74 protein-coding genes and 5 tRNA genes (2 of these 79 only partly in view) are annotated in these 51,948 nt (G+C 66.6%); 67 read left to right on the top strand and 12 right to left on the bottom strand.

Annotation, left to right across the window (positions count from 1 at the left end):
- The 5 genes from B5F74_RS05340 to B5F74_RS05320 all read left to right on the top strand — a co-directional run.
- A protein-coding gene (locus B5F74_RS05340; protein WP_087200674.1) for a dipeptide ABC transporter ATP-binding protein crosses the window boundary here: on the top strand, window positions 1-575 show its 3' portion. Its footprint begins 445 nt before the window's first position; only the last 575 of its 1,020 coding nucleotides appear in the window; its start codon lies beyond the left edge, outside the window; it ends in the stop codon at window positions 573-575.
- A 180-nt stretch (window positions 576-755) separates the two neighbouring features.
- Window positions 756-2,450, top strand: coding sequence for an ABC transporter substrate-binding protein (locus tag B5F74_RS05335; RefSeq protein WP_087200672.1), 1,695 nt, complete (start codon window positions 756-758; stop codon window positions 2,448-2,450).
- A 140-nt stretch (window positions 2,451-2,590) separates the two neighbouring features.
- Window positions 2,591-2,680: transfer RNA gene (locus B5F74_RS05330), tRNA-Leu, on the top strand.
- A 111-nt stretch (window positions 2,681-2,791) separates the two neighbouring features.
- On the top strand, window positions 2,792-5,146 hold the full coding sequence (locus B5F74_RS05325; RefSeq protein ID WP_087200670.1) for a SpoIIE family protein phosphatase: 2,355 nt from the start codon (window positions 2,792-2,794) through the stop codon (window positions 5,144-5,146).
- Window positions 5,147-5,578: 432 nt separating this feature from the next.
- On the top strand, window positions 5,579-6,316 hold the full coding sequence (locus B5F74_RS05320) for an anti-sigma factor antagonist (protein WP_066834497.1): 738 nt from the start codon (window positions 5,579-5,581) through the stop codon (window positions 6,314-6,316).
- 172 nt (window positions 6,317-6,488) lie between these two features.
- Here B5F74_RS05320 and B5F74_RS05315 read toward each other — a convergent pair.
- Together B5F74_RS05315 and B5F74_RS05310 are read right to left on the bottom strand one after the other, a co-directional pair.
- Window positions 6,489-6,562 (bottom strand) — tRNA-Cys (locus tag B5F74_RS05315).
- 47 nt (window positions 6,563-6,609) lie between these two features.
- Window positions 6,610-6,685, bottom strand: a tRNA-Gly gene (locus B5F74_RS05310).
- Window positions 6,686-6,811: 126 nt separating this feature from the next.
- Between B5F74_RS05310 and B5F74_RS05305 the strand changes: the two genes are divergently transcribed.
- The gene (locus tag B5F74_RS05305; RefSeq protein ID WP_087200669.1) at window positions 6,812-7,735 is read left to right on the top strand and encodes a putative ABC transporter permease; all 924 of its coding nucleotides are present in this window, start codon (window positions 6,812-6,814) and stop codon (window positions 7,733-7,735) included.
- Between the two features lie 170 nt (window positions 7,736-7,905).
- Window positions 7,906-7,980 (top strand) — tRNA-Val (locus B5F74_RS05300).
- A 69-nt stretch (window positions 7,981-8,049) separates the two neighbouring features.
- On the opposite strand, the gene B5F74_RS05295 is transcribed toward B5F74_RS05300, so the two are convergent.
- Both B5F74_RS05295 and B5F74_RS05290 read right to left on the bottom strand, forming a co-directional pair.
- Window positions 8,050-9,219, bottom strand: a complete 1,170-nt coding sequence (locus B5F74_RS05295; protein ID WP_087200667.1) for a hypothetical protein — start codon at window positions 9,217-9,219, stop codon at window positions 8,050-8,052.
- A 108-nt stretch (window positions 9,220-9,327) separates the two neighbouring features.
- Window positions 9,328-9,699 (bottom strand): helix-turn-helix transcriptional regulator, encoded by a 372-nt coding sequence (locus B5F74_RS05290; RefSeq protein WP_239283365.1) that lies wholly within the window; start codon window positions 9,697-9,699, stop codon window positions 9,328-9,330.
- Window positions 9,700-9,886: 187 nt separating this feature from the next.
- On the opposite strand from B5F74_RS05290, the gene B5F74_RS05285 reads away from it, so the two are divergent.
- From B5F74_RS05285 to B5F74_RS12525, 53 genes are all read left to right on the top strand, one after another.
- Entirely contained in the window at window positions 9,887-10,099 is a 213-nt protein-coding gene (locus B5F74_RS05285; RefSeq protein ID WP_087200663.1) for a helix-turn-helix transcriptional regulator, read from the top strand.
- 264 nt (window positions 10,100-10,363) lie between these two features.
- Entirely contained in the window at window positions 10,364-10,567 is a 204-nt protein-coding gene (locus B5F74_RS12375) for a hypothetical protein (protein ID WP_158095704.1), read from the top strand.
- A complete protein-coding gene (locus tag B5F74_RS12370) occupies window positions 10,564-10,782 on the top strand; it encodes a helix-turn-helix domain-containing protein (RefSeq protein WP_158095703.1) in 219 nt (72 codons plus the stop codon). The genes B5F74_RS12375 and B5F74_RS12370 overlap by 4 nt, the downstream gene beginning before the upstream one ends.
- Entirely contained in the window at window positions 10,779-10,961 is a 183-nt protein-coding gene (locus B5F74_RS05275) for a hypothetical protein (protein WP_087200660.1), read from the top strand. Before B5F74_RS12370 ends, B5F74_RS05275 begins: the two co-directional genes overlap by 4 nt.
- Window positions 10,958-11,302, top strand: a complete 345-nt coding sequence (locus B5F74_RS05270) for a hypothetical protein (protein ID WP_087200658.1) — start codon at window positions 10,958-10,960, stop codon at window positions 11,300-11,302. The genes B5F74_RS05275 and B5F74_RS05270 overlap by 4 nt, the downstream gene beginning before the upstream one ends.
- Window positions 11,299-11,532, top strand: coding sequence for a hypothetical protein (locus B5F74_RS05265; RefSeq protein ID WP_087200656.1), 234 nt, complete (start codon window positions 11,299-11,301; stop codon window positions 11,530-11,532). The genes B5F74_RS05270 and B5F74_RS05265 overlap by 4 nt, the downstream gene beginning before the upstream one ends.
- Window positions 11,519-11,917: a hypothetical protein gene (locus B5F74_RS05260; protein ID WP_087200655.1), complete on the top strand. Its 399-nt coding sequence runs from the start codon at window positions 11,519-11,521 to the stop codon at window positions 11,915-11,917. The genes B5F74_RS05265 and B5F74_RS05260 overlap by 14 nt, the downstream gene beginning before the upstream one ends.
- Window positions 11,910-12,359: a Lin1244/Lin1753 domain-containing protein gene (locus tag B5F74_RS05255; RefSeq protein ID WP_087200653.1), complete on the top strand. Its 450-nt coding sequence runs from the start codon at window positions 11,910-11,912 to the stop codon at window positions 12,357-12,359. The genes B5F74_RS05260 and B5F74_RS05255 overlap by 8 nt, the downstream gene beginning before the upstream one ends.
- A gap of 247 nt (window positions 12,360-12,606) precedes the next feature.
- A complete protein-coding gene (locus tag B5F74_RS05250) occupies window positions 12,607-12,831 on the top strand; it encodes a hypothetical protein (protein ID WP_087200651.1) in 225 nt (74 codons plus the stop codon).
- Window positions 12,818-13,078, top strand: coding sequence for a hypothetical protein (locus tag B5F74_RS05245; RefSeq protein ID WP_087200648.1), 261 nt, complete (start codon window positions 12,818-12,820; stop codon window positions 13,076-13,078). Before B5F74_RS05250 ends, B5F74_RS05245 begins: the two co-directional genes overlap by 14 nt.
- 1 nt (window position 13,079) lies before the next feature.
- Window positions 13,080-13,880, top strand: coding sequence for an HNH endonuclease signature motif containing protein (locus tag B5F74_RS05240; RefSeq protein ID WP_087200646.1), 801 nt, complete (start codon window positions 13,080-13,082; stop codon window positions 13,878-13,880).
- Window positions 13,861-14,145 carry a hypothetical protein gene (locus tag B5F74_RS05235; RefSeq protein WP_087200644.1) on the top strand — a complete coding sequence of 95 codons (285 nt, stop codon included), beginning with the start codon at window positions 13,861-13,863 and terminating at the stop codon, window positions 14,143-14,145. Before B5F74_RS05240 ends, B5F74_RS05235 begins: the two co-directional genes overlap by 20 nt.
- Window positions 14,129-14,551 (top strand): hypothetical protein, encoded by a 423-nt coding sequence (locus tag B5F74_RS05230; RefSeq protein ID WP_087200642.1) that lies wholly within the window; start codon window positions 14,129-14,131, stop codon window positions 14,549-14,551. Before B5F74_RS05235 ends, B5F74_RS05230 begins: the two co-directional genes overlap by 17 nt.
- On the top strand, window positions 14,538-14,723 hold the full coding sequence (locus B5F74_RS05225; protein WP_087200640.1) for a hypothetical protein: 186 nt from the start codon (window positions 14,538-14,540) through the stop codon (window positions 14,721-14,723). The genes B5F74_RS05230 and B5F74_RS05225 overlap by 14 nt, the downstream gene beginning before the upstream one ends.
- Window positions 14,720-14,929: a hypothetical protein gene (locus B5F74_RS05220; protein WP_087200639.1), complete on the top strand. Its 210-nt coding sequence runs from the start codon at window positions 14,720-14,722 to the stop codon at window positions 14,927-14,929. Before B5F74_RS05225 ends, B5F74_RS05220 begins: the two co-directional genes overlap by 4 nt.
- Window position 14,930: 1 nt before the next feature.
- Entirely contained in the window at window positions 14,931-15,155 is a 225-nt protein-coding gene (locus tag B5F74_RS05215) for a hypothetical protein (protein ID WP_087200635.1), read from the top strand.
- Entirely contained in the window at window positions 15,152-15,355 is a 204-nt protein-coding gene (locus B5F74_RS05210; RefSeq protein ID WP_087200633.1) for a hypothetical protein, read from the top strand. The genes B5F74_RS05215 and B5F74_RS05210 overlap by 4 nt, the downstream gene beginning before the upstream one ends.
- A complete protein-coding gene (locus B5F74_RS05205) occupies window positions 15,339-15,527 on the top strand; it encodes a hypothetical protein (RefSeq protein ID WP_087200632.1) in 189 nt (62 codons plus the stop codon). Before B5F74_RS05210 ends, B5F74_RS05205 begins: the two co-directional genes overlap by 17 nt.
- Before the next feature lies 1 nt (window position 15,528).
- Window positions 15,529-16,722, top strand: coding sequence for a site-specific integrase (locus tag B5F74_RS05200; RefSeq protein ID WP_087200630.1), 1,194 nt, complete (start codon window positions 15,529-15,531; stop codon window positions 16,720-16,722).
- 134 nt (window positions 16,723-16,856) lie between these two features.
- Window positions 16,857-17,069, top strand: a complete 213-nt coding sequence (locus B5F74_RS05195; RefSeq protein WP_087200627.1) for a hypothetical protein — start codon at window positions 16,857-16,859, stop codon at window positions 17,067-17,069.
- Window positions 17,070-17,429, top strand: a complete 360-nt coding sequence (gene mihF, locus B5F74_RS05190; protein ID WP_087200625.1) for an integration host factor, actinobacterial type — start codon at window positions 17,070-17,072, stop codon at window positions 17,427-17,429.
- On the top strand, window positions 17,426-17,797 hold the full coding sequence (gene ssb, locus B5F74_RS05185; protein WP_087200623.1) for a single-stranded DNA-binding protein: 372 nt from the start codon (window positions 17,426-17,428) through the stop codon (window positions 17,795-17,797). The genes mihF and ssb overlap by 4 nt, the downstream gene beginning before the upstream one ends.
- Window positions 17,798-17,808: 11 nt before the next feature.
- Complete coding sequence (locus tag B5F74_RS05180) at window positions 17,809-18,063, top strand: hypothetical protein (protein ID WP_087200621.1); 255 nt, start codon at window positions 17,809-17,811, stop codon at window positions 18,061-18,063.
- Window positions 18,060-18,374, top strand: coding sequence for a hypothetical protein (locus B5F74_RS05175; protein WP_087200619.1), 315 nt, complete (start codon window positions 18,060-18,062; stop codon window positions 18,372-18,374). The genes B5F74_RS05180 and B5F74_RS05175 overlap by 4 nt, the downstream gene beginning before the upstream one ends.
- 3 nt (window positions 18,375-18,377) lie before the next feature.
- Window positions 18,378-18,827 (top strand): hypothetical protein, encoded by a 450-nt coding sequence (locus tag B5F74_RS05170; protein ID WP_087200618.1) that lies wholly within the window; start codon window positions 18,378-18,380, stop codon window positions 18,825-18,827.
- 288 nt (window positions 18,828-19,115) lie between these two features.
- The gene (locus tag B5F74_RS05165; protein ID WP_087200616.1) at window positions 19,116-19,400 is read left to right on the top strand and encodes a head fiber protein; all 285 of its coding nucleotides are present in this window, start codon (window positions 19,116-19,118) and stop codon (window positions 19,398-19,400) included.
- Entirely contained in the window at window positions 19,400-19,693 is a 294-nt protein-coding gene (locus B5F74_RS05160; protein ID WP_087200614.1) for an HNH endonuclease, read from the top strand. Before B5F74_RS05165 ends, B5F74_RS05160 begins: the two co-directional genes overlap by 1 nt.
- 173 nt (window positions 19,694-19,866) lie before the next feature.
- Window positions 19,867-20,253, top strand: a complete 387-nt coding sequence (locus tag B5F74_RS05155) for a hypothetical protein (protein WP_087200612.1) — start codon at window positions 19,867-19,869, stop codon at window positions 20,251-20,253.
- Window positions 20,246-21,808, top strand: a complete 1,563-nt coding sequence (locus B5F74_RS05150; RefSeq protein ID WP_087200610.1) for a hypothetical protein — start codon at window positions 20,246-20,248, stop codon at window positions 21,806-21,808. The genes B5F74_RS05155 and B5F74_RS05150 overlap by 8 nt, the downstream gene beginning before the upstream one ends.
- Before the next feature lie 15 nt (window positions 21,809-21,823).
- Entirely contained in the window at window positions 21,824-23,857 is a 2,034-nt protein-coding gene (locus tag B5F74_RS05145; RefSeq protein WP_143753792.1) for a phage portal protein, read from the top strand.
- A 47-nt stretch (window positions 23,858-23,904) separates the two neighbouring features.
- On the top strand, window positions 23,905-24,318 hold the full coding sequence (locus tag B5F74_RS05140) for an AAA family ATPase (protein ID WP_087200607.1): 414 nt from the start codon (window positions 23,905-23,907) through the stop codon (window positions 24,316-24,318).
- Complete coding sequence (locus B5F74_RS05135) at window positions 24,315-25,049, top strand: HK97 family phage prohead protease (RefSeq protein ID WP_158095702.1); 735 nt, start codon at window positions 24,315-24,317, stop codon at window positions 25,047-25,049. The genes B5F74_RS05140 and B5F74_RS05135 overlap by 4 nt, the downstream gene beginning before the upstream one ends.
- Window positions 25,050-25,059: 10 nt before the next feature.
- Window positions 25,060-26,268 carry a phage major capsid protein gene (locus B5F74_RS05130; RefSeq protein WP_087200603.1) on the top strand — a complete coding sequence of 403 codons (1,209 nt, stop codon included), beginning with the start codon at window positions 25,060-25,062 and terminating at the stop codon, window positions 26,266-26,268.
- A gap of 13 nt (window positions 26,269-26,281) precedes the next feature.
- Entirely contained in the window at window positions 26,282-26,899 is a 618-nt protein-coding gene (locus tag B5F74_RS05125) for a hypothetical protein (RefSeq protein WP_087200601.1), read from the top strand.
- The gene (locus B5F74_RS05120) at window positions 26,896-27,243 is read left to right on the top strand and encodes a hypothetical protein (protein ID WP_143753790.1); all 348 of its coding nucleotides are present in this window, start codon (window positions 26,896-26,898) and stop codon (window positions 27,241-27,243) included. Before B5F74_RS05125 ends, B5F74_RS05120 begins: the two co-directional genes overlap by 4 nt.
- Window positions 27,244-27,248: 5 nt before the next feature.
- On the top strand, window positions 27,249-27,530 hold the full coding sequence (locus tag B5F74_RS05115) for a hypothetical protein (protein ID WP_143753788.1): 282 nt from the start codon (window positions 27,249-27,251) through the stop codon (window positions 27,528-27,530).
- Window positions 27,512-27,910, top strand: a complete 399-nt coding sequence (locus B5F74_RS05110) for a hypothetical protein (protein ID WP_087200595.1) — start codon at window positions 27,512-27,514, stop codon at window positions 27,908-27,910. Before B5F74_RS05115 ends, B5F74_RS05110 begins: the two co-directional genes overlap by 19 nt.
- A gap of 8 nt (window positions 27,911-27,918) precedes the next feature.
- Window positions 27,919-28,518 (top strand): hypothetical protein, encoded by a 600-nt coding sequence (locus tag B5F74_RS05105; RefSeq protein ID WP_087200593.1) that lies wholly within the window; start codon window positions 27,919-27,921, stop codon window positions 28,516-28,518.
- Complete coding sequence (locus tag B5F74_RS05100) at window positions 28,518-28,826, top strand: hypothetical protein (protein WP_087200591.1); 309 nt, start codon at window positions 28,518-28,520, stop codon at window positions 28,824-28,826. The genes B5F74_RS05105 and B5F74_RS05100 overlap by 1 nt, the downstream gene beginning before the upstream one ends.
- Window positions 28,827-28,861: 35 nt before the next feature.
- Entirely contained in the window at window positions 28,862-29,221 is a 360-nt protein-coding gene (locus B5F74_RS05095; RefSeq protein ID WP_087200589.1) for a DUF5361 domain-containing protein, read from the top strand.
- Entirely contained in the window at window positions 29,221-31,557 is a 2,337-nt protein-coding gene (locus B5F74_RS05090; protein ID WP_087200587.1) for a hypothetical protein, read from the top strand. Before B5F74_RS05095 ends, B5F74_RS05090 begins: the two co-directional genes overlap by 1 nt.
- Window positions 31,554-32,291, top strand: a complete 738-nt coding sequence (locus B5F74_RS05085) for a distal tail protein Dit (protein ID WP_087200584.1) — start codon at window positions 31,554-31,556, stop codon at window positions 32,289-32,291. The genes B5F74_RS05090 and B5F74_RS05085 overlap by 4 nt, the downstream gene beginning before the upstream one ends.
- Window positions 32,291-34,912: a phage tail spike protein gene (locus tag B5F74_RS05080; RefSeq protein WP_087200582.1), complete on the top strand. Its 2,622-nt coding sequence runs from the start codon at window positions 32,291-32,293 to the stop codon at window positions 34,910-34,912. Before B5F74_RS05085 ends, B5F74_RS05080 begins: the two co-directional genes overlap by 1 nt.
- 8 nt (window positions 34,913-34,920) lie before the next feature.
- Window positions 34,921-35,574: a carbohydrate-binding protein gene (locus B5F74_RS12365; protein WP_158095701.1), complete on the top strand. Its 654-nt coding sequence runs from the start codon at window positions 34,921-34,923 to the stop codon at window positions 35,572-35,574.
- On the top strand, window positions 35,571-36,665 hold the full coding sequence (locus B5F74_RS05075) for a BppU family phage baseplate upper protein (RefSeq protein ID WP_158095700.1): 1,095 nt from the start codon (window positions 35,571-35,573) through the stop codon (window positions 36,663-36,665). The genes B5F74_RS12365 and B5F74_RS05075 overlap by 4 nt, the downstream gene beginning before the upstream one ends.
- Window positions 36,666-36,678: 13 nt before the next feature.
- Entirely contained in the window at window positions 36,679-37,590 is a 912-nt protein-coding gene (locus B5F74_RS05070; RefSeq protein WP_087200578.1) for a DUF6273 domain-containing protein, read from the top strand.
- Between the two features lie 114 nt (window positions 37,591-37,704).
- Window positions 37,705-38,115, top strand: coding sequence for a hypothetical protein (locus B5F74_RS05065; RefSeq protein ID WP_087200576.1), 411 nt, complete (start codon window positions 37,705-37,707; stop codon window positions 38,113-38,115).
- Window positions 38,116-38,147: 32 nt separating this feature from the next.
- Window positions 38,148-38,276: a DUF6273 domain-containing protein gene (locus B5F74_RS12765; protein ID WP_343217548.1), complete on the top strand. Its 129-nt coding sequence runs from the start codon at window positions 38,148-38,150 to the stop codon at window positions 38,274-38,276.
- A 219-nt stretch (window positions 38,277-38,495) separates the two neighbouring features.
- Window positions 38,496-39,605, top strand: coding sequence for a hypothetical protein (locus tag B5F74_RS05060; RefSeq protein WP_087200574.1), 1,110 nt, complete (start codon window positions 38,496-38,498; stop codon window positions 39,603-39,605).
- Between the two features lie 62 nt (window positions 39,606-39,667).
- On the top strand, window positions 39,668-40,114 hold the full coding sequence (locus tag B5F74_RS05055; RefSeq protein WP_087200572.1) for a carbohydrate-binding protein: 447 nt from the start codon (window positions 39,668-39,670) through the stop codon (window positions 40,112-40,114).
- A gap of 12 nt (window positions 40,115-40,126) precedes the next feature.
- On the top strand, window positions 40,127-40,471 hold the full coding sequence (locus tag B5F74_RS05050; protein ID WP_087200571.1) for a hypothetical protein: 345 nt from the start codon (window positions 40,127-40,129) through the stop codon (window positions 40,469-40,471).
- A gap of 6 nt (window positions 40,472-40,477) precedes the next feature.
- Entirely contained in the window at window positions 40,478-40,714 is a 237-nt protein-coding gene (locus tag B5F74_RS05045) for a phage holin (RefSeq protein WP_087200569.1), read from the top strand.
- Window positions 40,707-41,486, top strand: a complete 780-nt coding sequence (locus B5F74_RS12525) for a hypothetical protein (protein ID WP_087200567.1) — start codon at window positions 40,707-40,709, stop codon at window positions 41,484-41,486. The genes B5F74_RS05045 and B5F74_RS12525 overlap by 8 nt, the downstream gene beginning before the upstream one ends.
- 82 nt (window positions 41,487-41,568) lie before the next feature.
- On the opposite strand, the gene B5F74_RS05035 is transcribed toward B5F74_RS12525, so the two are convergent.
- The 5 genes from B5F74_RS05035 to B5F74_RS05015 form a co-directional block, all read right to left on the bottom strand.
- Window positions 41,569-41,751 carry a hypothetical protein gene (locus B5F74_RS05035; protein WP_087200565.1) on the bottom strand — a complete coding sequence of 61 codons (183 nt, stop codon included), beginning with the start codon at window positions 41,749-41,751 and terminating at the stop codon, window positions 41,569-41,571.
- Window positions 41,752-42,351: 600 nt separating this feature from the next.
- The gene (locus B5F74_RS05030) at window positions 42,352-42,834 is read right to left on the bottom strand and encodes a GNAT family N-acetyltransferase (protein ID WP_087200563.1); all 483 of its coding nucleotides are present in this window, start codon (window positions 42,832-42,834) and stop codon (window positions 42,352-42,354) included.
- A 403-nt stretch (window positions 42,835-43,237) separates the two neighbouring features.
- Window positions 43,238-43,846, bottom strand: a complete 609-nt coding sequence (locus B5F74_RS05025; RefSeq protein ID WP_239283362.1) for a sugar O-acetyltransferase — start codon at window positions 43,844-43,846, stop codon at window positions 43,238-43,240.
- Complete coding sequence (locus B5F74_RS05020) at window positions 43,843-44,877, bottom strand: ROK family protein (RefSeq protein WP_087200562.1); 1,035 nt, start codon at window positions 44,875-44,877, stop codon at window positions 43,843-43,845. The genes B5F74_RS05025 and B5F74_RS05020 overlap by 4 nt, the downstream gene beginning before the upstream one ends.
- A 152-nt stretch (window positions 44,878-45,029) precedes the next feature.
- The gene (locus tag B5F74_RS05015) at window positions 45,030-46,223 is read right to left on the bottom strand and encodes a helix-turn-helix transcriptional regulator (RefSeq protein WP_087200560.1); all 1,194 of its coding nucleotides are present in this window, start codon (window positions 46,221-46,223) and stop codon (window positions 45,030-45,032) included.
- A gap of 72 nt (window positions 46,224-46,295) precedes the next feature.
- On the opposite strand from B5F74_RS05015, the gene B5F74_RS12760 reads away from it, so the two are divergent.
- The 3 genes from B5F74_RS12760 to B5F74_RS05000 are packed head-to-tail and all read left to right on the top strand — an operon-like array spanning window position 46,296 to window position 47,656.
- Entirely contained in the window at window positions 46,296-46,667 is a 372-nt protein-coding gene (locus tag B5F74_RS12760) for a PadR family transcriptional regulator (protein WP_343217547.1), read from the top strand.
- The gene (locus tag B5F74_RS05005; protein WP_087200557.1) at window positions 46,664-47,359 is read left to right on the top strand and encodes a DUF1700 domain-containing protein; all 696 of its coding nucleotides are present in this window, start codon (window positions 46,664-46,666) and stop codon (window positions 47,357-47,359) included. Before B5F74_RS12760 ends, B5F74_RS05005 begins: the two co-directional genes overlap by 4 nt.
- 12 nt (window positions 47,360-47,371) lie before the next feature.
- Window positions 47,372-47,656, top strand: a complete 285-nt coding sequence (locus B5F74_RS05000) for a hypothetical protein (RefSeq protein ID WP_087200555.1) — start codon at window positions 47,372-47,374, stop codon at window positions 47,654-47,656.
- A 371-nt stretch (window positions 47,657-48,027) separates the two neighbouring features.
- Here the strand turns inward: B5F74_RS05000 and B5F74_RS04995 are convergent, their stop codons facing one another.
- Window positions 48,028-48,588, bottom strand: coding sequence for a hypothetical protein (locus B5F74_RS04995; RefSeq protein ID WP_087200553.1), 561 nt, complete (start codon window positions 48,586-48,588; stop codon window positions 48,028-48,030).
- Between the two features lie 164 nt (window positions 48,589-48,752).
- Between B5F74_RS04995 and B5F74_RS04990 the strand changes: the two genes are divergently transcribed.
- A complete protein-coding gene (locus B5F74_RS04990; protein WP_087200552.1) occupies window positions 48,753-49,205 on the top strand; it encodes a zinc ribbon domain-containing protein in 453 nt (150 codons plus the stop codon).
- Between the two features lie 159 nt (window positions 49,206-49,364).
- Here B5F74_RS04990 and B5F74_RS04985 read toward each other — a convergent pair whose 3' ends face one another.
- Together B5F74_RS04985 and B5F74_RS04980 are read right to left on the bottom strand one after the other, a co-directional pair.
- Window positions 49,365-50,036, bottom strand: a complete 672-nt coding sequence (locus tag B5F74_RS04985; RefSeq protein WP_087200550.1) for an Ltp family lipoprotein — start codon at window positions 50,034-50,036, stop codon at window positions 49,365-49,367.
- 122 nt (window positions 50,037-50,158) lie between these two features.
- The gene (locus B5F74_RS04980) at window positions 50,159-50,437 is read right to left on the bottom strand and encodes a hypothetical protein (protein WP_087200548.1); all 279 of its coding nucleotides are present in this window, start codon (window positions 50,435-50,437) and stop codon (window positions 50,159-50,161) included.
- A gap of 211 nt (window positions 50,438-50,648) precedes the next feature.
- Between B5F74_RS04980 and B5F74_RS04975 the strand changes: the two genes are divergently transcribed.
- The 3 genes from B5F74_RS04975 to B5F74_RS04965 all read left to right on the top strand — a co-directional run.
- Window positions 50,649-50,858 carry a hypothetical protein gene (locus tag B5F74_RS04975; protein WP_087200546.1) on the top strand — a complete coding sequence of 70 codons (210 nt, stop codon included), beginning with the start codon at window positions 50,649-50,651 and terminating at the stop codon, window positions 50,856-50,858.
- A gap of 165 nt (window positions 50,859-51,023) precedes the next feature.
- The gene (locus tag B5F74_RS04970) at window positions 51,024-51,803 is read left to right on the top strand and encodes an ADP-ribosylglycohydrolase family protein (RefSeq protein WP_087200544.1); all 780 of its coding nucleotides are present in this window, start codon (window positions 51,024-51,026) and stop codon (window positions 51,801-51,803) included.
- 107 nt (window positions 51,804-51,910) lie between these two features.
- Window positions 51,911-51,948: transfer RNA gene (locus tag B5F74_RS04965), tRNA-Gly, on the top strand; it runs 38 nt beyond the window's last position.

Below are 51,948 nucleotides of genomic sequence, written 5' to 3'. Positions count from 1 at the left end.
ACCCGGAGCATATCAACCGCTACCCGCATGAGTTCTCCGGCGGCCAGCGCCAGCGTATCGGCATCGCCCGCGCGTTCGCGCTGCATCCCAAGCTCATCATCTGCGACGAGCCGGTCTCCGCGCTCGACGTGTCCATCCAGGCCCAGGTCCTGAACCTGCTGAAGGAGCTCCAGAAGCAGTTCGGCACGGCGTACCTGTTCATCGCGCACGACCTGTCCGTCGTGCAGCACATCTCCGACCGCGTGGCCGTCATGTACCTCGGCAAGATCGTGGAGCTCTCCGACTGGAAGACGCTGTACTCCGAGCCGCATCATCCGTACTCGCAGTCGCTCCTGTCGGCGGCCCCCATCCCGGACCCCGACCTGATGAAGTCCCGCCGCCGCATCATCCTCGCGGGCGACCCGCCCTCGCCGATCGATCCCCCGAGCGGTTGCCGCTTCCACACGCGCTGCCCGATCGCCAAGGAGATCTGCGGCGCCGAGCAGCCCGACTTCAAGGAAGTTGAGCCCGGGCACTTCTGCGCGTGCCACTTCGCGGCCCCGTACCCCATCAAGGAGTCCCATATCGATCTCTAGGATCGATGCACGCCTGTCCAGGTCTCTTGAGGCCCCGGCTGAAGAAGCCGGGGCCTTTTTGATGGCGGTCGCCGCGGGGCGCCATCTTGCGCGCGTGGGCCGTGCGGCCCGATGATAGGGGGTTCGGTGGAGGTGCGCGCGAATTGCTACAATGTCCAAAACCTTGAGTGAGGAGCCTCTATGCGATCGGATATTCGTGTGATGAGCCGTCGGGATCTGCTGCGCGCGACGATAGCCGCGGCGGGCGCTCTGGCGCTTGCGGGGTGCACGGATCTGAGGGGCGGGGAAGGGTCCGCCGAGCTCGAGGGCGGCGACCCGCGCGAGGGTGCCATCGCCGTCTCGTCGGTCAAGCCGCTGTGCATCGACCCGTTCAACGCCGTCGACGAGGCGGGCGCCCAGATCTGCTTCCAGCTGTTCGATCCGCTCATGCGTTACGACTACGAATACGGCGTGCTCACCTGCCTTGCCGCCGAGAGCTACACGGCATCCGAGGACCAGCGCGAATTCACCTTCACCATCCGCGAGGCCTATTTCCATAACGGCGAGGCGGTCCGCGCGCAGGATTTCAAGCGCGGATGGGAGCGCATCGCCAATCCGTCGAGTGCCGCCGCGGGGGTGCTGGGCGCCTCGAACGTCTCCTTTTTGCTCTCGCTCGTCGAAGGCTATCAGGACCTGCGCGAGGGGCGCGCGAGCGGGCTGTCGGGCATCACCTGCCCCGATGACCGCACGCTTGTGGTCCGCCTGTCGTCGGCCTATGCCGACTTCCCCTATGTGTGCGCGCACCACTGCCTGGTGCCCGTGCCGGACGATGCCGACGCGGACGCCGAGGCGTTCTCGCGCATGCCGGTGGGCAACGGTCCCTACAAGATGACCGAGGCGTGGGACGGCCAGTCCGCGCAGATCGAGCTGTCCCGTTTTCTCGACTACGCGGGCACCGTCACGACGATCGACACGGTCCGCTTCACGTTCTACGACAGCGTGGGCGACGCGTACCGTGCCTACGAGGCCGGCGACGCCACGCTGGCGCCGTGCCCGATCGAGAGCGTCGACGCCAACGCGGCGAGCTGGAAGTCCTCCGACGACGAGCGTCTGAGGATCACGTCGGGACGCCGCTGCGTGCTCGGCGTGTCGCCGGTCGTGTCGTATCTGGTCTGCAACACCTCGGTCGCCCCGCTGGACGATGTGCGCTTCCGCCGTGCGATCTCGCTCGCCATCGACCGCGACGGCATCTCCAAGCGCGTCTACCGCGATGCGCGGATGCCCGCCGACGGCATCGTCGCGCCCGTGGTCCCCGGATACCGCGAGGGTGCCTGGCCGTACTGCGTCCATGACAACGACGCGGCCGAGGAGCTGCTCGACGAACTGTACCCGACGGGTGCGGGCGGCGCGCGCGACGTCACGCTGACGATCACCTACGGCGAGGACAGCGGGCAGAGAAACGCCATGGAGCAGATCGCCGAGAGCCTTTCTGCGGTGGGTATCGCCTGCGAGCTCGAGGAGCTGCCCTTCGAGGACCTCTACGTCCGTTACCGCTCCGGCTCGTTCATGCTGGGGCGCTACGACTGGTCGTGCGATTTCGCCAGCATGGACAACGTGCTGTACCCGCTGTTCCATTCGGCGTCGCTCAGCGCGTACAACTTCTCCCGCTATGCGAACGAGCAGGTGGACACCTGCATCAACGAGGCGCGGTCGACGGGAAGCGAGGGGGAGCGCACGAGCAGGCTGCAGGAGGCGGAGGATATCGTCGCGCAGGACTGCCCGGTCATCCCGTATCTGTTCGGCAGCTATGCCTATGTGGGCAACCAGCGCATCGAGCAGCTCCATATCGATGCCGACGGCTTCGCCCATCTGGGGGAGGCGGAGCTTGCGGACTGATGGGGCCCTGCGTCTTGGACGCAGGAAATAGCCTGTGACCTGCGGAACTGTACGGCTCGTGCAATCATTTCCAAATTTCTCAAAAAAGTACTTGCACGTGCGGGAGACTTTGGGTTAATATCTTTCTCGCTGAAAGGCAAGTCGGAGTGGCGGAATTGGCAGACGCGCTAGCTTGAGGTGCTAGTGACCATTTCTCGGTCTTGCGGGTTCAAGTCCCGCCTCCGACACCATCGAGTGTCAAGCCTCCTTCGGGAGGCTTTTTTGTTACCGATCGACCAAGTCGACTATACTGCGATACAAGTTCTGGGCGGCGCTTCGCGTCCGCCGGATCGGAGGTGCGCATGGAATCCATGGTCGGTGAGGAGTTTGCCGAACTCGCCCGTCTGGTCGAGCTGACCAGCGACGCGGTGGCGCTCTGCAGTCTCGACGGAACCGTGCTCCATGTGAACGAGCAGATGAGCGCGCTGGTGATCGAGGAGCGCGAGGGCATCGTCGGTCAAGACATCAAGGACCTGCTCTACAGCAACCTGTTTGAGCGCGCGGGCGGCCACAGGCTGCCGTTCTCGCTCGACGGCGAGGACAACACGTGCATGCTCAAACTGCTCGACGGCTCGTTCATCCCCGTTCGCGTCCGCGCCTCCGAGGTGTCGCCGCGCTCGCTCGGCATGGGCGGCATGCTTGCGCATCGCGTGCTCGTGGTCATCAGGAGCCTCGAGGAGCAGTATTCCCACGACCGGCAGACCCAGCGGCTCTTCTCGGAGCTCCAGGCGGTCAACAGACGGCTTTCGGGCACGCTGTCGGTCATCATGACGGCCGCCGGCTCCAAGGACCTTCCCTCGCTTCTGGACGCGGTGCTGAACAAGATCGTCGAGACGCTCGACGCGGACGGCTCGTCGATCTACTTCTCGGAGAGCGGCGGGTTCAAGCTGCGCGGCATCAGCTACGGGCTGGCGCGCGACTACGTGCCCGAGTTCATCCCGTACGGCGCGGGCATCCCCACCTACGTTCTGCATGAGCAACGCCCCTGCAACCTCACCATCGCGCCGGCCGCCTACGGCCAGGGCATCGAGTCGAGCATCTTCTACGACATCGATACGCACGTGAGCACGAAGCTGCGCGTGGAGAACGTGCCGCCGTACCGGACGCTCATCGCGGTGCCGGTGTTTTTCGGCACGCAGGTCCTGGGCATCCTGGAGCTCGGCTGGAAGCGCCCGCGCCGCCCACGCTCGCTCGACGCCCGCGTGCTCGAGGTCATCTGCGACTACCTGTCGATCGAGCTCGTCAGCCTCGCGAGTAGCCTGCGCGCCCAGCGCACCGAGGAGCTCACGCGCTCGCTCAACCGCATGCGCGAGTTCATCTTCGGGCAGGACGGCGACCACGCGTCCGTCTGGCGCGCCGTCTCGGAAGAGGTGCACCGCGTGCTGCAGTGCAGGACCTGCGCGGTGCCGTACGACCATGAGCACGGCTGCTACTACATCGATTTCGAGGGCGGCAGCCGCGTGTGCCTGCCCGGTTCGATCGAGGAGATGTTCTTCTCCACGACCACCCCCGCCGCGCGCGTGGACCCGGCGGCGCGCATGTCGTTCGTGCGCGAGCAGAGCGCCTGGTCGACCTCGCCCGAGGACCTCAAGACCGTGCGGCTGGTGCGCGTGGACCAGACGACCTGGGCGGGGGAGTGGCTGGCGTCGCGGGGCCTGCCTAGCCAGGGCGTGTTCTTCGATCTGCGCGAGAGCCTGCCGCCCGGCGTGGTGGACAGCGAGGGCAACGAGATCCATGAGGAGGCGGGCTACGCAGACGGCGTGCCGCTCATGATGCTGCTTTTGCGCGACAGCACGCAGGAGCCGATCGACGACATCGAATACGACTACCTCGTGCGTCTGGCGCACGATATCGAGATCATGACGCACGGCCTGCGCCAGACGAACTCCGAGCGCCGCATCGCCCAGACGCTGCAGGTCGGCATGCGCAACAGCCTGGGCCAGGTGCCGGGCATCACGGCCGATTCGCTCTACTCGTCCGCCACCCGCCAGGCTCTCGTGGGCGGCGACTTCTACACGCTCATCCGCCTGCCGGACGACCGCGCGGTCATGATCCTCGGCGACGTGTCGGGCAAGGGCGTGGAGGCGGCGTCGATGTCAGCGCTCGTCAAGACGGCGCTTACGGCGTACGCGTGGGAGGGGGCCAACCCGCGCGACATGGTCCGGTCGCTCAACAGCATGCTCATGAGCTTCTCGCGCGTGGAGACGTTCGCGACGATGTTCGTGGCCAAGATCGATCTGCGCACCGGCACGGCCGCCTACTGCTCCGCCGGCCATCCGCCGACCGTGCTGATCCATCCCGGTCACCCAGGCGCGCAGGATGCGTCGAATGCGAGCGAGATGGAGCTGCTGTCCGTGCAGTCGGGCGTGGTCGGGGCGTTCGAGAACATGGTGTACGAGGGAGGCGTGTTCTCGTTCTCGCCGGGTGACATCCTGTTCATGTACACCGACGGCGCCATCGAGGCCCGCAGCGCCGACCGCCAGTTCTTCGGGGAGCGCCGCCTGTTCGACGTGCTGCTGCGCGCGTCGGTCAACGGGGTCGAGGGGCTGTGCCAGGAAGTGCTCGCCGAGCTCGACGCATTCAGCGGATCGGCCCTCGATGACGATATCGCGCTCGTGGCGCTGCGCTTCGACACGGTGGGCGGGACTGACGGCTAGGGAGACGTTGATCCCTGTGCCGGTGCCGGTCCAGGCCCGGGCGCAGGGCATAGCGGACGGGACGATCGAGAGTACGCTATAGTCACACCGCCCCGTCGACGGTACGCCATAGGCACGTTTTCGAGCGAAAAACGTGCCTATGGCGTACTCTCGACGGGGCGGCGTGCCGTATGCGTACGTTCGATGAGGGTGAACGGCGCGGGGCGATCCGGGATGGGACGCTTCGACCAGCGTTTCCGGGGAGCCCGGTCCGTTCATTCATGAATGAACGGGGGTGTCAGGCAGCGAATCCTGGGCAAACGATAAAACCGGCTCTATTGATTCATGAATGAGCGGGGGCCTGCGCCCGGGGTGACCGCGATGCGCGGACGCCATCGCGCCTTTCGCCTGCGGTGGTGAATAGAGCGCGCCCGTGCGGGGAACCATGACCGTATGAACGAGTGGAACGACATAGCGGTGATCACCCCGACCGGCGATATCGATATCAGCACGGTCGCGTCCCTGCGCGATCAGATCGACGCGCTGGTCGCTTCCGGCGTTCGGCGTATCCTCGTCAACTGCAAGGGCGTGACGTTCATCGATTCCTCGGGACTCGCGTGCCTGCTGTCCCGCTCGCGAAGACTCGCGCAGATGGGCGGCCTGCTCTCGCTCGTCAACACGTCTCCTGGGGTGACGCGCTCCATGCAGATCGCGCGCCTGATCGACGCGCTGCACGTGACCGCTGCCGCCCGGCCTCCGGTCCCGCTGCTGAAGCCCGGTGTCATGCCCCTGTGGAGCAAAAGCATCTCCATCCAGCGGGGCGTCGAGAACCTCGGGTACTACCGCCATCGCGTATCAGACATGATCTCGGCCCTGCACATGGACGACAGCGACCGTTTTGATGTGGCGCTGGCAGCGGGCGAGGCGCTGTCCAACGCCTATGACCATGCGAACGGGGGCGAGGGGTGCATGATGCTCGTCGCGGCCTACCCCGACCGCGTGGTCGTCGAGGTGCGCGACAGCGGCCAGGGCTTCGAGATCGCGGCGGACGAGGAGCCCGATGAGAGCGAGGAGCGCGGACGGGGCATCAAGCTCATGCGCATGCTTGTCGACAGCGTCGAGGTGAGACGTCGCGAGGACGCGCGAGGCACGCTCGTGCGCCTGATCAAGCTCCTGAAGCCCGCTGCATAGGAAGCCCGCCCGAGCGCCTGCGGACGCCGGCAAGATGGTTCGTATGAACGAAGGGGGTTCTGGGCGAGAGGGGCGCCGAGGCGGCCCAGATGTTCTGCATATAGGACAGCGAGATGGGCCCGAGCTTACGGGCTTACGAAAAAGGGGCCCGCGCGGGGCCCCTGTGACGGTCTGGAGGCGAAGCCCGGATTCGAACCGGGGGTAAAGGCTTTGCAGGCCTCTGCCTTACCACTTGGCCACTTCGCCGTCTATATGAGAAGGGCCGATTTGAAAAACCGGCCCGAATCATGCGATGGAGCGGACAACGGGGCTCGAACCCGCGACCCCAACCTTGGCAAGGTTGTGCTCTACCAACTGAGCCATGTCCGCTTGCGAGAAAGTAATATACGCGAATTCTAAAGACTTCGCAAGGGGAAATCTGAAAAAGTTTTCAACCGACCGTTTACGCACTACTATGCACTACATTGAGTGTTGGCATCTGAAGGAAAGAGCGTCGTGTTTCGGATCCTCGTCTTTGTCGTCCTCGTTTTCCTGATTGCGCGGGCAATCGGGTGGTTTGTCCAGAAATACCAGGATTCTCACGGATCCGGTCGCCTGTTCAAGCGCATGCTCTCGGACGGCACGATCGACGAGGGCGTCTATGCAGGCGCGTCGTGGCGCGAATCCGAGCGGTTTGGACACCGGCGGCGTCGGGCGGTGCTCGCCAAGGAGCAGCGCCGGTTCGTGCGAGACTCGCGCCGGTATCTGCGCAACCAGTATCTCGAGACGTGCACCCCGTCGCTGTACCAATACATCATCATCTTCCTGATCGCCTCGGTTTTAGGGCTCGTGCTGGAGACTATCTACACGTTTGCCGTGTTCGGTATCGTGGAGAGTCGCGTGGGGCTCGTATGGGGCCCCTTTTCGCCCCTGTACGGCTTGGGGGCCGTGCTGCTCACGCTGTGCCTCTGGCAGGTACGCGAGCGGCCCTGGTGGCAGATCTTTCTGATCTCGGCGGCCCTTGGCGGCACGCTCGAGCAGTGCGCCGGTTGGAGCATGGAGCATTTCGCGGACCTGCAGTCGTGGACGTATCTGGGGCTGCCGGACCATATCACCCAGTGGATCGCATGGCGGTTTCTGGCCATGTGGGGCGTGATCGGCCTGGTGTGGTGCAAGGCGATCATGCCCGAGCTGATTTTCCGCATCGGCGAGCCGACGACGCGCCAGCAGCGGATCGTCGTCGGGGCGCTGTCGGTCTTCATGGTGCTGGACATCGTCATGACGCTCGCGTGCTTCTGGCGAGCCGGCCAGCGGCATCGCGACGTGCCGCCGCGCAATCCGTTCGAGGTGTATGTTGACACCCATTTCGATGACGAGTTCATGGAGCGCACGTTCGAGAACATGGAGATCGGAGAGGATCTGCCGATCTCGGATAAGTAGGGGAGCGCAAGAAGTGTACGCGAAGCGATTCGGGCCAGGGTGAGCCCATGCTTCTGAGCTGGCGTTTTGCGGTCGATCTCTCGCTGGCAAAATTTTTTTGAAAAAGTGCTTTACAGACCCGATGGGCTTCGGTATATTATTCCTCGCGCTGAAGAGCGCACCACCTGAACGGGCGTTTAGCTCAGGGGGAGAGCGCTTCCCTGACACGGAAGAGGTCACAAGTTCAAATCTTGTAACGCCCACCACGAAAGACCAGCTCGGGAGCCAAAAAGCTCCCGAGCTTTTTTCGTTTTCGCGGCCCGCGTTAGCTAAGGTCAGCTAAGGGCGCGCAGCTGAGGGACCGGCGCCGCGTCCCCCATGCATAAGACGCCGGTGAGGGCGCGCCCCGCGTGCTCGAACGTGGACGGGTAGGGCGCGAGGTAGTTGGAGTAGAGCACCCTCGAGTCGCGGGACCTGCCCTGCATCGCGTTGATCACGGTGCTGTCGACGCCGGCCGACTGCATGAGCGTCGCGTAGGTGGCCCTCATGCGGTTTATGCCGACGAACGGCAGGCCCTCGAGCAGGCCGCCGCGCGCGAAGAGCCTCTTCCACACCTTCGGCAGGTAGTTCGCGGACATCCGGGCGCCCTTCGTGCCCTTGCAGATCGGCCCGACCCCCCTGACCGCGTAGAGCTCGTCGGAGAACGGCGGCTGGATCCTGATCTGGCGGTAGCGCCTCGTGTTCTTCGGGTCCTTCATGCCGTCCCGCGACGTGAAGGCGCGGCCGATCGCTGCCGACGCCATGTGGTGCTCCTCCCCGTCGAGCCCGAGCACGCTCGCGAACGACAGGTCCTCCCAGTCGAGGCCGAGCGCCTCTGACCTGGACAGCCCGCCGCCGACCATGGCGAGCCATATCGGGAACAGCCTGTGCCCCCGGAGGCGCTCCATGCAGTCCATGACTTCGTATGCCGTCCAGACGGGCAGCGGCGTGCGGTCCTTGCGCGGGTACTTAAAGCTGTAGCCGTCTCCCATGGGGGACTCCGCGATCAGGTGGTCGAAGTGCGCCTGGTTCATGATCGTGCGCATGACGCGCGCGTAGGTGTCGGCGCTCTGCGGCGGCAGCGTGTAGATCCACTGCTGGACGGCGATGTTGTCTATGGCGTCAAGCTTCCAGGACCCGAAGTGCGGGGCGATATGGCAGCGGTACACGCTCTCGCACGTCTCGGCGTTCGCGCGCGTCGTGGTGGCCCTCCTGCCGGGCGCGAAGCTCGACCAGAAGTACTCGTCGAGCGTCGCGCCGGACCCGAGCCTGACGTATCGCTTCATGAGGTGCGCGATCCTGTAGATCTCCGCCTGCGCGTCCTGCTCGGTCCCGTGGACGGTGCCGTTGACCTTGCGCTGCGACCCGTCCTCGCGGTACCCGGAGCTGACCTCGATGTGCCAAACGCCGGGCCGCACCTCCTTCTTGTGGCCCAGCTTAGAGCGTTTTTTGGTAGTATCAGCCATGGGTGCTCCTTTGCATCCGTCCCGTTGGCCCCGTGCGCGTTCCGCCAAGTTCCCGCGCGGGGCCGTTTTTTGTGACCATTTTGCCGGCGTCGGCAAAATGGGCGGCGACTACACCGCCCTCCTCACCGTCTCGGCCTCATCGCCAGCACCTTGCCCACATTTAACGGCTAGGCGGGACGCGTCCGCCGTGAACGTCGATGCTATGCCCGCGAGGTCGTCCTTGCTCTTGTCGTCGAGCAGCGAGTACGAGTAGTTGAGCGCCTGCTGGCGGGGATCCGAGTACTGCGCCGGCTGGAAGCTCCTGCCGGCGAGCTCGTCGAGCGAACAGTGGAGCACGTCGGCAATGTCGCATGCCTGCTTAAGCGAGAGCATGCGATCTCCATCTTCCCATGACTTGATTCTGCGCTCTGAATAATCGTCACCCAAAGCGTCTGCCAATGCTTTTCGGCTCTTGAACCCGGCTTCTTTTCTCAGCCTCATTAACTGCAAGTTCATAGGTGCTCCTAGCTTTGATGTTGACATAAGAGTACACGCAGAGAGACTAATTTTCAACATTTTTGAGAAATATTGTTGACATAGACACTCTAAGAGACTATTGTTCGAAGCAAGCCACTGACAGAGGCTATTAATAGTTGGTAGCCACTTAAAGAGACTGGAGGTTTGTTTCATGAACAAGGCAGATGTCGGTCGCCGCATCCGCAGCTGGATGGTCGATGCGGGGCTGAACACGGAGGACACAGCCGAGGCTCTCGGCGTGTCGGTCGGGTCGCTCAAGAGCTGGATCTACGGGCAGCGCTCGCTCACGTTCGACCGGGCCGAGCAGATCTGCGACCTGTTCGGCAAGACCCTCGACGAGCTGGCGTGCAGGGAGGTGGCCTAGATGGAGATGCCCGGAGACGGCGTGTGCATCGCGCTCTTTATCGCCCTGGCCGTGATCCTGCTGGCCGACGTGGCCATGATCGTGATCTCGTGCGAAGCGATCCTCGGGGCCTTCTAGGTCGAGAACAATTATTCCATTCGAGAATATCCGGAGGTTTTACCTATGGAAACCACTGCTTTAACCGGTGCTTTTTCGTCCGGTAGGCAAAAAGATGCCCGCCGGAGGACCAAACTCGCGGCGGGCGGTGCATTCGGTTCGCGTCGAATGTCGACCGTTATCTTACCACCTTCCGAGCGCTGGCGCGACTGGTTCCTCGCCGTCTTCATCGTCCTGTCCGTGAGCGGCATCCTGCCCGCGCTCGCGTGCGCCGCCCTGGGCGCCCTGTTCGACGTCATCGGGTGGTGGCCCGTGTACGTCGGCCTCGCCGCGCTCCTCGCGGCCTTCTTCCGCTGGGTGTGGTCGCTGTGAGCGCGAAGGACATCGAGCACGGCTGGCTCACCGTCGCCGAGGCGGCCCGCTACGCCCAGGTGAGCGAGCAGACGATCCGCGGCGCGATCTTCGGCGGCAGGCTCGCCGCCTACGTGCACCCCGAGTCGAAGGGGGCGCAGCGCCGCAACCTGAGGATCTCCCGCCGCGGCATCGACGAGTGGATCGAGACGACATGGGATCGGGTGGTCGCATGAGGGGGAGGTTCCTCGAGCTCTCCGACATGCCGCCCTGCAGGGCGTGCGGGTGCGCGCCCGTGGAGAAGAGGACCGGCATGGACGTCACGAGGCTGCAGTGCCCCAAGTGCGGCATCCGCACGGGCGGCAGCACCAACGAGCAGGCGAAGTTTGTCACATGGAAGAAGGTAATGGAATGAAGTACGAGGACGTCAAGATCAGGCGCGTCACCGTCGAGACGAACGCCATGGGTGTCAAGGAGCTGGAGAACCTCGACTCGGTCGTTCTGTTCGGCGTGCAGTCCGGCGAGGTCGTCATGGGCGCGATCGGCGAGATCTCGGCGGTGGAGATCATCGAGATGGCGTCCGATCTCGGGTCAGCCATCGGCGCCGGCCTCAGAGGGCTGGACCCGGCCCTGAGACTCACCGCGGCCAAGGTCGCCGCCCGTGCCCTCATCATGGGCTCCGTCAACGGGCCCGCCATCGACAAGATCTCGGCCGCAAGCGCCGCCAACGAGGTCGTCTTCGGGATCGAATCATGACGCCCGAGATGATCGCGCTGTCCGCCATGCCGGCGACGGACAGCGACGGCAAGCCGTGCGCGCTCGTGCAGTTCGCCAGCGTCTCGGACGGGGAGCTGGAGACCATGCCGAACCTCACGCCGTACCCGCTCGAGATCGAGGGCGAGGTGTGCGGCCAGAGCATAGAGGAGGCCGTCTACAAGCTGCTCGACCGCCTGAACGGGAAGGAGCCGGCCGATGGGGACGAATGACTACTCGCTGCCCGTCGAGGCCGTCATGGCAGACGAGATCGCCCGCGTGAGGCCGTGGCCCCTGCGCGCCGCCGACCGGCGCGAGCTGTTCGCCGAGTGGTGCCGCAAGAACCCCGACGTCCTGCGCGAGCTCGAGCTCACGGCGCTCTCCATCGACGCCCACGGGCTGCGGGTGTCGACGAAGTACCTCATCGAGCGCCAGCGCTACGAGGGGCACTACAAGGCGGTGGGCGTGCCGTTCACCGACTACCAGGGGACCGTGCGCGTGTACTCGGTCAACAACTCCGACTCGTCGCTCATGGCGCGCTGGCTGCTCTCCAGGCACCCGGACATGGATATCGAGCTGCGCCGGAGCATGTTCGACGAGGAGGTGGACCGTGACTAGCTGCGACCCGCGCACCGACGCCGAGGCGCGCTCGCTCGAGCCCATGGCCTTCTTCCCCCACGACTCCAACGCGGGCGGCGACATCAAGTGCCGCAAGCTCGTGCGCCGCTTCGGCGTGGAGGGCTACGGGCGGTGGTGGCTCCTGTGCGAGCTGCTCGCCGCCACGAGCGGGCACGCCCTTCCCATGGCCGAGGAGGACGACGCCTACGTGGTCGCCGAGGCCCTGCGCTTCTCGGGCGCTTCGTTCGACGATCTGCAGGCCGTCGAGGACTGCCGCTCCTTCATCGAGGCGCTCGTGGAGATCGGGCTCGTGCGCGTGAACGGCGAGGGCGAGATCTACAGCCCGCGCATGATGCGAAACGGCGAGTACTTCGGCCGCCAGCGCGCGAACGGTGCCAAGGGCGGGCGCCCGCGCAAGAAGAGGGAGGCCCCCGATGCGTAGGAACCACCTGAGAAACCACTACGAAAACCACTGGTTTTTACAACTCGAAACCGCTCGCAAACCGATGGCTAACCATAAAACAAAACAAGACAAAACAAAACAATAGTGGTTTCACCCCTTTAAGGGTGAAACCACTCTATGGGAGTCCTCTCAACCAGAAACCCTCTCTTTCTTGCCACTTCTTTCTCTGTTGAAAACTTTTCCGATTTTCAACAGGGGGCTGAGTTTTCAACAGATTGGAGCAGACATGGGCAACACGAGACCGGTCCTCGTCGATGCGAAGCAGGGCATCGTCGACGGCACCTTCTACGGCTTCTACCAGTTCGCGGACAACGGCCACGCGATACCGGTCGCGGTCATCGAGTTCTGCGACGGCCAGGTGGGCATGATCGCGCCCGACCGCTTCCGCTTCGCCGACATCCGGAGGCCCTCGAGCGACGGGGAGGAGGGTGGCGGCAATGTCGACGAGTGACGAGTCGAAGGGCGCGGGCCAGGCCAACCTGGGCAGCCTGAACGACATCCTCTTCGCGGAGATGCGGCAGCTCATGAGCATGGACATGGCCGACGAGGCCGCCGTTGAGCGAGAGCTGGACCGCGCGAAGGCCGTGAGCGACCTGGCGGGGGTCACGATCGACAACGCCAACACGGTGCTCAAGGCGGTGCAGGTGCAGGACGGCCTCATGAACCGCCGCGCGATGCCAAAGATGCTGGGGGCGTGAGATGCCGGTCGCGATCAGGTGGCGCAAGCGACCCGACATGGTCGAGTGGATGACCGCCTTCATCCCTGGGCACTCGGAGGCGGAGATCCGCGCCGGCTTCAAGGATCGCTTCGGGATCGAGCTGACGCGCCCGCAGATCAAGAACTTCAAGGCGGTCCGCGGCGTCAGGAGCGGGACGGTCGGCGGGCGCTTCCAGAAGGGCCACGCCCCGTCGAATAAGGGAAGGCGCATAGAGGACTTCATGACCCCGGAGGCCATCGAGCGCACGCGCGACACGCGCTTCAAGGCCGGGCAGCTGCCGCACAACGCCGCGCGCCTGCCCATCGGGTGCGAGCGCGTCACGCGGGACGGCTACATCGAGGTCAAGGTCGCGCACCGGCCCTCCCGGACCCGCCAGGCGCACGACAACTGGGTGCCGAAGCACCGCCTGGTATGGGAGCGGGCGCACGGCAGGCCGCAGCCCAAGGGCACGAAGATCATCTTCTGCGACCACGACCTGAGGAACTTCGACCCGGCGAACCTGCTGCTGGTCACGAACGCGGAGGCGGGCGTCATGAACCGGATGGGGCAGGAGTGGAGCGACCGGGAGACCGCGGAGGCCGTGCTCGCCCTGGCGCGCCTGAAGATGGCGGCCTCGTCCGTGAGGAAGCGGCCACGCGCGTGCGCCGTGTGCGGGGAGACCTTCAAGCCCGAGTTCGAGCGGCAGCGCACGTGCCGGGCCTGCCTGGACAAGGGGCTCCGGTCCCCGACGGCCTCGCGGCGAGGGAAGGGGGCGGTGCCCGATGCCGATGGAGCGCGATAGGTACCCCGCCGACTGGGACCGCATCGCCCGCGAGGTCAAGGAGGCGGCGGGATGGCGATGCGAGGGGTGTGGCAAGCAGTGCCGCAAGCCCGGCGAGCCGTTCGATACACATCGGAACACGCTCACCGTGGCGCATCTGAACCACCGGCCCGAGGACTGCAGGCCGGAGAACCTGAAGGCGTTGTGCGCGCCGTGCCATCTGCGCTACGACGCGAGGCACCACGCCGAGACGAGAAGGAGGAGACAGCATGGAGATCATCGGTGACAAGATCAGCGACGCCGAGCGCTGGCGCGCCGCCGAGGCGCTGAGGTCCGTCGATGACGTTCCCGGCCACGGGAAGCTGGCGGCGATCGGGACGGCGCTCTACGGGGACGCCTACCTCAAGATCCCGGGCCAGATGGCGCTTTCGGCCGTGTGCACGAGGCTCGCGGCGCTGATCGAGCCGATCAAGCGACCCGCGTACGAGGACCTGCTGGACACGGCGTCGGATCTGTACGAAAGGGCCCGGGAGCTCATGGAGTTCTCCAGGTGCTCCGACGGCGCGCTCTCGGACATCGCGTCCGACGCGGCCGACGAGCTCGACGGGCTCGCCGCCCAGATACGGGACGCGCTTCGCCCCGTGTCGCGCGAGGAGCGGGAGGGCGGTGACGTTGCCCATGAGGCTGATTGACCCGAGGGGACGGCGCCGGAAGGTGCGCCTCAGGCGCGAGACGGGGCGCTGGACCGCATGGGTCCGCACCGGTCTGCTCTCTAGGCGCGCCGCGAGCGCGACGATGCCCATGACGGCGACGCGCAGGCTCGTCGAGTACATGGGCCTGCTGGGATGGATGGTCGAGCGATGAGGCCGTGGACCCCGAGGGCAGAGTGGCCCCGGACGTACAGCACCGAGCGCGGCTACGCCGTGGTCCTATGGTTCTACGCCCCGCGCGGCTTCCCCGACGAGGACGCGCCCGGCATGAAGGAGGCGCTCAAGGAGGCGGCGCTCGAGCGATCGGCGGAGATCGCCCGCCGCGCCGCGCGGATCTGCGAGGAGAGGAAGGTGGACTGACATGGACATCGAGGTCATCGAGAGGAACTTCGCCCTCAAGTCGCCAACCGGCGACCAGGTGGTCCGCAGCCAGACGATTCGCTCGGAGGCGAAGTCGCTCGCGGTCACGGTCGAGGGGCTGTGCCCGCCGTCGCGCGAGAAGTCGCTCGCCATGACGAAGCTCGAGGAGGCTGTCATGTGGGCGAACGCGGCGATCACGCGCGAAGAGGGGGGTGACGGGCGGTGATCGGGGTCGGCTCGAGGGTCGTGCTGAACGATCGCTACCGGGACCGCCGCGAGTACTGCGGGACGGTCATGACCGTCACGCGCCTCGGCGAGCTCGGCAGCTGCGCGGTGGCGTACACCGACCTGATGCCGGGCCCGTACGCCATCGACGGTTTCGACGAGGTCGAGGAAGGGGGTGATACGGATGGACAGGAGGGATGAGCAGACGGGCCTCGGGTGCATGTTCGGCGTCCTCATGGTCGTGCTCGCCGTCATGGTCTCCATCGCCGTCGGCATCTTCTTCGGCGCCGGCTTCGGATTCCTCGCGTTCGCGGCGTGGACGGTCGCGGCGATCGCGGCCGTGGCGGTCGAGTACAAGAAGACGGTGGGATGACATGAGGGTCGACGTCAAGAAGGACTCGGACGGCGTCTGGTGCTGCCGCCCGTACCTCGGGCTCGACGCCCTCGGGCGCCAGATCAGGCCGTACCGCCGCTTCCCCGCCGCGAGCACGCGCGAGGAGGCGCAGGCGCTCGCCGACGCGTGGGCGGCGCACCTCACCGCAGACGGCCGCGTGCGCAGCGCCCGCCTGTTCGACCTTCTGTGCGACTACATCGAGATGCGCGAGCGGGGAGGGGCGAGCCCCAACACCGTGAAGCAGTGGAGGCTCTTCACGCGCAACTACGTGAGGCGCTACCTGGGCACGGCGATCGCGCGCGACCTGACGGTCACCGACCTCGCGCGCTTCGAGAACGCGCTGCTCAGGCCCAAGGACGAGGGCGGGCAGGGGATATGCCGCAACTCGGTCATCGCCTGCCACAACTTCCTGCGCGGGGCTTACAACTGGTTCGTCGACGCGGGGATCTGCGAGCAGAATCCGATGATCTACGTCCGCAAACCGTCGCCCGACCGCGTCGAGGCCCCGTCGCTCGACGAGGCCGACTTCTCGACGGTCTCGCGCGTGCTCGATGAGGCGATGGCTCCCGATACCGAGGACGAGGCGTCTGCCGTCAGGTGCGTCTACGCGTTCGCGGCGTGGCTCGCGCTCGTTACGGGCATGCGCGTAGGCGAGGTGTGCGCCGTGCGCCGCCGCGACGTGAACCGCCGCAGGTCGTTCGTCCACGTGGGCGGCAACGTCATCGTCGGCGCGGGAAGGCCGCCCTGGAGGCGCGAGATCACGAAGGGAAGGCGCTGCCGAAACGTGTCGGTCCGCGAGTCGGACATCGCCGTCATCGACCGCGTCCTGGCGCTCGAGGACCGCGCGCTCGGACCGTTCGGGCCCGACGCCCCGCTCGTGACGCTCGACGGCCGCTACATGTCTCCGGACACCGTGAGCGGCAAGTTCTCGGAGCTGAGGGACCGCCTCGGCCTTCCGAAGCGCCTGACGTTCCACGGCCTGCGCCACACGCACGCCACGTGGTGTCTCGACGCCGGCGTGGACCTCAAGACGCTCTCGGAGCGCATGGGGCACGCCGACGAGTCGACCACGCTGAGGATCTACGCTCACGTGCTCCCGGGCCGCGACGCGGCGGCTGCGGAGGCTTTCGGCCGGGCCGCCGACATCGCCCGAGGGGGTGTGGCAGATGGCTGACAGGTCGTGGTCCCCGGAGAGCAAGCCGTGGAGGGGCGGAAGGCGAGGTCTAGGAGGCTATCCGATGGGAGGGCCGGCAGGCCCACGCGGGATAAGAGGCAATTATTCGGAATCATCCGGTGAGAGGCGGTCCGATGGAGGGGAATCCGAAGCTGATGGATGCGATGGGCAGGGCGATGGCGGCGAGCCAGGAGAGGAACCGCCGCGACGTAGCGGACCGCTCCAAGACGTGCGTGATCGACATCCCCGCCCAGACGGTCCACACGAAGTCGACCAGGCACGCGCAGATTATCATCCAGACGCTCAAGAGCGTCGGGGTGCACGGGACATACACGGTCAGGAGGTAGATGATGGGAAACGGTAGGAACGGCGGGCCGATCAACAACCCGGTCCCGAAGCTGACGGCGAACCAGCGCCGCGAGTTCCTCAAGTGCGCGAAGGCTGCCAGGCGCCGCCGCAGCGAGATGCTCGACAGGGTCCGCGAGGGCACGCTCGACCTCGTCGACGTGTTCTCGATGTCCGATGCCGGAGACGTCGACGTGCGCCGGACCCGCGTGTTCACGCTGCTGCGGTGCGTTCCCGGCTGGGGGTTCGCGAGGGCGCAGCGGCTCATGAGGAGCCTGGGCATCTCGGAGACCCGCCGCGTTCGCGGCCTCGGGCACAACCAGCGCGCGGCCATCCTCGAGGCAGTGAGGAGGTCCGCATGAGCTTGAACATCGTCTCGATCTCGGGGAACCTCGGCGCCGACGCGGAGCTCAGGATCACGCGCTCGGGCAAGCCCGTCACGACGTTCCACGTCGCGGTCAACGAGCGCGTACCGCAGGCGGACGGCTCGTTCGGAGAGCACACGAGCTGGATCGACTGCGTGATGTTCGGCAAGCGCGCCGAGGGCATCGCGCCGATCCTGCGCAAGGGCATGCGCGTGGCGGTGACGGGCAGGCTCCACGCGAGGTCGTGGGAGCAGGACGGCGTTCCGCGCAAGGCCATCGAGGTCCGCGTCGACGAGGTGGAGCTCATGACCGTGAAGCGGGAGGCGCAGCGCGCCGAGCAGTACGACGAGGGAATTTCCTACTAAGGAGGAACCGCATGTTTTTCGATCGCTTCTTCAAGGCGGGCAAGGACGATACCGAGACCGACCGCCTGCTCAGGTCGCACCCGCGCGACGCGCACGGCCGCGTCATCTACCTCGACGACGAGGTCGTGCTCGGCGGTCGCGTCCTGCAGGTGGTCGCGATGAGCCACAAGGGGAAGATCGTCGTGCGCGAGCCCGGCTCTACGGGGCGCGGCGGCAAGTGGGTGGACTCACGCAAGGCGGTCCTGCGCGACGGGGGCGAGCGATGAGCGAGGGGACCGGCTGCTTCGTGGGCGGGCGCCAGAGCGGCAAGAGCGCCTTCCTCGTGAACGCGTCCGCCCAGACCGGCGCGCGCATCGTGGTCCCGACGCACGAGATGGCGCGCTCGCTCGTCTTCCTCTCGCAGCGGATGGGGGTGCCCATCAAGGCGCCCGCCACGCCCTACGAGTTCGCCGCGAAGTTCACGGCGCTCGAGCGGTCGGTCCTCGTCGACGAGGCGCAGGCGGTGCTCGGGCACTTCCTCGCGGCGGACATCGTCGCGATGACGGTGAACGGGTTCCCGATCTACCCCAAGGAGTGATGCATGCGGGCGAGGGAGTACTTCGAGTCGGTTCGCGCCGAGGTCATCAGGTTGGAGCGCTCCCGTTCCATGCTCGAGAGGCTCAGGGCCCGGGAGGGCGCACGCGCCCAGACATACGGAATATCGTCCGGATCATCGGCCGGCGGCGACCCCATGGACGCCGTCGGCTCCCGCATAGACATGGAGGGCAGGATGGCCGCGTTCGTCGCCCGAGCCGAGGCGGACATCGACGCGGCCACCGAGGTGCTCTACGGCCGCGACGGCCGAGGCGGGCTCGCGAAGCTCAAGGGGTCGCGCTATTCGGACGCGGTGTGCCTCTACTACGTCCAGGGGTCCACCTGGGCGGAGGCGGCTGCGGAGATGGAGTGCTCCAGGCAGTGGTGCCGCGCCCTCGCCGCCGAGGCTTTCAGCTACATCGACCGCGTCGGATGGGCGGAGGTCAAGGACGCGTGAAAAATGTTTTCGGGAAACAGCAGGTCAAAAGTGTCCGGAATGTGGAAAAACGCGCGAGAACGGAATCTTATCCGGTTTGCCCAGATAACCGCGACTTGCATTTACTTACCTCGATTTCGTAAAGTTCGCTACAACGACAAGTGTGTCGGGCGCCCGCAAGCGCGCCCGGCGCCAGAGGAACAGACGGGACTGCCGCGATCGCACCGACGCGGCGGTCCCGTTCTCTATGGGTTCAATCGCCGCCGACGCCATCCGGTCTCGGCGGCGCTCTCGTGAAAGGGGACGGACATGAGCCAGGCTGCCAAGTTCCTCCGCCCGATCGCGGCGTCAAGCGCGCCGACGCCCGGGCAGACCGACACCGTGACCGAGGTGGTGTTCATCGGCGCGGACGGCGACCCCGAGGACCTGGGGGGAGGGGGAGGGTCGTACACCCTGCCCGCCGCGACGACCAGCACCCTCGGCGGCGTGAAGCAGGCGGCGGCAGTGGCCGACGCCTCCGGCACCGTCACCGCCGAGAACTTCAACGGCCTGCTCTCCGCGCTGCGCACGGCCGGCATCATCGCCACGGCGTAGTGAAGGAGCGCGACCCGCGCGGGACGAAGCGATGGCAGAAGCTCAGGCTGAACCTCTACGAGCGCGACCGCAGAGCGAACGCGCCGTGCTGGATCTGCGGCCAGCCCATTGACTACCGCGCCCCGTCCGGCACGCCGGACGCATGGGAGCCCGACCACGTGCTGCCGGTCGCATCGCGGCCTGACCTCGCGTTCGATCCGGGCAACATAAGGCCCTCTCATTGCTCGTGCAACCGCGCGCGAGGCAAGAAGGGCAACACCAACGACCTCGGCTCGCCGTCCCGCGCATGGTGATCGGGCCGAGAGGGTAGGGGAGTCGAAATCTCCCCGCTGGGGGGCGCGGCCGAGTCGCGCCCGGTTATCTTCCTCTCCCCCCTCGGTCACCCGGGGCGGGGTGGCTCGCGCGCGGTCAAGAAGGCGCGGGAGCCAACTGGGGAAACATCAGAAGCGAATAAGGGGGTGGAGCGATGCCCCGCAAGACGCTGGCGCAGCTGGACGACGAGCAGCGCTCCGCCGCCGAGGCGCTCGTCGGAGACCTGCCCGAGCCGAGGCGCCAGATGGCGCTCGACCTCGCCGTCGAGGTGCTGTGGCAGGCGGACAAGCTCAAGGCGACGCGCCGCCAGATCGGCTCCAAGGGCGTCGCGATCAAGTACGACAACGGCGGCGGGCAGAAGGGCGAGCGCCGCAACCCCGCGTTCGACGGCTACAACGCCCTGTTCAAGAGCTACGTGCTCGGGCTCAACAAGCTCGAGCAGCTGCTGGCCGAAGCGCCGGGCGACGGCTCCGGGAAGGCGAGCGCCCTGCAGTCGCTCAGGCTCGAGATCGGGCCGATGAGGCCGCGCGCCGATGGCTGACCTGCTCGGGGTCACCGAGCCGAGGATCTACACGCCGCCGCTGCGGGAGCTCACGCCCGAGACGAGCTACGGCTTCTCGGTCATCGCCTTCGCCGAGGCCGTCCTGCACATCGACCTGTTCCCCTGGGAGCGCTGGTTCTTCATCCACGCGCTCGAGGCGAACCCGGACGGCACGTTCCGCTTCCGCATCATCCTGCTGCTCATCGCCCGCCAGAACGGCAAGTCGACCATGGCCCGCGTGTTCACGCTGTGGGCGCTGTTCGTGTTCGGCGTGTCGCTCGTCCTGGGCACCGCGCAGAACCTCGACACGTCCGAGGAGACGTGGGAGGGCGCCGTCGAGATGGTCGAGGGCAACGACGAGCTCGCCGAGGAGCTCGAGCAGGTCGTGCGGGTGAACGGCAAGAAGAACCTCAGGCTCACCGGCGGCCGGTCCTACCGCGTGGCGGCGGCGTCGAGGCGCGGAGCTCGCGGCAAGACCGCCGACGTCGTCATCCTCGACGAGCTGCGCGAGCACCTGACCTTCGACGCGTGGGGCGCGGTCACCAAGACCACCAACGCGAAGCCAAACGCGCTCATCCTGTGCCTGTCCAACGCCGGAGACGGCTTCTCGGTCGTGCTCAGGCACCTGCGCTACCTCGCCCACAAGGAGCTCGGCGACCCGGACGGGTGGTGCGAGTCGGTGGGCGACATGGGCGGGGGCGACGACGGCGCCGAGGAGGGCGCGTCCGCGCCGCTCATCGGCATCTTCGAGTGGTCCGCGCCCCCCGGTGCGTCCAAATGGGACCGCGAGGGGTGGCGGCAGGCGAACCCGTCGATGGGCTACGGCACGATCACCGAGCGCGTCATCGCGTCGGACTGCGCGACCGACCCCGAGGCGACGTTCCGAACCGAGGACCTCTGCCAGTGGGTCGAGACGATCCGCGAGCAGCCGTTCCCGGAGGGCGCATGGGAGGCGGGGACCGACCCCGGCTCCGAGATCGCCGAGGACTCGCCGCTCGCGTACGGCGTCGACGTCAACCCCGAGAGGACGTGGGCGTCCATCGCCGTCGCCGGCGTCCGCGCCGACGGGCGCAGGCACGTCGAGGTCGTGGCCCGCCGTGCGGGGTTCGAGTGGGTCGTGCGGTGGCTCGACGAGCGCGCCGGCCGGCCCGGTGCGCACCTGCGCTTCGCCTACCAGAAGCGCGGAGCGCCCGTCTCGAGCATCTCAGACCAGCTGCTCGCGATCCGCGGGGCCGAGGTCCACGAGGTCGAGGGCGCCGAGCTCGCCGCCTACTGCGGGAGACTCTACGACGGCGTCGCCGCGTGCGCGCCGGGGTCGGAATCGGACGCCGTGCGCGTCATGCACCGCCCGCAGCCCGTCCTCGACGCCGCCGCCGCGACCGCCGCGAAGAAGGGGCTCGGAGACGGTGCGTTCGTGTTCGACAGGACCGCATCCCCCGAGGACGCCTCGCCGATCATGGCGTGCGCGATGGCCCTCGGCCTGCTCACCGCACAACCCGAAACGAAAACGAAGGAATCGGCCTACACCGCCGAGCGCGGCATGATGGTCGTCTAGTGATTGGAGGGGATCGTGCCCCTACTCGCATCGATCCTGCGCTCCATGCTGCCGTCCGGCACGCGCGTCGTCGTGTCCGGCGCCGCCGTTCGCGGGGTCATGGGCAAATCGGTCGAGGACCTCTACGCCGAGCAGCCCCATCTGCGCACCGTGGTCGACTTCATAGCGCAGAACGTCGCGGGGCTGCCGCTCAAGTGCTACATCAGGCGCTCGGACTCAGACCGCGAGCGCGACACGACGGGGGCGCTGCCCCTGCTGCTGCGCAACCCGAACCCCGTGATGACGGGATACGACCTCATCTACCAGACGCTGATGGAGTGGTGCCTGTACGGGCGCGCGACCTGGCTCGTCGGGCGGTCCTCATCATCGGAGTCGGGCTGGGAGATCCGCCTCATCCCGACCGCGTGGATCACGTCGAAGGACGGCTCGGACGGCTTCTCGTACGACCAGCTGAGCTTCCGGCCGACCGACGGCGCGGCGTCGACCGTCTCGGTCCCGACGTCCCAATGCGTCATGTTCTGCAGCTACAAGCCCGGCGAGCCGGCGAACGCCCTGTCGCCCGTCGAGTCGCTCAGGCAGACCCTCGCCGAGCAGATGGAGGCGCAGGAGTTCCGGCGCGGCGTGTGGGCGAACGCGGCCCGCATCACCGGCTACATCGCAAGGCCCGCCGGCGTCGACTGGACCGAGGCCGGAGCGACGCGCTTCCGCGAGGACATCAAGAACAACTGGGGGCGCGGCGGGTCGAGATCGGGCGGCACGCCCGTGCTCGAGGACGGCATGACCTACCAGCCCGTCGAGTACAACGCCCGCGAGAAGGACTGGGCGGCGGGCGTGCAGCTGTCGCGAGAGGACGTCGCCGCCGCCTACCACATCAACCCGAGCGTCATCTGGCCCGGCAGCGGCCAGACCTACGCGAGCGCGAAGGACAACGCCAGATCGCTCTACGCCGACACGCTCATGCCGTTGCTCACCATGATCGCGCAGCGCGTCAACAAGGACCTCCTGCCCATGATCGGGGCGCCGGCCGCCGAGTACGTCGAGTTCGACATCCGCGCGAAGCTGCAGGGCAGCTTCGAGGAGCAGGCGAGCGCCCTGCAGTCGGCCGTGGGCGGCCCCTGGATGAGCCGTGAGGAGGCCCGCGGCCTCATGAACATGCCGGCCGAGCCCGCAGGGGACCTCATCGTCCCGCTCAACGTGCTCGTCGGCGGGCTGGCGAGCCCGAACGACACGGCGCCGAAGTCCGGATACGTCATGGAGCCGTGGCAGCCGGCCGAGAAGGGCCACGATCCCGCGTGCGGCTGCCCGTCGTGCGCGTCGCTCAAGTCGGGCGAGGCGCCGGACGGCCTCAAGGCGAGCGGGCACCCCGCCGACGAGGACGTGTCGGCGTACGAGTCGGCGCTGCGCGCCTTCTACCGCCGCCAGCGCAAGAGCGTCCTGTCCCGCATCGGCGCGAAGTCCGCGCCAGCGAGGAAGGACGGCGAGCCCGCATGGTGGGACGCCGAGAGGTGGGACCGGGAGCTCGCCGAGGACCTCATGGACTCGATCATGGCGGGGTCAGAGCGCGCCGCGAAGTCGGCGCTCGAGGCGCTCGGCATCGACCCGGCGCTCTACGACGTGCCGAGGACCCGCAACTTCCTGCTCGCGCTCGCGCGGTCGCGCGCCGCGCAGATCAACGCCGTGACGCTCGCCCAGCTCGAGGCGGCGGTCGACGGCGAGGTCGGCGAGGACGCCGAGGGCTCGACCCCCGAGGGTGTCTTCGACAAGGCCGAGGGCTCGCGCGCCGCGCAGCAGGCCCAGTCGCTCGCCACGGCGATCGCCGGCTGGTCCGTGCTCGAGGCGTCGCGCCAGTGCGCGCCCTCGACGGCAATGAAGACATGGAACACGACGTCGTCGAGCCCGCGCGCGTCGCACCGGCGCATGGACGGAGAGACCGTCCCGATCGACAGCAAGTTCTCCAACGGGGCCGACTGGCCCGGCGACTCGACGGCGCTGCCCGTCGAAGACGTGGCGAACTGCCGGTGCGAGGTCACCGTGACCATTCCAGATTAGACAGGGGCCGCCCGCGGGCGGCCCTATCCATGAGACGGGAGGCCCGCATGCTGACGGTAGTCGTCGGCCCGCCCTGCGCGGGAAAGTCGACCTACGTCCGCGCCCATGCGAGAGACGGCGACGTGACCGTCGACTACGACGCGATCGCCCGCGCCCTCGGGTCGAGGCGCGACCACGAGGCCCCGAGGGCGGTCGCGGACACCGCGTCGAGGGCGCGCGACGCAGCCGTGTCGCGCGTCATGGCTAAGAGGTGGCCCGCGTGGGTCATCCACTCGCGCCCGAGCGCCGACCAGATCGCCGCGTACCGCGACGCCGGCGCCCGCCTGGTCCTCATGGACCCGGGAATCGACGAGTGCCTCAGGCGATGCGCCGAGGACTCGAGGCCGCCCGGCACCGAGGCGCGCATCCGCGACTGGTACGAGAGGCCGCCGCAGCTGGCGGCAGATTGGAGCATCCAGTGAGATACAAGGACATCCCCATCGAGTCGGGGACCGACGAGGGGAACGGCGGCTTCACCGGCTACGCAGCGACCTTCGACCGCGAGCCCGACTGCTACGGCGACGTCATCGCCCCCGACGCGTTCGACGAGACGCTCAGGGAGTGGGCGGAGTCCGGCAAGCCGGTCCCGCTGCTCTACGACCACAACATGGAGGACCCCGACTACAACATCGGAATCGCGGCCCTATCGGTCGACGAGCGCGGCCTGCTCACCGAGGCGTCGTTCGACGGCTCGGCGAAGGCGCAGCGCGTGCGCCAGCTCGTGCGCGAGGGGAGGCTCTACAAGATGAGCTTCGCCTTCGACGTGCTCGACGAGGGCACGGTCGAGCTCGCGGACGGCCGCAAGGCCAACGAGCTGCGACGCCTCAGGCTCTACGAGGTGTCCGTCGTGCTCGTGCCCGCGAACGGGCACGCCGAGATTGTCGAGGCGAAGGCCCGCAGCAAGTACGGCGCCGCGATCTCGAAGGCAAACGGCGACGAGATCGCCAAGGCCGCCGCCGCGCTCGAGTCCATCGGCGAGGCCGCGCACGATGCGCTCGAGATCTTGAAACCGCTCATCCCGGACGGCTCCGTGCCGCCCGATGACGAGGGAGGCGAGGACGGAGACGAGGGAGAGGCCGGGGAGGACCCTCAGGGCAACCAGGCCGCCAAGTCGCGCGCGATCGCCGAGGAACTGAAGAAACTCATCAGGTAAGGAGAACCGAATGAACCTCAAGGAACGCCTCGCCGAGCTCAAGGGCCGCGCCGAGGAGATCATGCCGGCCGTCGAGGCCGGCGACGCCGCCGCCCTCAAGGAGGGCGAGCAGCTCGCGAAGGAGATCGCCGAGGTCCAGGAGAAGATGTCCGCAGCAGACGCCTTCGCCGCGACCGTCAAGGGCATCGGCGCCATGAACGCCGGCGGCTCCGACGGCTCGCGCGCGAAGTCCGCTCCCCGCACGCTCGGCGAGTTCGTCGCCATGGGCGTCAAGTCCAAGGGCAAGCCCCAGCGCAGCTCCGTCAACTACGGCACCTACATGGGCTCCAAGGCCGCCGGCGACGTCATGGACAAGCCCTCCGCCGTCGACTCCGCGCTCGCCGACGTCCAGGAGCGCGTCTACGAGGGCCCGCGCCGCCGCCTGACCGTGGCCGACCTGTTCGGCCAGGAGACGACGACGCGCAGCGCCGTGACCTACTTCGTCGAGAACGCGTCCGTCGAGGGCGCGCCGGCCGGAACCGCCGAGGGCGCAAAGAAGCCCGGCGTCACGTTCGGCGACCCGACGCCGGTCACCGACCCCGTCAAGAAGATCGCGGCTGTCTACAAGGAGACCGACGAGATGCTCGACGACCTGCCCTGGCTCGCGAGCTCCATCAACAACCGCGGCATCTACCTGCACGAGATCACCAAGGAGGACATGCTGCTCAACGGCGCGGCGTCCGGCAACAACATCCAGGGCGTGCTGACCCGCACGGGCATCGGCAAGATCACGGCGAAGAGCGGCGACAAGGTCGCCGACCTGATCTTCAAGGGCCTCACCAAGGTCTACACGGCCTCCCCGTTCCGCGCGGACGCCATCGTCATCAACCCGGTCGACTACGAGGCCCTGCGCCTCGGCAAGGACGCCAACGGCCAGTACTACGGCGGCGGCTACTTCGCCGGCGCCTACGGCAACGGCCAGCTCGAGGAGGATCCTCCCATCTGGGGCCGCCACACGGTCGTGACCCCCGCCATCGAGGAGGGCACGATACTCGTCGGCGCCTTCAAGCAGGGCGGCTCCTTCATCTCCCGCAAGGGCCTGACCGTAGAGATGACCGACACCAACGAGGACGACTTCAACTACAACCGCGTCTCGATCCGCATCGAGGAGCGCGGCGCGCTCGCCATCCGGTACCCGATGGCGTTCTGCGAGATCGACCTGTCCGCGCTCTCCGCGTAGCCGGGGAGGGGACATGGTCTGGACCTTCACGCCGTGGGGCTACGAGATCGGCACGGAGGAGGGAGGGGCCATTCCCCCGCTCATCGACTCCGCTCAGCTCGCGGCGCTCACGCAGGGCCGGTTCGGCCCCGATACGCAGGGCGTCGACGAGGTCCTCGCCGGCGTGTCGGCAGCGATCAGGGCCGCGTGCGGGTGGCACGTGGCCCCGTCCCTCCCGTGCCGCGCCGCGCTCGCGGGCGGCGACCGGGTCGTCAGCCTGCCCGCCCTGCTCGTGACCGGAATCGAGTCGGTCACCGAGCGCGGGCAGGAGCTCGGGGAGGGCGCGTACGAGTGGAGCCAGGCGGGGATGCTGCGCCGCTGCCAGTGGAAGCGATGGGCGCCCGGCTACGGATCGGTCCTCGTCGAGTACGAGGCCGGCCTCCCGACCGCCGTCGCGGCCGAGCTCGCGGTCATCGCCGCCCAGGTCGCGTCGAACTCGCTCGTCGCGCCCGCCGGCGTGCGCCAGGAGAGCGCGGGAGACGTCTCGATCACCTACAACCAGACGGGGAACGGGGTCTCCGGAGGCGTGCGCCTGCTCGACTCCGATCTCGCGATGCTCTCGCGCTACCGGCTCGAGAGGACGTGGTCGTGATGCTGCCGAGCTTCTGCCGGAGCACCGTCACGGTCCTGCGCGCCCGCAAGGTCCAGACGAGGCCGGGCGCCATCGAGCACGATTGGGCCGACCCGACCGTGCTCAGCATCACGAGGTGCGCAGTCCTGCCCGTGTCGACGGGCGAATCGTCTGGCGAGGCCCGCGTGGGCGTCAACGTGACGGCCGCCCTCTACGCCCCGCCCGGCTCGGACATCGAGATCGGGGACCGCGTGCGGACCGTCTCGGGCGAGACCTACCAGGTGGTCGGCGCCCCGCAGAGGCGCGAGTCGCCGACCGGAGCCGTCTCGCACGTGAGGTGCGACCTCGCGCGTTACGTGGGGTGACGCGCGTGGCCATGAAGATCAAGTTCCACGACGCGGGGTTCCGGGGGATCCTCAACGACGCCGGCACCGTCGCGGCCATCGCCGCCGAGGCCCAGAGGAAGGCGACCGAGCTCGAGTCCGAGACGGGGCGCGCCTACCGCGTCGAGCAGGGCAGGTCGAGCGACCGACCGCGCATGCTCGTGCGCACGGACGGCCCGCCCGAGCGCATCGAGGGCCTCGACCACGAGACGTGGATGAGCGAGGTCTGGCCCAAGGTTGGAGGTGCCAAGTGGCGACCGAAGCACTAGAGCCCGTCGACGTTGAGTCGGCCCTCGCGGCCGACCTCGCCGCCTCCGGCATCACCGTCACCGCCCCGCCCGTCCCCGAGGAGCTGGGCGAGCGGCTCCCGCTCGCGTCGGCACTCAGGATAGGCGGGACCCGGATAAACCCATACGTGGACTCCCACTCGGTGACCTTCTCGGTATGGGCCGGCACATGGGCATCCGCCGTGGCCACCGCCGACCGACTCGCCGGAGCGGTGGCGAGGCTGCCCCAGACGGAGGGCTCCTCGGTCCACTGGCGAGAGGCATCGATAACCCTGCTGCCGCATATCGCGCCGGACCCGGCGCATCCGACCGTCCCGCGCGCCCAGTTCACCGCGACCGTGACGTGCAGGACCACAAGATAGGAGGATACATGGCTGTTGACGCCAAGAAGGTGTACGTTGGTACACCGGACCAACTCACGACGGGCGCGATCCTTCAGGCGCCGCTGGGCACGACCGTGCCCGACCTGCAAGACATCACGCCGTCGAAGGTGACTCTCGACGAGGGCTTCAAGGACTGCGGCTACGTGAGCGAGGACGGCGTCACGATCACGCCCGACTACTCGACGAGCGACATCCCGTCGTGGGGCGGCGCGGTCGTGCGCCGCATCCTCGAGCAGTTCGTCGGCGAGATCAGCTTCACGATCATCCAGACCGACGAGGCCGGCCTCAAGATGGTGTTCGGCGACGCCTACGTGACCGCGTCCGCCGCCACCTCCGACCACGGAAACCAGCTCAAGGCCGCCATCGGCGCGCACCTGCCCGACCAGAAGACGTGGGTCTTCAAGATGAAGGACGGCAAGGCGCGTATGCTCATCGTCGTGCCCATCGGCCAGGTCACGGCCCTCGACGAGATCACGTTCAACAACACCGACCCCGTCGGCTACGCGGTGACGCTCACCACGTCTCCGGATGCCAACGGCGAGAACATCTACATCCTCACCGACGACGGAGAGGTGGTGAGCGCGTAGTGGCGAGGCGCCCGAACCTCACGGTCATCCCCGGCCTGAGGAAGAACTGGAAGTTCAAGCTCGCCGGGAGCGACAAGGTCTGGTCGCTGCCGATGCTCGGCTCGCTGCCCGCCCGCGACGCGCGGCGGCTCAACGGGCTCGCCGAGGCGTCCGACCTCGAGCAGCTCGACGCGTGCTTCGAGCTCTTCGACCGCTACTGCCCCGGCCTCGTCGACGAGGTGTCGCTCGACGAGCTCACCGAGATCGTCAACGCCTGGCGCGCCGCGTCGGGCATCGGCGTGGGGGAATCGCCGGCCTCGTCCGACTGATAGCCGAGCACGGCGGGGCACTCGAATACGACCTCATGACGCGCGCCGGCGCCACGCTCGGCGATATTCCGGCGCGCGTTCCCTGGACGGCGCTCAGGAGCTTCGTTGAGCATCTCGACTCGTCGAGCGAGCTCATGAAGGAGATGCACCCGGAGACCGCCGACTGGCAGGGCGCATCCCGCGTCCCGATGATCCTCGCGGACATCTACGACCTGCTCGCGATCTTCCGGTGGCAGTACGCCACCGCGAACACCAAGAAGGGCAAGAAGAAGCCGAAGAAGCCGAAGCCCTACGAGAGGCCGGGGGCGTCCAGGGAGAAGAAGGGGACGCGCATCGGGCGCGACCCCATACCGATCAGTGAATTCGATACATGGTGGGACGGGAGTGATGATTGATGCCGTCCGGAAACGTCATCGCAACCGCATGGGTCGAGATCAAGCCCGAGATGCAGGGCATCCAGAAGGAGGTCTCGAGCGAGCTAAAGGGCGTCGACTCGGACTTCTCGAGCGCGGGAAAGTCGGCGGGCTCCGGCTTCTCCGGCTCCTTCAAGGGCGCCATCGGGGCGCTCGGCGGCGCCATCGCCGCCATCGGGCTGTCAGAGCTTACGAGCCAGGCGGCCGAGTCGAACATGGTCATGTCGCGCCTGTCCGCGTCGGCCGAGAAGAACGGCGTCTCGGCGCAGGCCATGAACTCGGCCTACAACGGGCTCATCGGCGTGCTCGGGGACACCGACCGCACCGTCGAGACTGCGGGCAACGCCTTCGCCATGTGCGGCGACAACGAACAGCAGCTGCAGACGCTCACCACGGCGCTCACGGGCGCCTACAGCCAGTTCGGCGACGGCATGCCCATCGAGGCGCTCGCCGAGGCCGCGAACGAGACCGCGAAGTGCGGCACCGTGACCGGCTCCATGGCAGACGCGCTCAACTGGGTCAACGCCAGCACGCAGCAGTGGAGCGCGGCGCTGTCCGGGCACACGGCGGCGCAGGACGCCTTCAACGCCGCCATCGAGAGCGGCGCCACGAAGGAGGACGCCTACAACGCCGCCCTCGCCGCCTGCTCGAGCGAGCAGGAGCGCAACCAGCTCGTCACGCAGACGCTGTCGGCGCTCTACGGAGAGGCGGGGCAGGCGTACCTCGACGCGAACAAGGAGCTCATCGCCTACAACCAGTCGCAGGACGCGCTCAGCACGGGCATGACCGCGATCGGGACGGCGCTCATGCCGCTGCAGACCGGCCTCAACAACCTGGCTGCCGGCGCCCTCAGCACGCTCGCGCCGATCGTGAGCGGCCTGGTCTCCGGCTTCACGCAGTTCGGCCAGGGCATCATCTCGGCGGTCTCTCCCGCGGTGGCCCAGGTCATGCCGCTGTTCCAGCAGCTCGGCACGACGGTCACCGGGCTCGGCGCGCAGCTGGCGCCGCTCATCACCCAGCTCGTGGCGCAGCTCGCCCCGGTCATCTCGCAGATGGTCGTGACGATCGCGCCGCTCGTCGCGACGCTGCTCTCCACGCTCATCCCGGCGATCGCGCAGATCGCGGCTGCGCTCATGCCGCTCATCTCCACGCTCGTCACGTCCCTCATGCCGGTGCTCACGCAGGTCGTGGCCATCGTGCTGCAGGTGGCGACGCAGGTGCTCGCGGCGGTTCTGCCGGTCATCACCCAGATCATCACGGCGCTCACGCCGCTCATCGAGACGATCATGAGCGTGCTCGTGCCCGCCATCCAGGGGATCCTCGACGTCGTGAACGCGGTGTTCCCGGTCATCCAAGCCGTGATCCAGACCGCCATGGACGTGATCAGCTCCGTCATCTCGACGGTCATGGCCGCCATCTCCGGCGACTGGTCCGGCGTGTGGGAGGGCATCAAGTCGATCGCCTCCTCGATCTGGGAGGGCATCAAGTCGATCGTCTCGGCCGCCATCGACGCGGTCTCTGGCGTCATCGACAGCGTCCTCGGCGCCATCAAGGGCACGTGGGACAGCATCTGGGGCGGCATCAAGTCGTTCGCCGAGAGCGTGTGGGACGGCATCAAGAGCACGGTGTCAAACGCCATCGACAACGTCTCGTCGACCATATCGTCGGTCATGGACTCGGTGAAGGGCGCATGGGACAGCGCGTGGTCGGGCGTCCGCAGGACGCTCGAGGACGCGTGGAACGCCATCAAGAACGGCGTGCAGTCCGGCATCGACGGGGTCCTCGGGTTCGTGAGCGGCCTGCCGGGCCGCATCCTGTCGGCCCTCGGCAACGTCGGGAACCTGCTCTACAACGCGGGCCGATCCATCATCGACGGCCTGCTCAGCGGCATCAGGAACGCGGTCAGCGGCGTCTACAACTTCGTGTCCGGCATCGCCGGCACGATCGCCTCGCTCAAGGGCCCGATCCCATACGACCTGCGCCTGCTCACGCCGAACGGCGAGGCGATCATGGAGGGCCTGCGCGCGGGAATCTCGGGCGGCCTCGAGTCGGTACTCGCCGACGTGCGTGAGGTGGCGCCCAAGATCGATGCCGAGGTCTCGCGCAGCGCTCCGGCGCTCGCCTACGAGGCGCAGGCGCCGGCATCGGTGCAGCAGCGTGGGGACGACGAGGTCCTCGCCGCGCTCGCGCGGGCGAACGGCCTGCTCGAGCGCCTGCTCGAGAAGGACACGGACATCTACATGGACGGCACGAGGGTGTCGGCTCAGCTCGCGCGCCGCCAGCGCTCGACGCTCGCGGGCAGGGGGGTGATCGCATGAGGCCGGAGCTGACCCGCCGGACCGACCCGCCGAGGCTCGTGGTCGGCGGCCGCGACCTGTCCCGGTTCTTCACGGTCACCTCGGCCCCGCGACCGGTCGTGCCCGAGCTCGAGATCACCGAGGTCTCGGTGCCGGGGGCAGATCGGTCGTACGTGTCCGGCGTCGCCGCGAAGGCTTACGACTGGCCCGTAACCGGCTACATCAACGGCTGGAGCGACGCTGAGGTGGCCGACGTCCGGCGCAAGCTCGACGCCGCCCTCTACTCCCCGACCGAGCGCGAGGTGCAGGTCCCCGACGACCCCGCGCTCTCGCTCATGGCACTCTACAAGGGCGGCTCGTCGCCGGAGCGCCATCGGCACCTGCCGGCGGTCGACCTCATCTTCCGCGTGACCGACCCTATCGCCTACGGACGCTCGCGCCGCGCCGAGGTGGCCGGCACCGGCCAGATCATGACGGGCGGCACGTGGCCGGCGCGGCCCGTGGTGACGGCTACGCCTCCGGCTGGTAGCAGCTGGACCATTATGAACCGCACGACGGGCGAGTTCGTCCGCGTGCGGGCCGACTTCGACGGCCGGCAGACCGTCGAGCTCGACATGGGGCTCGAGCGCTGCCGGGTAAACGGGTACGACCACGCAGTCGACGTCGAGAGCGACTTCTTCGCGATCTCCGGCAAGTGCGAGGTCTACGTCTCGGGCGGAACCGCCGCGCTCGAGTGGCGTGAGAGGTGGGTGTGATGAGGGTCGACGTCTACGACCGCCAGGGCGGGTTCGTATACACGATCGGCTCCTCCGCGCTCCTGTCGTTCGTCCACTCCGACGAGCTCAACGGCGACGACCACGTCGACATCACCACGACCTACCAGCTCTCGAGCGGGTACCGTCTCGTGTGGAAGGACCTCACGGGCAGGTACCACGAGCACATCTGCCAGGACCCTGTCGCCGGGAGGACCTCGGTCGGGTCGCCGACGTGGACGGACACCGCGATCAACTCCATCGCCGAGACGAGCGGCGACCGCATCGACGACAAGCGGCCGTACGGGTACAGCTTCCTCGCCGCCCTGCAGATCGCGCTCGAGCCGACGAGATGGCAGGTCGGCACCGTCGACCAGCCCGGGACGGTCTCCGACTCGCTCACCTTCTACCACACGACCGCCCGCGCGGCGATCAACGCCATACTCGAGTGCGGCGGCGAGCTCGAGACCGAGATCGAGGTCGGCCCGGCAGGCATCGAGTCCCGCAAGGTCTCGATTCGCGCCCACGTGGGCGAGCAGGGCGGGCGCCGTAGGTTCACCTACGGCAAGGACCTCGTCGGCGTCGAGCGGACCGAGCACTGGACCCCCATCACTGCCTGCGTCGGGTACGGCAAGGGCCTCGAGACCGATGCCGGCGGCTACGGACGCAAACTCACCTTCGAGGACGTCAACGGCGGGCGCGACTACGTCGAGGACCTCGACGCACTCGAGCTCTACGGGCGCCCGGACGGCAAGGGCGGCCTCGCGCACATCTGGGGCACCTACGAGAACCAGGACTGCGAGGACGCGAGCCAGCTCCTCGAGGAGACCCGCGCCTACCTCGAGGCGCACAAGGACCCCGGGGTCACATACGAGGCGAGCGTCATCGACCTCGTCGCCATGGGCAGGACGTGGGAGGGCGTGGCGAAGGGCGACGACGTTCAGCTCGTCGACACGTGCTTCACGCCGACGCTGCGCTGCCAGGGGCGCGTGAGCAAGATCTCGACCGATCTTCTGCAGGGGACCTCGGAGATCACGCTCGGCAACGTCACGGAGACGCTCACCGACGCATGGCAGCAGCAACAGCAGCAGATCTCGAACATCAACAAGCACTCGCCGTCGTGGGACATCGCCGCGAACACGCCGTACGTCTACCTCGAGCAGCTCGTGGCGAAGCTCAACGAGCGCTTCAACGTGGCCGGCATGAGCTACACGCACACGAGCTTCGAGCACGGGACCATATGGTCGAGCGTGCCGCTCGACGAGGACGGGCGCCCGACGAAGGCGGGGGCGCAGGGCATCCAGCTGTGCAGCCAGGGCTTCCGCATCGCCGGCGGGACGAAGGCCGACGGGAGCTTCGACTGGAGGACCTTCGGCACCGGTTCCGGCTTCACGGCGGACCTCATCACCTCCGGCACGATCAACGCCAACCTCATCAAGGCGGGCGTCCTTCAGGTCGACCGGGACGGGCAGATTGTGTTCCGCGCGGACTTCGCGAGCGGCGACGTCATCATCTCCTCGACCGCCGCGGTAGGCGACTCCACGATCGGTGACTCCGTCGTGTCGAGCGCCGTCGAGTTCGGCCTGTCCGACAGCGCCGACGTGCAGCCCGCCGAATGGGGCGAGTCGGTCACCTGGCAGCTCGGGAAGGTGCTCTGGCAGCGCACCCGCTACACGACCATGGGAGGTGAGACGACCTACGGCGATCCCTTCGTGGTCGACACGGAGGAGGGCACCGGCGTCGTCTCGCAGACCGACCAGTACTACCTCAGCATTTCGCCGGACAGCCCGCAGGGCGGGTCGTGGTCCGACGCGCAGCCCGAATGGGTGACCGGCCGGCACTACTGGATGCGCAGGAAGGTCGAGTGGAGCGACGGATCGGTCACCTATGGCGACGCGTACCCCGCGACGGCCCTCACGAGCGCGAACCAGTCGACCGACGACCTTGACGCCGAGCTCGACGTGGAGGGCGTGTTCAACAGGCTCACCGACAACGGGCGCCTCAAGGGCGTCTACCTGTCGGGCGGCGAGCTCTACATCAACGGAACCTACATCAGAAGCGGCACCATCGACGCGAACCTCATCAAGGCCGGAATCCTGCAGGACGCGTCCGGCAGGAACTACTGGAACCTCATAACGGGGGAGATCAACCTCGACTTCACGCCGGACGGCATGGCCACGACCTCCTACGTCAACAGCCAGATCAGCAGCGTGAACAGCAGAATCAACACGACGAACTCGAACCTCAGCAGGGTCGAGCAGACCGCCGACGACGCCGCGTACGACTCGAGCATCGCCCGCAACGTGACGGACCGCATCTCCATCGGCAGATCCGGCATCACGATCACCGGCACGAGCGGGACCAAGATGAGCGTCGCGACCTACACGTCGGTGGGCTTCGTCGTGGACGCCACCATGGCGGAGATCAACAGCTCGAACGCCGGCCTCGGCATCAAGGACTGGGGCCTCGCCTACCAGACGACCGACGAGTCCGTGCGCCTCTGGGTCACGGACGGCACCTCGGGCGCGACGGGCGGCAAGGCGAACTTCTACGTCTCGGCCGGGTCGTGGCGTTTCGAGGTCAACGGCGACGGCGTCTACTACAACGGCACGAAGATCAACTAGGGGGAGCAATGCAGCTAAACGGCATCACCCTCACGGGCTACTCCGTGGGGGACGATCAGGCCATTTTCGAGCTCAGCGGGGCAAGCCTCGCCGCCGCGCTCGCGCTCAGCGGGGCGACCCTCACCATCACCCAGGACGGGGAGACCGTCGAGGTCCTGACCGGGTGGAAGGTCAAGACGCTCGACGACCGCGGCAAGACCCTGCGCATGACGTGCGTGCGCGACGACGGGGACGAGACCGGCGAGGCGTCCGCCGAGGGCAGCGCCGTCGCGGCCTTCGCGCGCATCGCGGTGCTCTCGCTAGACGCGACCGACGACCAGGCGGTCTCCATGGCCGCGCTCTACCCTGAGTGGTCGGGAGACGGCGTCGGCTACACTGCGCCGGCGTCGATCGTCATGCACGGGGGCGCCCTCTGGCGCTGCCTGCAGACGCACACCTCGCAGGCCGACTGGGCGCCGGGCGCCGCGCCGAGCCTCTGGTCGCGCATCGACCTCGCCCCCGACGGCATCCGCGTCTGGCGCCCGCCGACATGCGCCGAGGACGCGTGGAACCAGGGCGACCGCTGCCACCATCCCGGTGCGGCGGGCACGATCTACGAGTCGCTCTCGAACGGCAACTACACCGAGCCCCCGAGCAGGTTCTGGAGGGCGGTGGAGGCATGAGGAACGAGCAGATCATCTCGCTTGACCTGTCCAAGACGGGGCCCGGCGAGATCGTGACGGCCGGCCAGGGAGACTCCTCGGGCACGACCATCACGGCGGAGGTCTACGACAACGGCGAGGCGGCCGACCTCGCGGGCTCGACCGCGTGGCTCGTCGTGCTCCTGCCCGACCGCGAGCACTACTACCGGGGCGCCTGCTCGGTGTCCGGCTCGAGCGTGTCGTGCACCGTCGACGAGTCGAAGCTCTGCAGCGTGGCGGGATACACGGACGAGGCGTACTTCACGTTCACCAAGAACGGGAAGACGTTCTCGACCGAGCGCTTCGCCATCGAGATCTACCGCAGCGCCCTGGACGGCCAGGAGCCGTCCGAGAACTGGGACGCGGCCGTCGACGACCTCATCGCGAGGGGCGAGGCGGCGGTGTCCGCGGCGAACGAGGCCGCATCCGATGCGAACGGCGCCGCCGCGAACGCGGACGAGGCCACCGATGACGCGAACGACGCCGCAGCGAACGCCAACGCGGCCGCCGAGCTCGCGTCGGCGGCGACCACGGCGGCGTCCGGCGCCGCATCGACCGCCAACGACGCCGCCCAGAGCGCCATATCCGCGGCAGCGAACATCGAGTCGATGATCCGCGAGTCGCTCGGCGGCCTGTCGGACATCGGCGACATCGGAGGCGCGCTCGACAGGCTCGCGCGCGAGTCATGCAGCGGCGGGATCTACGTCTCGGGCACGTGGTACGTCAAGTCGAGCGCGGTCGAGTGGGACGGGACCGTGCTCACCGTCCACGGCTCCCGCCCGGATGACGGGAGGATGCACCTGCCGACCACGCGCTGCCGGGGCGAGGACGCCTACGAGCTCGCCCGGTCGGCGTCGGAGGCGGTGTCGACCATGAGCGCGACCGTCGAGGGCCTGCTCGAGTCGGTCGGCGTGCTCACGTCGGCGGTCAGGTCGCTCGCGCTGGCGGCCGGGAGCTACCCGGTGGTCGTGGGGGAGACCATGTACCTGCGCGGCGTCACCTACTCCTCGGGCAGGCTGACCGTCCCGGCGGCATCGCTCGCCAGCGGCAGGATGCTCATCTCGAAGCACTAGGAAGGAAGCCAAGATGGCAGAATACAATCTCAACCAGTTCGCGGACGACGAGGGCAATATCTACAACTTCTCCGACCCGACCGCCCGCGCGACCTCCGAGCGCGCGGACGGCGTTTCCGAGCGCAACCGCCAGCTCCTCATCGGGTCATACGGCGGCCGCGCCATCTCCGAGGTCTTCGCCAGCGAGATCGGCTCGACGAACATCTACACGTGGCTCAAGCAGAGAGCGTCCGCCGGCAACTTCGCCGGCATGATGATCGGCGACTACGTCGACGTGGCGGTGTCCCAGGGGACGAACGTCCCCGCGCAGACCTTGCGCTACCAGATCGCCCACTTCGACCCTTACTACCAGTGCGGAGACCAGCCCAAGGGCCACCATATCGCCTTCGTGCCCATGGCTCCCGCGACCGTGCAGGGCCCCAAGGCGGTCAACAGCTCCTACCTCCCGTGGCGAGCATCCGGCAACAACAACGGCTCGGCCGAGGAGAAGCACCCCTACCTGCTCTCCACGCTCCACGACTGGGAGATCAACGACTTCCTCCCGGCGCTGCCGACGGAGCTGCGCAACGCGATCATGAACCAGCGCGTCCTGCTGGAGGAGCGCTACTCGAGCAGCGAGACGCTCACCGAGTCGAGCGGGTTCAGCTGGGCGGATCTGGGCAAGGTGTGGTCCCCGTCCGAGATGGAGGTCTACGGATGCCCGGTGTGGGGCACGAAGGGCTACAGCGTGGGCTTCGATTGCCAGTTCGCCCTGTTCACCGACACGGCGGCCCGCATCAACGGGAATCGCGTCGCTCGGTGGCTCCGGTCCGTCATGGGCGGGTCTTCGTCGTCCGCGTGCTATGTCAACAGCGGTGGCAATGCGAACAACAACTCTGTCTCGCACGACTGGGTGCGCCCCTGGCCCTGCTTCCTCATAGGGTGAGTTATACTCACCCGTACCCGGCACACAGCCGGCGCACGCCTTGCGCGTGCGCCTCTCTCCCGTCGCCGACGCGACCGGAGTTCAAAATCATGAAGGGGGGGGGGACATTTTTTAATGAGCAGCGTTTACGCTCGAAACCGCCATCTGAGCAGCTTTGAGTTCTTCACCACGGCGGTCGCCCTGCGGGCCGAAATCGTCCGTTTGGTGACCTCTCAGGCGGTGCCGAAGAGCTACCGCTTCGTGCTTTCGGTCCCGATGGCGGAGACCGCGCGCGACCTCGTTCGGCACCTCGTGCAGTCGGACGCTTTCTATCCGAACAGCGAGCACGGTGTCAAAATGAGGAAACACTACATGACGCTCGCGATGGCCGACTGCGACCAGCTCGATCAGGACGTCCAGCTCATCCTGTCCCTCGGCCTCCCGGTGAGGCCGAGCCAGTTCGAGCCGGTCTGCGAGATGATCTCGAGGGAGATCGCCCTCATCAAGGGAGCCCGCGACCGCGTGAAGCTCATCGGCAGGGGGTAGGGTAGAATGGAGCCCATACGCCGGCATCTGGTATTCATCGCGTCAATCGATGGCTCCGGTCCGTCATGGGCGGGTCTTCGTCGTCCGCGTGCTATGTCAACAACAATGGCAATGCGAACAACAACTCCGTCTCGAACGACTGGGTGCGCCCCTGGCCCTGATTCCTCGTATCATTCGCCTGACCGGACGGGCTCCGCCCCGTCCGCCGCGCGTCAGAGGAAGGAGATGCCGACGGTCGGGCTTATGCCCGTGAACATGCGCCCCGCGGCCGCCGCCGTTCGCTTCTTGCATGGCCCGGCTTCTCGGCACCCGACCGGGTTTCATGGCCGGCGGCCAAGCGGATGCAGGATGCCGCTTAAGATCCGCGCGGGGCGCCCTCTATGAACAGCGATGAGAGGCGGGCGGCCAGGCGCGCGAGGCGCGACTCCAAAAGGGCGGCGAACCGGGCACGCAGGATAGAGGGATGCACGCTCGAGGCGGTGGCCGACGTCGACAACCTTTACGGCGCCGCGATGGGAGCGGCGAGGGGAGTCCGCTGGAAGGCGACCGTGCAGCGCTACATGGCGCGCGTGATGCGGAACGTGATCAAGGCGCGCCGGGACGTCCTGTCCGGCCGCGACATACGACGTGGATTCATCAAGTTCGACCTATACGAGCGCGGCAAGCTCCGTCACATATCGTCGGTCCACTTCTCCGAGCGCGTGGTCCAGAAGAGCCTCAGCAGGACCGTCCTCGCCCCGGCCATATGGCCGACGCTCACGGTCGGGTGCTCGGCGAACATCAAGGGCAAGGGGACCGACTACGCGATCGCGCGCCTCAAGGCTCAGCTCGTCAGACATCACCGGAGGCACGGGGCCGAGGGCTATGTGCTTCAGGTTGACTTCAGCGACTACTTCGCACTCATCGACCACGATGCCTGCAAGAGGCTCATCGACCGCGCGGTGGACGACGAGGGCGCGAAGAGGCTCATTTACGACCAGATCGACGCGAGCGGCGAGATCGGCCTGGGCCTGGGGTCGGAGCCCAACCAGATCCTCGCCGCGGCTCTGCCTTCGCCCATCGACCACCTCGGACTCAGGATGCCCGGCATCCTCGCGAGCGGCCGCTACATGGACGACAGCTACTACATCGCGCTGGACAAGGACACGCTGTGGTGCCTGCTCGCGCTCATAGAGATCGAGTGCGCCCGCCTGGGAATCGTCATCAACCCGCGCAAGACGAAGATGACGAAGCTGACGCGCGGGTTCACCTTCCTCAAGAAGCGCTTCTACTTCGGGGAGAACGGCAAGGTCGTGGTGAGGCCGTGCCGCGACTCGATAGCCCGTCAGCGCAGGAAGCTCAAGAAGCAGGCCGCGCTCGTGAGGGCGGGCGTGATGACGAGAGAGCAGGCGGTCCAGTCCTACCAGTCGTGGCGGGGCATGGTGATGCACCTGGACGCGCACGAGACGCTCCTGCGAATGGACGCTCTGTTCAAGGATCTTTTCAACTAGCGGTTATCAATTGTAAATATAGGCTGGCCCCGAAAGGGGCCTTTTTAATGGAAGGAGACACGATGGCGTTCACGGAAGATGAGGAGCAGGCCCTGCGCGGGATCATCGCGATCTACAAGTCGCAGGCACCGTCGCTCTCCGCCGACGTGGCCCTTACCGCCGCGGCGCTCTATCCGGAGTGGAGCGACGCCGCCGTTGACTACGCGGAAGGCGAGCGCGTCCGATACCAAGGCGTGCTCTACAGCTGCCTGCAGACGCACTCTTCGCAGGGGGACTGGGCGCCCGGCGCCGCGCCGAGCCTCTGGTCGAAGGTGCTCGCCGCGGGCGACTCCGACACGCCGGAAGAGGAGATCCCCGAATGGGTCCAGCCCGGCGCTGAGAACGGATACGAGCAGGGCGCCCGCGTGAGACACAACGGGAAGATCTGGGAGTCGACGTTCGACGGAAAGAACGTCTGGGAGCCCGGCGTCGTCGGCACCGAGGCGCTCTGGAAGGAAGTCACCGAGTAGGGAGGCGCGACAGTGGACTGGCTCACCGCGGTCGGCTGGTGTGCGGGGCCGCTCGCCACCGCCGCGATCGGATGGCTCGCGGGGAGCCTCAAGGCGTCCCGCGAGCGGGAACGCGCCCATGACGCGAAGCGCGACGCCGAGCACGCTGCCCTCATGGCGGGCATGCGCGAGGTCATGAGGGCGCAGCTCTACGAGATGCACACCCGCTACGTGGTCGACGGGCGCCCGATGCCCTATGAGGAGAAGGAGCGCGCCGACAGCGTCTACCGCGTCTATCACACGCTCGGCGGGAACGGCACGGGGACGCATATCCATGAGGAGTTGGTCGCCGCCTTCGTCGGCGGCAGGGAGGAGTAGGCAGGTATGGACTATACGAAGGATAGGATCGTGGCTATCGTGCGACTGGCCGTGATGCTCGTCTCCGCGGTGGCGGGCGGCGTCGGCCTCACGGTCGATTCCGATGCGCTCGCGACGATCGCTCTGTGCGCCATCGCGCTCGGCGTGGCGGTCTATTCGTGGTGGAAGAACGCGAATCTCACCGAGGCGGCGGCGAGGGCTCAGGAGTACCTCGACGAGATCAAGGCGAACCGCAATGCTTAGCTATCCCGAGGCCGCCGCCGTGCTCATGGAGCACCTGTGCACACACGACGCCCACGGGTACAGCCAGCCGAACCGGGCGGGCGTTGGCACCGGCGCCGCAGCCGGTGAGTACGTGACGCTCTCGGACGGCACGGTCGTCGGCATCGCGCCCGACGACCGCGACTGCTCGAGCGCCGCCATCGAGTGCTACGCGGCGCTCGGTGTGGACTGCGGCGGCGCCTGGTACACCGGCGACATGGTCGCCGACATGGTCTCGACAGGCAATTTCGAGAAGCTGCCGCGCTCGGCGTGGCGAGACTCCCTGCGAGGCGACCTGCTCGTCAAGCAGGGTGTGCACGCAGCCATGGCGCTCGGGTCCGGCAAGCTCGGCGAGGCGGCTCTCAGCGAGACCGGAGGCATCCACGGGCAGGTCGGCGACCAGACCGGCCGCGAGGTGCGTATCACGGCGATGTACGACGACGGATGGGACTGCGTGCTGCGGTACTGCGGTCCGGAGAGGGAGGACGAAGTGACCGACAAAGACATCGAGAAGATCGCCGCGGCGGTCTGGAACTTTAATCAAAACGGGGTCTTGATGCGCGACCGCGTGCAAGGTACCGACGAGGCTGCCAACGCTGCGCGCGAGCAGCTTACGCGCACGGACGATCCGAGTGGGCGCGAGGTGCACATGAACCTGTTCACTCATTTTAAGTGGGTCGCAGGCGCCATCCAGACCGGACTCGACTACCTCAAGGCCATCGCCGCGAAGGTCGGCGCGGAGATCGAAGAGTAGCGGCCGATTTATACTCAAAAGAGGGGCACCCTAGCAGGGTGCCCCTCTTTCTGTGCCCGTCTAGTGGATTCTGGCAAGGCGCTCACCTGCGGGTTTTCATGTCAGCGCGGACGAGTCCCTTCAGGTATTCGGTGACGTTCTCCTGCGACTTGATCCAGTCGTAGAGCTCGTCATCGTCCCCCGGTGCAGGGTAGAAGCGGATGACGACCTGCTTCGTCTTCTTCCGATAGGCGCTCTCGGCCCTCTTCTGAGCTTCGCTTCTCATATATATGTGAGCGATGGTACAATCGCCCCGAGGGCGGGGCGCGAGCTTTCGCCCGCGACCCGCTTTCGGCTATCGAGTCCTGGTCTCGGTGCTCTTGCGCCTCCACACGCTTATCCGCACCGTCCAGGACCCGACCCGAACCTCGAGGCTTATCCTTTCCATCGCAACCTCCTCTCGGTAGATCTTGAAGGACCCCTTGCCCTTCGATGGTTTAATTATAGGGTATACCCTATAATATTGCAACATGCTATTTGAATAATTTCCTCAGCTTTGTGTATCTCGCTTATTTAGCTAAGGCGCGCTAGAGGTCAATTCTTTCCAGCGGTTTTTAGCGCTTATAAGCGATGCCATACTATTAAATATGCAGGTAGATTGCATGTTTTAAGACTCGGTTTTTTGCTGACACGGAAGAGGTCACAAGTTCAAATCTTGTAACGCCCACCACGAAATTGCAGCTCGGGAGCCGAAAGGCTCCCGAGCTTTTTTCTTACGCCATCAAATCGAGAGGGATAGAAGGCCGACGAATCGGCCGATGTCTTCCTCTCTATTGCGGCGGATTTATTTGGATGGAAGGCACCCGTCGCCCCTGGAACGGTCCGTCTATGTGACGGGCGATATCGAAGAACGCATCGTGCGCGTCGCGGTTCGGAATCCATGGCGTTCATAGAACACAAGAGCGTCATCGTTGCCTTCGGAGACCGTGAGCTCGATTTCGCGAATGCCGCGCTGCGCGAATTCGCGACGCGCCCATTCCATGAGCTGCGAGCCGACGCCTTGTCCTCGCGCCTCGGGAAGCACGACTAGATCGTCGATGCTGCCGATGCCGTCATCGAGGCCGAGCTTGATGAGCCCGACGGGTCGATCGTCGAGCTCCACCACGGCGGCCCACCCGTGCCCTGATCTAAGCTCATCGCAACAGGCCTCGGTCCAATCTTCGACCGTGTGCTCGGTGTAGCGTGCCGCGTACGCATCCGAGATCTTGCGCTGATGGTTCGCCAGCTCCTGCAGGAACAGGCGAACAAGCTCTCGCTCGTCTTCGGAAGCGCGGCGAATCGCGAGCATGTTCTTGCTGTCTGCATCCATAGCGGGTCCATCCGTTCCGTGCGGCCTTCAGTACGGAACATGATAGCAAGCTCAGGACAGTCGATTTGGATTGCATCCAGGGGATCGGCGGAGCCCATAAGAAAGTGCCGACAGCTTGCTTTCGTGTTACGCGCCCGATGACACAAAACGGACCGTTTGGCACGCTATAGGGGGTTCGTAAAAGCTGTTAACGTGCCAAACGTCCGCTCTGTGTCATCGGTTCCCTGTAGATCACGTGCTGGGGCATCGCTGGGAACGTGGCGGGGTGGATCTGTCGACGTTTCCCTCAGGGGCGCACCGTTGGAAACCCGCTCCCCGCGTCGGCCACGAAGATCATCTCCCCGTGCCGGATGCTCGCCACGATGGCGGCGAGCCGTTCGTTCAGGATTCGACGATGCATGGGCTACTCTTCTCCCCGTCCGCATGCGGGACGGTCATTCTCGGTGATCTCGCGCAGCACGCGACAGGGGTTTCCTGCGGCCACGACGCCGGTCGGCACGTCGCGCGTGACCACGCTGCCCGCGCCGATCACCGCCCCGCGGCCCACGGTCACGCCCGGCAGGACCGTGACGTCTCCTCCGATCCACACATCGTCCTCGATGGTGATGGGGAGCGCTCGCTCGAGGCCGGCGTTGCGCTCCTCCACCGTGAGCGGGTGCTGCGCCGTGTATGCGCCGAAGTTCGGCCCGATGAAGACGTGCTCGCCTATGCGAATGGGGGCGCCGTCCATGAGGAAGGCGCCGTGGTTGATGAAGCTCCCGGCCCCGATGCTCACGTTGTAGCCATAGTCGACATACAGCGGCCCCAGGATCTCGACGCTTTCGCCCATCTGCCCGAGAAGCGCGCGCAGGATCTTCTCGCGGCCCTCGCGATCGCTCGGAAGCGTCTGGTTGAGCAGGAAGCAGGTGTCGTCCGCGCGCGAGCGCTCCTCGCCGAGCTCCGCATCGTTGTTCGCGTCGTACCAGAGCCCGCGATCGCGGCGCTGGGCCTCCGTCATGGTCTCGTTCGTCATATTCGGCTCCCTTCTTCTGGCGCCAAGCGCCCGATCGACAAGGGGTCCGAAAGGCGCGCATCCAGGGCGCGCGCTAGAAGACCCCTCAGATAGCAGTTCTCGAGGTCATCCCGGCGCTCGAGGTGCGGGACGAACTCTTTGGGAATCCACTGCTCCAACATGTACCGCACCTGCTCGAGCGCGGCATCCTCATCGAGAAGCCCGCCTGTGCACAGGATGATGTCCGGGTTGAGCGCCGTCACCACGGCCGCAAGCGCGTGCGCGACAAGCTCCGGGCACGGCTTCGAGAAGTCCTCGGGATCGGGTGCCGTGAGGGCGCCGTGCGTTCCCGCGGGTATGAAGCCCACCATTCCCGCGAACTGGCCGGCCCCCGTCACGACCGCGCCGTTTGCGATCGTCGCCGTTCCGGGGCGCACGCCCATGGGGAAGTTGGCAAGAGTCACGGTCTTCTTCGCATCTCCGAGTTCGCGAAAGAAGCCGTAAGCCTTGAGGTGCATGTCGTTGGCGGCAAGCGCGGGAACACCGAGTTCCCTTTCGAGGTCGGACACGATGTCCATGCCGTCGAGTTCCGGGAGGTCGCAGTGGCTGACGACGCCTTCGGCTACGATCCCCGGAATCCCCACGGACGCCTGCGCCGACTCCGGATGGGATCGCCTCCAGTCGCCGATAAGTCTCACGAGGGTAGCGCCGTCAAGCTCGGGCAGGCGCGTCTCGTCCCTGTCGAGGACGCGCCCGGTCACGGAAAGCACGGCCCTTACGAGCACGCGCGCTCCGCGATCGATGTCGACATGGGCGGCGAGAACGGGGGAGAAGGCCTCGTTTGCGCGATAGAGTTGCGCGGTCCTGCCCGCGCCCCCGTGACGAGCGCCCGCCGCAAGGATCTCGCCCGTGCGGTTCATATCGTTGAGGGCGGCGTTCACGGTGGCGATCGAGAGCCCCGTCAGGTCGGAGAGCTCCCGTTTGGTATGGGCCCCGCCCTTCCAAAGGATTCGTCGAAGCGCGCTGATGCTCGGTTCCAGCAAGTTTTTCACCAGCTTCCCCAGGTCAGCATAGTTATTACAGCAATTATTATAATGACTGTAATAATAGGGTCAAGACATGGATGGGTTGTTTGGGGACGGGTTCGTTCCAACCCATTCGGTTCCGTCCTGTCGGCAGATATATTGGGTGCTTCGTCCGGGCGCTATCCTATGCGGCCGTCCGGCTCCTTGCCCGACAGCCGCCGTGCGGCTGCGACGACCTCCCGATAGCGCGGGTCGTCTCCCGCGAACTGCCTCCATTCAGGCGATTCGACCGTTGCGACAAGGGCCTGTCCCATCAGCTTCGAGGCCTCGTCAGCCTGACGCGCCTTGTGTTCGGCCCATGCTTCGCCGGAGCGGGCGGGGTCGAGTTTGTCGACCAGGCGATCGTAGAGCGGGGATTCCGAGAGGGAGGGGGAGGGGACAGAAGCGGTCTTGGCGGCATCGACCGCGCGGCTCAGCGCCCCGACGGCGTCGCTCTGCTCGCCTGCTCGACGAAGCGCCTCGGCTTCCTCGAGCGCCATGCTGATGGGGTGCCAAGGGTTCACCGAGCCCATGTCCAGGGCGTCGAAGACCGTCTCGGCTGCCTTGCCGGCAGCGCGCGCGAACGCGGCGTCGCCCCGTATGCCCACCTCCTGCATGAGCGAGGAGAGCACGAAGCTCGCGGCGCGAAGCCGCTCTGCCTGCAGGAGGTCGAGGGCGTCATCGGTGCGATCGGTCTTGCGGTAGGACGAGACGAGCAGCATCACCGCGGTGCTTGCGTCCTGCCGCTTGGCGAGCGGCTCCAGCAGCGACACGGCCTCCTCATAGCGCCCTGCTTGGAAGAGCGTCGTCGCCTTCTGCTGCTGCGCAAGAAAGAGCACGGACGGGTCCGTCGCGACCTCGAGCGCCCGGTCGGCCAGGGCGAGCGCCTCTTCGGCGAGCGCTGCGGTGTCAGGCGCGCTGCCCTGCTCGGCCGCTGGGCCGAACGGCGTCGCCATGCCGTCGGCCCATACCGTGAGGAGCGATGCGAACATGAGCAGCAGGGTCGCATCCGAATAGTGCTCCGTCGCGAGCGCCTGCAGGCGTTCTCGGGCTGCTGGAAGGTCCTTCTCTCCCAGCGCGTAGACCTCGGCGTAGAGCGCGGCGGACTCCTCCTCGGTGAGCTCGTCGCGCCAGTCGAAGAGCTCGTCCAGCGTGATCGAGAACAACGCGGCGATGCACGGCAGCAGGCTCACGTCGGGCAGGTTTTGCCCGAGCTCCCATTTCGAGACGGCGGCCTTTGAGACCCCCAGGTGCGCGGCGAGCGCCTCCTGCGTGATGCCCATGCGGCGGCGCTCGCGCAGGATCGTGCGGCAGATATTGACGGATACGCTCATGATTTCTCCCTTGAAATGACGGATAGGTGGCTGCCGGCTGCCATCTTCAGTATGAGGTCGCGCACGGGTTGAATCAAAGGAGCGCTGGTTGACGTTTCTTGCGAGAGGTCAACCGGCGCTCGACAACATGCCCCGCCAGCTCAGGGAACCACCGGTCGATTCATCCTGCACCACGGTGGCACGCGGGCGAACGCAATCGATCAACGGGCTCCCGAGATCAGGGACGTCCCGGCATCCATGGGGCTCACGGAGTCCACGCTCTACCCGCTGCTTAAGCGTCTTGAGAAGGCGGGATGCATCACCGTCCGCTCCGCCGAGCATAACGGGCGGCTGCGCAAGTACTACCGCATCACGGAGGCTGGCAGAACCCGCATCGACGAGTTCTTGGCCGAATGGCCGTCCGTGCAGGAAATCTACCGCTACGTGGAGGGGGCGCGATCATGACGAGGGACGAGTTCGTTGAGAGGCTGGGCGAGCTGCTCGCCTGCCTGCCGGCAGATCAGGTGGAGGAGTCGAAGGAATTCTATGCCGAGGCCATCGCCGACCGCATGGAAGACGGCATGAGCGAGGAGGAGGCGGTCGCCGCGGTCGGCTCCCCGCAGGAGGTTGCAGAGGCGATTCTCGATGACCTTCCCGCCGTGCCGCGCGCGATCGCAAAGACCAGGCGCAAGGGGAATGCGGTTCTGTGGGCGCTGGCGATCCTGGGGTCGCCCCTGTGGATCGTCCTCGCTCTCGGCTTCGCTGCGGTGGCCGTCATGGTCTATATCTCCATCTGGGCGCTGGCGGCGTGCGTGTGGATCATCACGGCGGGCCTGGGTGCTGTCGGTGCCGCCGCGTTTGTGCTCGCGACCACCGGTATCGCGATCGGGCACGCTCCGTTTGTCCTTGCCATGACGGGGGTCGGCTTCGCCTTCGTCGGCACGACGCTCTTGCTGGGCGCGGGCGCGTGGACCGTCACCAAGCAGATCGCTCGGCTTTCGGTCCTCTGGGTGAAAAAGGCCCTCTCTCCCTTCCGCAAGGATCGCGGCCGCACCTCGGGCGGGACGGGCGGCTCCCTTTCCGCCGAGCCGCACGCCGGCGGCAACACGGCTTCCGATGGGCCCGCGCACTTCGCCGTCGCGAGTCCGCTCAACTAGAAAGGACAGGTTATGACCAGCGCAAAGAAGGCATATTTAGCCGTGTCGGGCGGACTGGTGGCGCTTGGCATCGTTCTCGCGGCCCTGGGGTTCCTGGTCTCGGGTTTCGATCCGAACGTGTTCACCGCGCAGATCGATATGCGCGACGACAGCATCGTGCTCGGTGGCGTCGAGGTGGACGATCCCACGGGCATCTTCCCCCTCGAGCAGATCGCGCAGCTCGGCGAGATCGACGTCTCGGCGCCCTCCGCACCCGATGCCCCTGTTGCGCCGTCGGCGCCGAACGAGGGGGAGTAGCGCAGGGGCGCTTCACGTGCGCCCCTTTTGCCGTCGCGGTTCATGCCGGCTGCTGATCTTGCGGTTTGCGTCCGTGGGTCGAACCGTGTGCTGCGGCGGGGCAGGGGAGGCTGTGGGCGGAAAAGTTGCTGAAAAATCGACGTTGTGGACGGCTCAAATCCGGACCCGCCCAAAACGGCACCTGCAGAGCCGGCGTTTCCGCAGGTAGCACCTGCGCAGGAAGTGCGCATTTCGGGGCATTCGGAAACGAGCCGTCCACAACGTCGATTTTTCAGCACTTCTTTGGGGCCGCAGCCTCCACTCGGCTTCCATCACGTCAAGTCGCTCGGGCCACGGGGCGGTTGCTTAAGGGCCCTCGACGTGCAGCGCGGCTAAAGCAACGCGGCGACCATCATAACGGCCGCGATGCCCGCCAAGACGAGCGGCACCGTCCTGTCGATAAAGGCGGGTACGGGCGGTAAGCGGTAGTACAAGACGTAGCACACGAGATTGATCGCAGAAAAAACGAGCACGGAGCCGCTGAGGATCGTCGGCCAGGGTTCGGCCAGCATATCCGCCTTCGACAGGGTTGCGACGCACCAGAGCTCGAAGACGCACCATGTCACGATGAGAAGCAGCTCGGTAGTGACCGGGCGTTCGAAAAAGCATCGCGTCGACAGGGCGAGCACCGCATACGCCAGAACTGCCGCAATAAGAAATTTCCATCCGGATATCGAATGCGTGCCAGCGATGCGCGCGATATCCCATCCCGCGGCCCCGACACCGCCCAGGCCCGTTGCCGCCGCGCCGCCGATGCAGGCGACGCCAACGCCGCGGATCAGGTCGCTCGGACGCGCTTTAGGTCGGAAGAAGATCGCCCACCAGGTTAGATAGAGCGCGGCGCACAGAGCCAGCAGCGCATGTCCCGCTATCACGCCATATACGGAGCCCATATCCATCTCCTCCGATGCTCGTCGCACCCATTGTGCGCTTCGTATGGGTTCGAGGCGCCGGGATATCGGCGTGCGACGCCTGAGATGCCGCAACGGGTTGTTGCTCGACGAGGGCGCTGCGCGCGGGGACAATGGTGGCAGGGCAACGACGAAAGGAGACCTCCATGATCATGAAAAACACGCTCGCGCGCCTGCGTCGCGAGCGCGGGCTGACCCAAGAGGAGTTGGCTCGACGGCTCTACATCACCCGCCAGGCGGTGAGCCGTTGGGAAACCGGGGCGACCGAGCCCGGCATCGACATGATCAAGCTCATCGCGCGCGAGCTCGATGTCCCCATTACCGAGCTGCTGGACATGCCCGAGCACTACTGCCAGAGCTGCGGCATGATGTTCACCGCGCCCGACCAGCACGGGCACAACGCGGATGGCTCCGAGGCGGAGGATTTCTGCCGCTGGTGCTATGAGAACGGAGCCTATACCTACGAGACCACGATGGACGAGATGATCGAGGACTGCGCTCCGCGCATGGCGGAAGCGATGGGCTGGACAGTCGACGAGTCCGCCTCGCTGCTTGGCGCGGTGCTGCCCACGTTGCGCCGCTGGAAGGATGGGGAGTAGAGCGCCGCGTCGGCGCGGTGCGCTTTTACGCGAAAAGCGGAGGTTCACAGGCGGAATGGCGGCGGGGCGTGCCGTGCCGCCCCGCCGCACGTGATGCCGCCACACGAGAAGGGGGCCGAAGCCTCCTGTCTCTTGAAGATGGCAGCTGTCTTGTCGTGTCTACAGATTCGCCACTGCGTAATCAGCCTCTTCTTGCGTAAACTTCTCGCCGTATTCAGAGGTCAGTTGATCGCGGATGGCCTCGGGTGACATGCTCATCGTCTCTTGGTAGTCATGCGCCTTCTCCAATGCATTCGCATTGTAGTCGGCCTGGAGATTGTCGATGGCGTACTGCGCTTCTTCGGCAGTGAACTTCTCCCCGTACTCAGAAACCAGCTGATCGAAGATTCCCTGCTTGGACATATGCATGGTGTCGCTATAATTCTGCGCCTTTGCCAGCGCGTTGGCGTTCCAGTCGGCACTGACGTTGTCGATAGCGTACTGGGCGGCCTCTGGAGCAAACTGTCCGCCATATTCTGACACCAGCTGATCGTAGATGCCCTGTTTGGACATGTGCAGGGTGTCGCTGTAGGAAGTGGCCTGCGTCAACGCGGAGAGGTATTCCGTGGGAACATCGGGATCGACCGCGGGCTCGGCTTCGGCTTCGGTCTGCTCCGTGCTCTCCTGGGATTCCGTTGCGGCGTCTTGTTGAGCGGTGGCGACGGGCTCAGATCCACCTTGCGGCGAATCATCGCTGCATCCCGTGAGCGCGCCGAGCGAGCCGATCGAGAGGGATAGCGCAAGAAAGGCGGTTGCGGGGATGCGGGCAGAGAGCAAGTAATTTCGTTTCATACCAATAGTTCCTTCCCAATTAACTGCTTGATACCAAGCTGGCCGCTAGAAGTCGTTGTCCGCGCCTGGATTCTCATGGGATTCGGCAGGTGCTGTCGCTTTCTCCTTATACGGCGCATCGGCTACGAAAGCATCGCTGACCATTGGGCCTGCAGGGCCAATACGATCGCTACCGAGAGAACGGAAATGACGAGCGCGACGACCGCAAGCGTCCGTCCGGACTTCTTGCCGCCCTTACGCGTGCTCACGAGGCTGCAAACGCCAAGCACCGCACCGACCAATCCAAAGATCGCGGACGCGTTGTTGATGATGGGGATGAAGCTCGTCAACAGCGCGATGCCGCCGAACACGAGCCCGATGATCCCGCTTGCCGACATCGGCTTGCTTTGCATGTCTTGCATGGTTCGATTTCTCCTTCACGATCTGCAACTACTTACCAGCATGTGGGCATCGTATCGCTCGAAAAGGAGGGTTTCATTAGCTGGGAGCTATTCGGAGCCGTGTGTCGGCGGCCTCCTGCGCGGTGGTATAGTTCGAGGTGTCATCGGGTGCCGCGGGGCCATCGCATACGTCTCGCGCGCCGATGGGGACCAACGGCCACAAGGAGGCACCATGGACGAGCACGGCATCGATCGAAGTACGAGCGATTATTGCGAGGAGCTGCCGGCTGAGGAGCTCCGGGACGTGGCGGGCGGCGTGAGGGCGCCCATGCTCAAGTACGTGTGCGGCTCATGCGGGTACACCACGTTGTCGACCATCGACATCACGGGAAGGTTCTGCGTGAAGTGCACGGACGGCATCATGCGCCGTTATATCGTCTAATTGGGACGCATCGCGATCAAATCCAATAGCCAATAGCCGGCAGCGGCCTTCACGTCGCCATCATGAGGCGCTTACAAGCCGACGCCTCCTCGGGTGGTGCGCGGGTCTCGCCTGACAACGCACGCAGGCCTCCCGCAAGGCGCTTTCCTGTAAAGGAGGACACCTATGGCAAGAACGCTTCGCGATTGCATATACGGCCAGGCGGTGGCCGACGCCCTGGGCGTTCCCTACGAGTTTCGGCCCCGGGGGACGTTTCTCTGCACGGGCATGATCGGGCACGGCAGCCACAACCAGCCGGCCGGCACGTGGAGCGACGACACGTCCATGGCGCTCGCCATCTGCGACAGCTATCGCGAGCTGGGGCGCATCGACGTCGAGGATATCCGTGCCCGCTTCGTCCGGTGGTACCGCCAGGGCGCGTACACCATCGACGGCCTCTTTGATATCGGGAACGCGACGCGCGCGGCTCTCGAGCGCGGGCACGGTCTTTCCGGCGAGTGGGACAACGGAAACGGCTCCCTCATGCGCACCGTCCCGCTCGCGTACACCGACGCGACGGACGATGAAGTGCGCGCCGTCTCCGCGATTACCCATGCGCACGCCGTCTCGACGGAGGCGTGCGTCGCCATGGTGAAGGTTGCGCGCGAGCTCATCGGTGGCGCCGAGGTCGCGGACGTGGCGGGGGATGCTGCCGGAAGATCCGCAAAGGGCATCAAATCCGGCGGTTACGTGCGCGACACGTATGAGGCCGCGTTGTGGTGCCTTGCGAACACGTCGAGCTACGCCGAGTGCGTGCTCGCGGCAGTCAACCTTGGGGATGATACGGATACCACCGCTGCCGTCGCGGGCGCGCTTGCCGGCATCGTCTACGGCATGGAGGGGATCCCGGACGAGTGGCTCTCCGCGCTGCGAGGCGCGGAGGTCATCGAGGCGTGCCTTTTCTGAGGGGGTGCGCCCCCCGCGCGGCTTTGCATTCGGGCTTTCCACGAGTTGTGGAGAGAATGAGGAGGGTTGCACACGCGAGATAATTCCCGTATAGTACTTCCTCGCAAGCGGACATGGCTCAGTTGGTAGAGCACAACCTTGCCAA

Origin of the sequence: Collinsella sp. An271 (genome assembly GCF_002159695.1) — a bacterium.
Taxonomy (GTDB): Bacteria; Actinomycetota; Coriobacteriia; order Coriobacteriales; family Coriobacteriaceae; genus Collinsella; species Collinsella ihumii.
This window is presented reverse-complemented; position numbering and strand designations above follow the sequence as displayed.

What these genes read in the sequence shown, in the direction of transcription:
- B5F74_RS05335 (WP_087200672.1), top strand. Translation starts at nt 756, where the DNA reads ATGCGATCGGATATTCGTGTGATGAGCCGTCGGGATCTGCTGCGCGCG.
- B5F74_RS05325 (WP_087200670.1), top strand. Translation starts at nt 2,792, where the DNA reads ATGGAATCCATGGTCGGTGAGGAGTTTGCCGAACTCGCCCGTCTGGTC.
- B5F74_RS05320 (WP_066834497.1), top strand. Translation starts at nt 5,579, where the DNA reads ATGAACGAGTGGAACGACATAGCGGTGATCACCCCGACCGGCGATATC.
- B5F74_RS05295 (WP_087200667.1), bottom strand. Translation starts at nt 9,219, where the DNA reads ATGGCTGATACTACCAAAAAACGCTCTAAGCTGGGCCACAAGAAGGAG.
- B5F74_RS05290 (WP_239283365.1), bottom strand. Translation starts at nt 9,699, where the DNA reads ATGAGGCTGAGAAAAGAAGCCGGGTTCAAGAGCCGAAAAGCATTGGCA.
- B5F74_RS05285 (WP_087200663.1), top strand. Translation starts at nt 9,887, where the DNA reads ATGAACAAGGCAGATGTCGGTCGCCGCATCCGCAGCTGGATGGTCGAT.
- B5F74_RS12375 (WP_158095704.1), top strand. Translation starts at nt 10,364, where the DNA reads ATGTCGACCGTTATCTTACCACCTTCCGAGCGCTGGCGCGACTGGTTC.
- B5F74_RS05275 (WP_087200660.1), top strand. Translation starts at nt 10,779, where the DNA reads ATGAGGGGGAGGTTCCTCGAGCTCTCCGACATGCCGCCCTGCAGGGCG.
- B5F74_RS05270 (WP_087200658.1), top strand. Translation starts at nt 10,958, where the DNA reads ATGAAGTACGAGGACGTCAAGATCAGGCGCGTCACCGTCGAGACGAAC.
- B5F74_RS05265 (WP_087200656.1), top strand. Translation starts at nt 11,299, where the DNA reads ATGACGCCCGAGATGATCGCGCTGTCCGCCATGCCGGCGACGGACAGC.
- B5F74_RS05260 (WP_087200655.1), top strand. Translation starts at nt 11,519, where the DNA reads ATGGGGACGAATGACTACTCGCTGCCCGTCGAGGCCGTCATGGCAGAC.
- B5F74_RS05250 (WP_087200651.1), top strand. Translation starts at nt 12,607, where the DNA reads ATGGGCAACACGAGACCGGTCCTCGTCGATGCGAAGCAGGGCATCGTC.
- B5F74_RS05245 (WP_087200648.1), top strand. Translation starts at nt 12,818, where the DNA reads ATGTCGACGAGTGACGAGTCGAAGGGCGCGGGCCAGGCCAACCTGGGC.
- B5F74_RS05240 (WP_087200646.1), top strand. Translation starts at nt 13,080, where the DNA reads ATGCCGGTCGCGATCAGGTGGCGCAAGCGACCCGACATGGTCGAGTGG.
- B5F74_RS05235 (WP_087200644.1), top strand. Translation starts at nt 13,861, where the DNA reads ATGCCGATGGAGCGCGATAGGTACCCCGCCGACTGGGACCGCATCGCC.
- B5F74_RS05230 (WP_087200642.1), top strand. Translation starts at nt 14,129, where the DNA reads ATGGAGATCATCGGTGACAAGATCAGCGACGCCGAGCGCTGGCGCGCC.
- B5F74_RS05225 (WP_087200640.1), top strand. Translation starts at nt 14,538, where the DNA reads ATGAGGCTGATTGACCCGAGGGGACGGCGCCGGAAGGTGCGCCTCAGG.
- B5F74_RS05220 (WP_087200639.1), top strand. Translation starts at nt 14,720, where the DNA reads ATGAGGCCGTGGACCCCGAGGGCAGAGTGGCCCCGGACGTACAGCACC.
- B5F74_RS05215 (WP_087200635.1), top strand. Translation starts at nt 14,931, where the DNA reads ATGGACATCGAGGTCATCGAGAGGAACTTCGCCCTCAAGTCGCCAACC.
- B5F74_RS05205 (WP_087200632.1), top strand. Translation starts at nt 15,339, where the DNA reads ATGGACAGGAGGGATGAGCAGACGGGCCTCGGGTGCATGTTCGGCGTC.
- B5F74_RS05200 (WP_087200630.1), top strand. Translation starts at nt 15,529, where the DNA reads ATGAGGGTCGACGTCAAGAAGGACTCGGACGGCGTCTGGTGCTGCCGC.
- B5F74_RS05195 (WP_087200627.1), top strand. Translation starts at nt 16,857, where the DNA reads ATGGAGGGGAATCCGAAGCTGATGGATGCGATGGGCAGGGCGATGGCG.
- mihF (WP_087200625.1), top strand. Translation starts at nt 17,070, where the DNA reads ATGATGGGAAACGGTAGGAACGGCGGGCCGATCAACAACCCGGTCCCG.
- ssb (WP_087200623.1), top strand. Translation starts at nt 17,426, where the DNA reads ATGAGCTTGAACATCGTCTCGATCTCGGGGAACCTCGGCGCCGACGCG.
- B5F74_RS05180 (WP_087200621.1), top strand. Translation starts at nt 17,809, where the DNA reads ATGTTTTTCGATCGCTTCTTCAAGGCGGGCAAGGACGATACCGAGACC.
- B5F74_RS05175 (WP_087200619.1), top strand. Translation starts at nt 18,060, where the DNA reads ATGAGCGAGGGGACCGGCTGCTTCGTGGGCGGGCGCCAGAGCGGCAAG.
- B5F74_RS05170 (WP_087200618.1), top strand. Translation starts at nt 18,378, where the DNA reads ATGCGGGCGAGGGAGTACTTCGAGTCGGTTCGCGCCGAGGTCATCAGG.
- B5F74_RS05165 (WP_087200616.1), top strand. Translation starts at nt 19,116, where the DNA reads ATGAGCCAGGCTGCCAAGTTCCTCCGCCCGATCGCGGCGTCAAGCGCG.
- B5F74_RS05155 (WP_087200612.1), top strand. Translation starts at nt 19,867, where the DNA reads ATGCCCCGCAAGACGCTGGCGCAGCTGGACGACGAGCAGCGCTCCGCC.
- B5F74_RS05150 (WP_087200610.1), top strand. Translation starts at nt 20,246, where the DNA reads ATGGCTGACCTGCTCGGGGTCACCGAGCCGAGGATCTACACGCCGCCG.
- B5F74_RS05140 (WP_087200607.1), top strand. Translation starts at nt 23,905, where the DNA reads ATGCTGACGGTAGTCGTCGGCCCGCCCTGCGCGGGAAAGTCGACCTAC.
- B5F74_RS05130 (WP_087200603.1), top strand. Translation starts at nt 25,060, where the DNA reads ATGAACCTCAAGGAACGCCTCGCCGAGCTCAAGGGCCGCGCCGAGGAG.
- B5F74_RS05125 (WP_087200601.1), top strand. Translation starts at nt 26,282, where the DNA reads ATGGTCTGGACCTTCACGCCGTGGGGCTACGAGATCGGCACGGAGGAG.
- B5F74_RS05105 (WP_087200593.1), top strand. Translation starts at nt 27,919, where the DNA reads ATGGCTGTTGACGCCAAGAAGGTGTACGTTGGTACACCGGACCAACTC.
- B5F74_RS05095 (WP_087200589.1), top strand. Translation starts at nt 28,862, where the DNA reads ATGACGCGCGCCGGCGCCACGCTCGGCGATATTCCGGCGCGCGTTCCC.
- B5F74_RS05090 (WP_087200587.1), top strand. Translation starts at nt 29,221, where the DNA reads ATGCCGTCCGGAAACGTCATCGCAACCGCATGGGTCGAGATCAAGCCC.
- B5F74_RS05085 (WP_087200584.1), top strand. Translation starts at nt 31,554, where the DNA reads ATGAGGCCGGAGCTGACCCGCCGGACCGACCCGCCGAGGCTCGTGGTC.
- B5F74_RS05080 (WP_087200582.1), top strand. Translation starts at nt 32,291, where the DNA reads ATGAGGGTCGACGTCTACGACCGCCAGGGCGGGTTCGTATACACGATC.
- B5F74_RS12365 (WP_158095701.1), top strand. Translation starts at nt 34,921, where the DNA reads ATGCAGCTAAACGGCATCACCCTCACGGGCTACTCCGTGGGGGACGAT.
- B5F74_RS05075 (WP_158095700.1), top strand. Translation starts at nt 35,571, where the DNA reads ATGAGGAACGAGCAGATCATCTCGCTTGACCTGTCCAAGACGGGGCCC.
- B5F74_RS05070 (WP_087200578.1), top strand. Translation starts at nt 36,679, where the DNA reads ATGGCAGAATACAATCTCAACCAGTTCGCGGACGACGAGGGCAATATC.
- B5F74_RS05065 (WP_087200576.1), top strand. Translation starts at nt 37,705, where the DNA reads ATGAGCAGCGTTTACGCTCGAAACCGCCATCTGAGCAGCTTTGAGTTC.
- B5F74_RS05060 (WP_087200574.1), top strand. Translation starts at nt 38,496, where the DNA reads ATGAACAGCGATGAGAGGCGGGCGGCCAGGCGCGCGAGGCGCGACTCC.
- B5F74_RS05055 (WP_087200572.1), top strand. Translation starts at nt 39,668, where the DNA reads ATGGCGTTCACGGAAGATGAGGAGCAGGCCCTGCGCGGGATCATCGCG.
- B5F74_RS05045 (WP_087200569.1), top strand. Translation starts at nt 40,478, where the DNA reads ATGGACTATACGAAGGATAGGATCGTGGCTATCGTGCGACTGGCCGTG.
- B5F74_RS12525 (WP_087200567.1), top strand. Translation starts at nt 40,707, where the DNA reads ATGCTTAGCTATCCCGAGGCCGCCGCCGTGCTCATGGAGCACCTGTGC.
- B5F74_RS05035 (WP_087200565.1), bottom strand. Translation starts at nt 41,751, where the DNA reads ATGAGAAGCGAAGCTCAGAAGAGGGCCGAGAGCGCCTATCGGAAGAAG.
- B5F74_RS05030 (WP_087200563.1), bottom strand. Translation starts at nt 42,834, where the DNA reads ATGGATGCAGACAGCAAGAACATGCTCGCGATTCGCCGCGCTTCCGAA.
- B5F74_RS05025 (WP_239283362.1), bottom strand. Translation starts at nt 43,846, where the DNA reads ATGACGAACGAGACCATGACGGAGGCCCAGCGCCGCGATCGCGGGCTC.
- B5F74_RS05015 (WP_087200560.1), bottom strand. Translation starts at nt 46,223, where the DNA reads ATGAGCGTATCCGTCAATATCTGCCGCACGATCCTGCGCGAGCGCCGC.
- B5F74_RS05005 (WP_087200557.1), top strand. Translation starts at nt 46,664, where the DNA reads ATGACGAGGGACGAGTTCGTTGAGAGGCTGGGCGAGCTGCTCGCCTGC.
- B5F74_RS05000 (WP_087200555.1), top strand. Translation starts at nt 47,372, where the DNA reads ATGACCAGCGCAAAGAAGGCATATTTAGCCGTGTCGGGCGGACTGGTG.
- B5F74_RS04995 (WP_087200553.1), bottom strand. Translation starts at nt 48,588, where the DNA reads ATGGGCTCCGTATATGGCGTGATAGCGGGACATGCGCTGCTGGCTCTG.
- B5F74_RS04990 (WP_087200552.1), top strand. Translation starts at nt 48,753, where the DNA reads ATGATCATGAAAAACACGCTCGCGCGCCTGCGTCGCGAGCGCGGGCTG.
- B5F74_RS04985 (WP_087200550.1), bottom strand. Translation starts at nt 50,036, where the DNA reads ATGAAACGAAATTACTTGCTCTCTGCCCGCATCCCCGCAACCGCCTTT.
- B5F74_RS04980 (WP_087200548.1), bottom strand. Translation starts at nt 50,437, where the DNA reads ATGCAAGACATGCAAAGCAAGCCGATGTCGGCAAGCGGGATCATCGGG.
- B5F74_RS04975 (WP_087200546.1), top strand. Translation starts at nt 50,649, where the DNA reads ATGGACGAGCACGGCATCGATCGAAGTACGAGCGATTATTGCGAGGAG.
- B5F74_RS04970 (WP_087200544.1), top strand. Translation starts at nt 51,024, where the DNA reads ATGGCAAGAACGCTTCGCGATTGCATATACGGCCAGGCGGTGGCCGAC.